Annotated in this window: 45 protein-coding genes and 2 pseudogenes (1 of these 47 running past the window's edge); 24 read left to right on the top strand and 23 right to left on the bottom strand. The window is 59.4% G+C overall.

The genetic code is table 11. The features are described 5' to 3' along the window. Window positions 1–1,627: the 5' portion of a formate dehydrogenase-N subunit alpha gene (gene fdnG / locus NKI38_RS19315; RefSeq protein ID WP_352659782.1), read on the bottom strand. 1,460 nt of this gene lie to the left of the window's left edge; only the first 1,627 of its 3,087 coding nucleotides appear in the window; the start codon lies at window positions 1,625–1,627; the stop codon falls past the left edge of the window. Window positions 1,628–2,105: 478 nt separating this feature from the next. On the opposite strand from fdnG, the gene selD reads away from it, so the two are divergent. After that, a complete protein-coding gene (gene selD, locus NKI38_RS19310) occupies window positions 2,106–3,182 on the top strand; it encodes a selenide, water dikinase SelD (protein WP_352659781.1) in 1,077 nt (358 codons plus the stop codon). Between the two features lie 584 nt (window positions 3,183–3,766). Here the strand turns inward: selD and NKI38_RS19305 are convergent. Continuing rightward, complete coding sequence (locus tag NKI38_RS19305; RefSeq protein WP_352659780.1) at window positions 3,767–4,999, bottom strand: serine hydrolase domain-containing protein; 1,233 nt, start codon at window positions 4,997–4,999, stop codon at window positions 3,767–3,769. 484 nt (window positions 5,000–5,483) lie between these two features. Between NKI38_RS19305 and NKI38_RS19300 the strand changes: the two are divergent. Then, window positions 5,484–5,717: pseudogene (locus tag NKI38_RS19300) on the top strand (ATP-binding cassette domain-containing protein); the annotation flags it as partial. A 27-nt stretch (window positions 5,718–5,744) separates the two neighbouring features. On the opposite strand, the gene lpxD reads toward NKI38_RS19300, so the two are convergent. The 8 genes from lpxD to NKI38_RS19260 form a co-directional block, all read right to left on the bottom strand. Then, window positions 5,745–6,779: a UDP-3-O-(3-hydroxymyristoyl)glucosamine N-acyltransferase gene (gene lpxD, locus NKI38_RS19295; RefSeq protein ID WP_352659806.1), complete on the bottom strand. Its 1,035-nt coding sequence runs from the start codon at window positions 6,777–6,779 to the stop codon at window positions 5,745–5,747. A 474-nt stretch (window positions 6,780–7,253) separates the two neighbouring features. Beyond that, window positions 7,254–8,123, bottom strand: a complete 870-nt coding sequence (locus NKI38_RS19290; protein WP_352659779.1) for a DUF3313 domain-containing protein — start codon at window positions 8,121–8,123, stop codon at window positions 7,254–7,256. Between the two features lie 48 nt (window positions 8,124–8,171). After that, window positions 8,172–9,410 (bottom strand): patatin-like phospholipase family protein, encoded by a 1,239-nt coding sequence (locus tag NKI38_RS19285; protein WP_352659778.1) that lies wholly within the window; start codon window positions 9,408–9,410, stop codon window positions 8,172–8,174. Window positions 9,411–9,606: 196 nt separating this feature from the next. Continuing rightward, window positions 9,607–10,095: a class I SAM-dependent methyltransferase gene (locus tag NKI38_RS19280; RefSeq protein ID WP_352659777.1), complete on the bottom strand. Its 489-nt coding sequence runs from the start codon at window positions 10,093–10,095 to the stop codon at window positions 9,607–9,609. A gap of 608 nt (window positions 10,096–10,703) precedes the next feature. Next, a complete protein-coding gene (locus tag NKI38_RS19275; RefSeq protein ID WP_352659776.1) occupies window positions 10,704–11,663 on the bottom strand; it encodes an aspartyl/asparaginyl beta-hydroxylase domain-containing protein in 960 nt (319 codons plus the stop codon). 332 nt (window positions 11,664–11,995) lie between these two features. Continuing rightward, window positions 11,996–12,343 carry an antitoxin Xre/MbcA/ParS-like domain-containing protein gene (locus tag NKI38_RS19270; protein ID WP_352659775.1) on the bottom strand — a complete coding sequence of 116 codons (348 nt, stop codon included), beginning with the start codon at window positions 12,341–12,343 and terminating at the stop codon, window positions 11,996–11,998. Window positions 12,344–12,707: 364 nt separating this feature from the next. Then, window positions 12,708–14,111: an ATP-binding protein gene (locus NKI38_RS19265; protein ID WP_352659774.1), complete on the bottom strand. Its 1,404-nt coding sequence runs from the start codon at window positions 14,109–14,111 to the stop codon at window positions 12,708–12,710. Next, on the bottom strand, window positions 14,108–14,863 hold the full coding sequence (locus NKI38_RS19260; RefSeq protein ID WP_352659773.1) for a response regulator: 756 nt from the start codon (window positions 14,861–14,863) through the stop codon (window positions 14,108–14,110). The genes NKI38_RS19265 and NKI38_RS19260 overlap by 4 nt, the downstream gene beginning before the upstream one ends. Before the next feature lie 315 nt (window positions 14,864–15,178). On the opposite strand from NKI38_RS19260, the gene NKI38_RS19255 reads away from it, so the two are divergent. From NKI38_RS19255 to NKI38_RS19210, 10 genes and pseudogenes are all read left to right on the top strand, one after another. Further along, window positions 15,179–16,711 carry an efflux transporter outer membrane subunit gene (locus tag NKI38_RS19255; protein ID WP_352659772.1) on the top strand — a complete coding sequence of 511 codons (1,533 nt, stop codon included), beginning with the start codon at window positions 15,179–15,181 and terminating at the stop codon, window positions 16,709–16,711. After that, the gene (locus tag NKI38_RS19250; RefSeq protein WP_352659771.1) at window positions 16,711–17,784 is read left to right on the top strand and encodes an efflux RND transporter periplasmic adaptor subunit; all 1,074 of its coding nucleotides are present in this window, start codon (window positions 16,711–16,713) and stop codon (window positions 17,782–17,784) included. The genes NKI38_RS19255 and NKI38_RS19250 overlap by 1 nt, the downstream gene beginning before the upstream one ends. Next, a pseudogene (locus NKI38_RS19245) lies at window positions 17,781–20,816 on the top strand (efflux RND transporter permease subunit); the annotation flags it as partial. The gene NKI38_RS19250 and the pseudogene NKI38_RS19245, both read left to right, overlap by 4 nt. 979 nt (window positions 20,817–21,795) lie before the next feature. Beyond that, a complete protein-coding gene (locus NKI38_RS19240) occupies window positions 21,796–24,177 on the top strand; it encodes an FdhF/YdeP family oxidoreductase (protein WP_352659770.1) in 2,382 nt (793 codons plus the stop codon). 18 nt (window positions 24,178–24,195) lie between these two features. Further along, the gene (locus NKI38_RS19235) at window positions 24,196–24,816 is read left to right on the top strand and encodes a c-type cytochrome (protein WP_352659769.1); all 621 of its coding nucleotides are present in this window, start codon (window positions 24,196–24,198) and stop codon (window positions 24,814–24,816) included. Then, window positions 24,813–25,799, top strand: coding sequence for a cytochrome c oxidase subunit II (coxB, locus tag NKI38_RS19230; RefSeq protein ID WP_352659768.1), 987 nt, complete (start codon window positions 24,813–24,815; stop codon window positions 25,797–25,799). Before NKI38_RS19235 ends, coxB begins: the two co-directional genes overlap by 4 nt. After that, window positions 25,796–27,706, top strand: coding sequence for a cytochrome c oxidase subunit I (gene ctaD / locus NKI38_RS19225; protein ID WP_352659767.1), 1,911 nt, complete (start codon window positions 25,796–25,798; stop codon window positions 27,704–27,706). The genes coxB and ctaD overlap by 4 nt, the downstream gene beginning before the upstream one ends. Then, window positions 27,703–28,305: a cytochrome c oxidase subunit 3 gene (locus NKI38_RS19220; RefSeq protein WP_352659766.1), complete on the top strand. Its 603-nt coding sequence runs from the start codon at window positions 27,703–27,705 to the stop codon at window positions 28,303–28,305. Before ctaD ends, NKI38_RS19220 begins: the two co-directional genes overlap by 4 nt. Before the next feature lie 292 nt (window positions 28,306–28,597). Beyond that, on the top strand, window positions 28,598–29,476 hold the full coding sequence (locus NKI38_RS19215) for a cytochrome c oxidase assembly protein (protein WP_352659765.1): 879 nt from the start codon (window positions 28,598–28,600) through the stop codon (window positions 29,474–29,476). Between the two features lie 34 nt (window positions 29,477–29,510). After that, on the top strand, window positions 29,511–29,885 hold the full coding sequence (locus tag NKI38_RS19210) for a c-type cytochrome (RefSeq protein ID WP_352659764.1): 375 nt from the start codon (window positions 29,511–29,513) through the stop codon (window positions 29,883–29,885). Window positions 29,886–29,928: 43 nt separating this feature from the next. On the opposite strand, the gene NKI38_RS19205 is transcribed toward NKI38_RS19210, so the two are convergent. From NKI38_RS19205 to NKI38_RS19190, 4 genes are all read right to left on the bottom strand, one after another. After that, on the bottom strand, window positions 29,929–30,774 hold the full coding sequence (locus NKI38_RS19205) for a c-type cytochrome (protein ID WP_352659805.1): 846 nt from the start codon (window positions 30,772–30,774) through the stop codon (window positions 29,929–29,931). Window positions 30,775–31,213: 439 nt separating this feature from the next. Next, on the bottom strand, window positions 31,214–31,573 hold the full coding sequence (locus tag NKI38_RS19200; RefSeq protein WP_352659763.1) for a hypothetical protein: 360 nt from the start codon (window positions 31,571–31,573) through the stop codon (window positions 31,214–31,216). Continuing rightward, the gene (locus tag NKI38_RS19195) at window positions 31,573–32,793 is read right to left on the bottom strand and encodes an Nramp family divalent metal transporter (protein WP_352659762.1); all 1,221 of its coding nucleotides are present in this window, start codon (window positions 32,791–32,793) and stop codon (window positions 31,573–31,575) included. The genes NKI38_RS19200 and NKI38_RS19195 overlap by 1 nt, the downstream gene beginning before the upstream one ends. After that, a complete protein-coding gene (locus NKI38_RS19190; protein WP_352659761.1) occupies window positions 32,790–33,293 on the bottom strand; it encodes a hypothetical protein in 504 nt (167 codons plus the stop codon). Before NKI38_RS19190 ends, NKI38_RS19195 begins: the two co-directional genes overlap by 4 nt. A gap of 972 nt (window positions 33,294–34,265) precedes the next feature. On the opposite strand from NKI38_RS19190, the gene NKI38_RS19185 reads away from it, so the two are divergent. Together NKI38_RS19185 and NKI38_RS19180 are read left to right on the top strand one after the other, a co-directional pair. Continuing rightward, window positions 34,266–34,793: a YciE/YciF ferroxidase family protein gene (locus tag NKI38_RS19185; protein ID WP_352659760.1), complete on the top strand. Its 528-nt coding sequence runs from the start codon at window positions 34,266–34,268 to the stop codon at window positions 34,791–34,793. 209 nt (window positions 34,794–35,002) lie between these two features. Continuing rightward, window positions 35,003–36,808 (top strand): PAS domain S-box protein, encoded by a 1,806-nt coding sequence (locus NKI38_RS19180; RefSeq protein WP_352659759.1) that lies wholly within the window; start codon window positions 35,003–35,005, stop codon window positions 36,806–36,808. A gap of 253 nt (window positions 36,809–37,061) precedes the next feature. On the opposite strand, the gene NKI38_RS19175 is transcribed toward NKI38_RS19180, so the two are convergent. The 4 genes from NKI38_RS19175 to NKI38_RS19160 all read right to left on the bottom strand — a co-directional run bounded on the left by NKI38_RS19175 (window position 37,062) and on the right by NKI38_RS19160 (window position 42,272). Continuing rightward, window positions 37,062–37,232: a hypothetical protein gene (locus NKI38_RS19175; protein ID WP_352659758.1), complete on the bottom strand. Its 171-nt coding sequence runs from the start codon at window positions 37,230–37,232 to the stop codon at window positions 37,062–37,064. Window positions 37,233–37,306: 74 nt separating this feature from the next. After that, window positions 37,307–39,412, bottom strand: coding sequence for a catalase (gene katE / locus NKI38_RS19170; protein ID WP_352659757.1), 2,106 nt, complete (start codon window positions 39,410–39,412; stop codon window positions 37,307–37,309). Window positions 39,413–39,692: 280 nt separating this feature from the next. Next, window positions 39,693–40,367, bottom strand: a complete 675-nt coding sequence (locus tag NKI38_RS19165) for a protein-L-isoaspartate(D-aspartate) O-methyltransferase (protein ID WP_352659756.1) — start codon at window positions 40,365–40,367, stop codon at window positions 39,693–39,695. A 1,395-nt stretch (window positions 40,368–41,762) separates the two neighbouring features. Beyond that, entirely contained in the window at window positions 41,763–42,272 is a 510-nt protein-coding gene (locus tag NKI38_RS19160; RefSeq protein WP_352659755.1) for a hypothetical protein, read from the bottom strand. A gap of 925 nt (window positions 42,273–43,197) precedes the next feature. On the opposite strand from NKI38_RS19160, the gene NKI38_RS19155 reads away from it, so the two are divergent. The 5 genes from NKI38_RS19155 to NKI38_RS19135 all read left to right on the top strand — a co-directional run bounded on the left by NKI38_RS19155 (window position 43,198) and on the right by NKI38_RS19135 (window position 47,475). Continuing rightward, window positions 43,198–44,673 carry a DUF6600 domain-containing protein gene (locus NKI38_RS19155; RefSeq protein ID WP_352659754.1) on the top strand — a complete coding sequence of 492 codons (1,476 nt, stop codon included), beginning with the start codon at window positions 43,198–43,200 and terminating at the stop codon, window positions 44,671–44,673. Between the two features lie 263 nt (window positions 44,674–44,936). Continuing rightward, the gene (locus NKI38_RS19150; RefSeq protein WP_352659753.1) at window positions 44,937–45,161 is read left to right on the top strand and encodes a DUF768 domain-containing protein; all 225 of its coding nucleotides are present in this window, start codon (window positions 44,937–44,939) and stop codon (window positions 45,159–45,161) included. Between the two features lie 176 nt (window positions 45,162–45,337). After that, window positions 45,338–46,405 carry a glycosyltransferase family 2 protein gene (locus NKI38_RS19145; RefSeq protein WP_352659804.1) on the top strand — a complete coding sequence of 356 codons (1,068 nt, stop codon included), beginning with the start codon at window positions 45,338–45,340 and terminating at the stop codon, window positions 46,403–46,405. Further along, entirely contained in the window at window positions 46,380–47,072 is a 693-nt protein-coding gene (locus NKI38_RS19140) for a class I SAM-dependent methyltransferase (RefSeq protein WP_352659752.1), read from the top strand. Before NKI38_RS19145 ends, NKI38_RS19140 begins: the two co-directional genes overlap by 26 nt. Continuing rightward, entirely contained in the window at window positions 47,011–47,475 is a 465-nt protein-coding gene (locus NKI38_RS19135; RefSeq protein ID WP_352659751.1) for a GtrA family protein, read from the top strand. Before NKI38_RS19140 ends, NKI38_RS19135 begins: the two co-directional genes overlap by 62 nt. A 26-nt stretch (window positions 47,476–47,501) precedes the next feature. Here the strand turns inward: NKI38_RS19135 and NKI38_RS19130 are convergent, their stop codons facing one another. From NKI38_RS19130 to NKI38_RS19120, 3 genes are all read right to left on the bottom strand, one after another. Then, the gene (locus tag NKI38_RS19130) at window positions 47,502–48,125 is read right to left on the bottom strand and encodes a hypothetical protein (protein WP_352659750.1); all 624 of its coding nucleotides are present in this window, start codon (window positions 48,123–48,125) and stop codon (window positions 47,502–47,504) included. Beyond that, on the bottom strand, window positions 48,112–49,242 hold the full coding sequence (locus NKI38_RS19125; protein ID WP_352659749.1) for a putative hexosyltransferase: 1,131 nt from the start codon (window positions 49,240–49,242) through the stop codon (window positions 48,112–48,114). Before NKI38_RS19125 ends, NKI38_RS19130 begins: the two co-directional genes overlap by 14 nt. A gap of 683 nt (window positions 49,243–49,925) precedes the next feature. After that, complete coding sequence (locus tag NKI38_RS19120) at window positions 49,926–50,675, bottom strand: ferritin-like domain-containing protein (protein WP_352659748.1); 750 nt, start codon at window positions 50,673–50,675, stop codon at window positions 49,926–49,928. A 774-nt stretch (window positions 50,676–51,449) separates the two neighbouring features. Here NKI38_RS19120 and NKI38_RS19115 point away from each other — a divergent pair. Continuing rightward, complete coding sequence (locus tag NKI38_RS19115) at window positions 51,450–51,881, top strand: hypothetical protein (RefSeq protein WP_352659747.1); 432 nt, start codon at window positions 51,450–51,452, stop codon at window positions 51,879–51,881. Between the two features lie 642 nt (window positions 51,882–52,523). After that, window positions 52,524–52,865 (top strand): substrate-binding domain-containing protein, encoded by a 342-nt coding sequence (locus tag NKI38_RS19110; RefSeq protein ID WP_352659746.1) that lies wholly within the window; start codon window positions 52,524–52,526, stop codon window positions 52,863–52,865. A 273-nt stretch (window positions 52,866–53,138) separates the two neighbouring features. On the opposite strand, the gene NKI38_RS19105 is transcribed toward NKI38_RS19110, so the two are convergent. Then, the gene (locus NKI38_RS19105; RefSeq protein WP_352659745.1) at window positions 53,139–53,357 is read right to left on the bottom strand and encodes a hypothetical protein; all 219 of its coding nucleotides are present in this window, start codon (window positions 53,355–53,357) and stop codon (window positions 53,139–53,141) included. A gap of 790 nt (window positions 53,358–54,147) precedes the next feature. Here NKI38_RS19105 and NKI38_RS19100 point away from each other — a divergent pair. Then, on the top strand, window positions 54,148–54,411 hold the full coding sequence (locus tag NKI38_RS19100; protein WP_352659744.1) for a polymerase: 264 nt from the start codon (window positions 54,148–54,150) through the stop codon (window positions 54,409–54,411). On the opposite strand, the gene NKI38_RS19095 is transcribed toward NKI38_RS19100, so the two are convergent. Continuing rightward, window positions 54,395–54,694: a DUF1236 domain-containing protein gene (locus NKI38_RS19095; RefSeq protein WP_352659803.1), complete on the bottom strand. Its 300-nt coding sequence runs from the start codon at window positions 54,692–54,694 to the stop codon at window positions 54,395–54,397. The genes NKI38_RS19100 and NKI38_RS19095 overlap by 17 nt on opposite strands. 1,685 nt (window positions 54,695–56,379) lie before the next feature. Here NKI38_RS19095 and NKI38_RS19090 point away from each other — a divergent pair. Then, window positions 56,380–56,619: a polymerase gene (locus NKI38_RS19090; RefSeq protein WP_352659743.1), complete on the top strand. Its 240-nt coding sequence runs from the start codon at window positions 56,380–56,382 to the stop codon at window positions 56,617–56,619. A gap of 144 nt (window positions 56,620–56,763) precedes the next feature. Further along, the gene (locus NKI38_RS19085; protein WP_352659742.1) at window positions 56,764–57,069 is read left to right on the top strand and encodes an ArsR/SmtB family transcription factor; all 306 of its coding nucleotides are present in this window, start codon (window positions 56,764–56,766) and stop codon (window positions 57,067–57,069) included. The last annotated feature ends 602 nt before the right edge of the window (window positions 57,070–57,671 follow it).

Genomic DNA, 57,671 nt, shown 5'->3' with positions numbered 1-57,671 from the left:
GCAGATCGTAGCCCGGCAGGTCGAGCTTCGGCAGGTAGTCATAGGCGAAGCCGTTCTCCGGCGTTGCCGCGTTGCCCCACATTGACTTTTGGAAGCTTACGAAGAACTTCCTGTAGTTCTGCCAGTAGCTCATCTGGTTCGGCCGGAGCGGCTTAAAGCCTCGGGTCGACATGTAGGCTGCCAGATCGACCTCCTTCTCAGTCGGCAGCGTCAGATAACCGGGCAGCAGGTTCGACATCAGCCCGAGGTCGGTCAGCCCCTGGATGTTGGAGTGACCGCGAAGCGCGTTCATGCCGCCGCCGCGTATACCAATGTTGCCGAGAACAAGCTGCAGCATCGCCATGGCGCGGATGTTCTGCGAGCCCTTCGAGTGCTGGGTCCAGCCGAGCGCGTACATCGAGGTCATCGCCTTGGTCGGAGACGACGTCTCGGCGACCATCGCGGCCACCTTCAGGAAGCGGTCCTTCGGTGTGCCGCAGATGCGCTCGACCATCTCCGGCGTGTAGACCGCGACATGCTTCTTGAGCAGATTCCAGACGCAGCGGGGATTGGCCAATGTCGCGTCGACAACGGCAAAGCCGTCCGGGCCTATGTCATAGTCCCAACTGGACTTGTCATAGTCTCGCTTCGCCTCGTTATAGCCGGAGAAGAGGCCGTCCTGATAGGTGAAGCCCTCCTTGACGACATATGTCGCGTTGGTGAAGGCCTTCAAATAGTCCCATTGCACCTTATCGTTCTGGATGCAGTAGTTGATCAGCCCGAGCAGGAAGGCGATGTCGGTTCCCTGGCGGATCGGCGCGTAAAGATCCGACACCGAAGCCGAGCGCGTAAAGCGCGGGTCGACGACGATCAGCTTGGCGCCGCGGTTGGCCTTCGCCTCTGTGACCCATTTGAAGCCGCAAGGATGCGCTTCCGCGGCATTGCCGCCCATGATGACGACGAGATCCGTGTTCTTGATGTCGGTCCAGGAATTGGTCATTGCGCCGCGGCCGAATGTTGGGGCGAGACTCGCCACCGTCGGGCCGTGTCAGACACGTGCCTGGTTGTCGAACACCAGCATGCCCGCGCTGCGGACCACCTTGTAGGTCGCGAACGCGGTTTCATTGGTCGAAGCCGAGGCGGCGAGGAAGCCGGTGGTGATCCACCGGTTGACCGTCACGCCGTCATTGTTCGTCGCAACGAAGTTCTTGTCGCGATCGTCCTTCATCAGGCGGGCGATGCGGCCGAGCGCGTCTTCCCAGCTTATCGGTTCGAACTTGTCCGAGCCCGGTCTGCGGATCATCGGATGTTGCAGACGGGTCGGCGACTTGACAAATCCGAGCAGGGCCGACCCTTTGGGACACAAGGTGCCGCGATTGGTCGGATGATCAGTGTCCCCCTCGATATGGGTGATCTCGGCCGGCTCGCCCTTTCTGAGATCGCCCTTCGAATACAAGATTATGCCGCAAGCCACCGAGCAGTATGGACAGGTGTTGCGTGTTTCGGTGGTGTTCGCGAGCTTGAACGGCCGTATAGCCACCGCGTGTGCGGCCTCGCTGTCGCCGAAGCCGAGGGCTCCAAGCGAAGTACCGGCGAGACCCGCGCCTGCTGTTTGCAGGAACGCGCGTCGAGAAAGATTGATGTTCATGGGTTCCTCCCGAAGCCGATGCCCCACCAGGCAACTCGAACCAACGGTCAATCCGACTAACTAGTGTCGGACCAAATAAAATCAATGCCAAAGAACGGGGCGCGTACGGTGCAGCAAAAGTGCCCCTCCGAACCGCCTTCCTGCAACAGGTTTGTGCCCGCAAATCGGCATTGGGTATTATTGTTGAATATTACGGTCATCTTTTCGTGACCGCGATTGCGATTGACGAAAATGAACGCATTGCCATACAGTAAGGCGTGGCGATGAAACAGCTCCCGCGGGTCGGGGCGCCTTTCGATCGATTCCCAATGACGGCGATGCCTCGCACGCCGGATGCGGCCCTTGCCTTTCCTAACTCACGAAATCCGCTCAGAGCAAGCGTGCTCCAAACGTGCCGTGCGTTGAGCGATCGTATTTTCCATTCCGGTTGACTTTGATTCCGTACTTAAAGCGTGCCAGCAGAGGAGGCTCGACGACCATGGCAATCGCCCTCTCGCCTGAAATCACCAAAGCGCCCGTTGTGCGCCTGACCAGCCTCGCCCATGGCGGCGGTTGCGGCTGCAAGCTGGCGCCGTCAGTGCTGCAGCAGCTTCTCGCCGATCCGGCGGCTGCCAGTCCCTATCCTCAACTTCTCGTCGGCACGGAGACCGGCGACGATGCGGCAGTTTGGCAACTCGAAAGCGCGACTTGCGTCATTGCGACCACCGACTTCTTCATGCCTATGGTAGATGACCCCTACGATTTCGGCCGGATTGCCGCAACCAACGCCCTGTCCGATATCTATGCGATGGGTGGCCGGCCGATCATGGCGTTGGCTATTCTCGGCATGCCTCTCGACAAGATCCCGACGCTCATGGTCCGCGAAATCCTGAAAGGTGGCGAAGCTGTCTGCGCCGTCGCCGGAATCCCGGTTGCCGGCGGCCACTCAATCGACTCGCCGGAGCCGATCTACGGCCTCGCAGTCATCGGCACATGCCGACCCGAGGACATCCGACGCAATTCTGACACCAGACCGGATGACGCCTTGATCCTGACGAAAGGGCTCGGCGTCGGCATCTATTCCGCCGCCATCAAGAAGCAGGCGCTTTCCGAGAGCGGCTATCGCGAAATGATCGCCTCCACCACCCTTCTCAACCGGATCGGATCGGAGCTGGCGCAGGACGCGAGCGTCCACGCCGTCACCGACGTGACCGGATTTGGATTGCTCGGACATGCCCTCGAGATGGCACGCGGTTCCGGGTGCACGCTGATAATTTGCAGCCACGACGTGCCGCTCTTTTCCGAAGCTGCCTCGCTCGCGGTCGACGGCCATGTTACCGGCGCATCGCGGCGCAACTGGGCGAGTTATGGCGACGCGATAAGCTTACCTCCCGGCATGCCCGAGTGGCGACGCCATCTTCTCACGGATCCACAGACTTCGGGCGGGTTGCTGGTTGCTTGCGAGGCCGACCGCGCAGCGGCGCTCGTTGAGAGGATCGTCGCGGACGGCTATCCTTCGGCTCGCATCATCGGCCATGCCAGGCCCGGCGCGCCGACAATAGTAGTAGAGGCCTGAACGGCCGCTCCGCTTCTCGCCAGATGACGGGGCGCGCCCTCCAGTTCGCGGCACTCTACCTCCTGCCACCACCTGGATCGGCAGGCAAAGACGCCGCCTGCCCTGTCCACGCTGGATTGGCGGCGAACGCTGCGGACTATTTTGGTGACCGGATGTTCCGAGCGAGCCTGAGTTCGCCAAATCATGACTGGGCGCCAAGCACGAGCTTGAAACATCAGCTCCTCTATCCGGAGAATCGTTCCACTTGGCCATGCGTTCGGAACGCGTGCACCGCAGATATGGCCTCGCGCCGCGCGGCCGGCGTCTCGGAACATTAGATGCGCGTCACCCCGATCCGGGCTTTGTGATTTTGCGACTGAACGGCAGCAACGAGGGTCATGTACGCGCTCGCCAAGCGGAAGAACGTGCCAGAAGCGGGCGCTCTGCATCCCGAAACTAACGTCTCAGCAAGGGCCGCAAGGAGACAGGCGGCTTAGTGCCTGCGGTTCCTCAAGAGCGGACTTCACGTTGCGCGGGCATCGTCTCGATCACGGCCCAAGCCTGCCAAGCGCGAAGTTGCACCGCGCAGTTTCTGTTGACGTGTCTCAGGCTCCTGTCAACGCACTGTGGACGAGTGCGCGCAGCTCTTTGCGTACCGGAATGGCGCTTGACGGCAGCAGTTGCGTGAAGAGAATGACAACCATGTCGTCGACCGGGCTTATCCAGAAAAAGGTGCCTGCCGCCCCGCCCCAGCCATAGTCGCCGACTTGCGCCGAAATTTGTGCCTTAGCCGGATCGAGGACGACGGAGCCCAACAGACCGAACCCGACGCCGTCAAACTGGGTTTCGGCCCAAACTTCGGCTGCCATCGAGGCAAGATCTCCCGGTAGGTGATTGCACGCTGCCAATCTCAAAGTGCGTGGACTGAGGATGCGTTCGCCGTTGATTTCACCTCCAGCCCGCAGCATTTCGGTGAACCGCCAATAGTCGTCGATGGTTCCGACGAGCCCGCCTCCGCCGCAGAACGTATCAACCTTGCCTTCCCGCCATTCCGAAACCTCCGGCGCTTCGTGCACTGCCATCCCGCCGGCCATAGCCTCATAGAGCGGGGGAAAACGGCTGATCTCAGACCCCCGCACAGAGAAGCCGGTGTCGCTCATGCCGAGGGGCTCGAGGATGCGGGTCGCGAAGTACTTGTCGAGCGTCATTCCGGAAACGACTTCCACGATTCGACCGATAACATCAGACCCGGTGCTGTATTGCCATTTCGTGCCCGGCTCCCATTCCAATGGCAGCTCGGCGATCCTGCGCACCATCTTGTCGAGCCCACCGTAAGCAAGGGCGAGGCCGAGTTTTTCCTTGGCATAAGCTTCACCGAGCAGTCGGGGGTTCGTAAAAAGGCTTAGGCCAGATGTGTGGGTCAGCAGATGGTGGATCGTCATCTTCGTTTTGATGGGCACTGTTTGGTCCAGCGACGTTGCGCCCGGTATCAGAAGTTGCCCGTTTTTGAATTCCGGCAGGTAAGCTTCGACCGGATCGTCGAGATGCAGGCGCGCCTCCTCGTACAGCATCATCAGCGCGACGGCGGTGACAGGCTTGGTCATCGAGTAGATGCGGGCGATGAGGTCACGCTGCCAAGGCCGCTTGGCTTCGACGTCGGCGTAACCGACGCAATCGAAAAAGGCGAGTTCTCCATGGCGCGCGACGAGCACCGCACCACCCGGCCAGCGCCCTGTGTCGACATAGCGCTGCATCCACTCCTTCAGTCGCGCCAGCCGCGCCTTGTCGAAGCCGAGGTCCGCAGGATCACGAACTGGTTCGCTACCAAACTGCCTCATCGCGCAGATCTCCTGTCGCAGGCGAAGGCCCTTTGGATAATCCTGCGCTCTCCCCGCATTATTGCCAATAGTTGGCTGCTTGACCTCCAGTGAAGCTGCAGAGACGTCTGCTCTCAGGAAGCCCCAATGCGGTCCCCTACGGCAAACTTGGGGCGCAAAGCCGCCGGCCTCTTGCGGCCGGTGCAGGTCAACCACGGGGCAAGTTGGGCATAGCACGTCCAGTCCAGTGATCCGGAACGACTCAAAGATCAACTTCGTGGCAGGCCTCGAAACCGTACTCGAACACAATCCAAATGATTTTTATGAGATGGTTCGAATCCACGGCGTGGGCAAAGAATAATAAATCAATAAAATCAGCAACTTACATTGGCGTTTTGGTGAGAGCGTTTTGGTGAGAGGACGTATTAGAACGTTGATTTTATTGAGTTTTTCGTGGGCCAAAATCAGAAATCTTCCCGTACTGTTTCCCTAGGGTTCCACGGCCATCTCCGGCTTCCAGGACCCGAGCTCCGGCGACGTGCACCTGTAAGGCAAGTCGTTGCTCGCAGTGCCGTCTCACAGGCGCAACATCGGCATGGTGTTCCAGCGCTACACGCTGTTTCCGCATCTGACGGTGGCCGAAAACGTCGCCTTCCCGCTCCGGGTGCGCCGCCGGCCGGACGCCGAGGTGAAGAAGAAGGTCGCCGACATGCTGGCGCGGGAGGTTAGCTTTGACGGTCAGGCCGAGAATGGGATGGCTACAGAGTCAAGCTCCAGTGCGATACTTCGCAAGCTTCTTAAGGGTCGTCTGCTCGCGGAACCATTCTCGCAAAGGTTTAGCCGGCATTCCGCCCCAGCGTTCCCCTGCCGGAACGTCTCTCATGAGCCGGGATGCTGCGGCAAGTTGAGCGCCCCGTCCGATGCGCAGATGGCCAGCGATGGCGCTATGGCCTCCCACCGCTACGTAGTCCTCCAGCACCGTCGAGCCCGCGATCCCGACTTGGGCAGTGATCACGCAATGACGCCCGATCCGCACGTTGTGCGCAACCTGAACGAGATTATCGATCTTCGTCCCGTCTCCAATGACAGTGTCGCCCACGCTGCCGCGATCGACCGTGCTGTTGGCCCCAATCTCCACGTCGTTCCCAATCGTGACTCGGCCGAGCTGCGGCACCTTCAGGTGTCCTGACGCGTTCATCGCGAAGCCGAAACCGTCCTGGCCGATGCGACCCCCTGCATGAACGATCGACCGATCGCCCATGTTACAATGGGTGATGGTGACGCTGGGGCCGATGGAGCAATCCCAGCCGATCACAACGTCCGGCCCCAGCACCACATGGGCGCCTATCGTGGTGCCGGCGCCGATGAACACCCGCTCTCCGATGACGACGCCGGGATCGAGCACGACACCGGTTCCAATCTGCGCCGATGGATGCACAAAACATCCCTCGGTGGCATTGGCGCGGCAAAAAAGGGGTGCGACCCGCAGCGCCTCGGGATGCAGCCGCGCAAGGACTCTGGCGTAAACTAGGCGAGGATCTCGGACGATGATTGGAATGGTGTCGGGCGGCACGAGATGGGCAAAGCGCTCCGAGACAAAGCAAGCACCGGCCTTGGTGGCGCGCAAAGCGTTCGCGTAGCGGGCATGATCGATGTAGGCGATGTGCCATGACTGGGCCGTTTCCAGGCTCGCCCCACTCTGCAGACGCGTGGTTGGATCGGCAGACGTCGGAAGCGAAACTCCCGCTTCTTCCGCGAGTTCGGCTAATGTTAATCCACTCGGCGGTGGAATCAGCGACACGCTCGGGCTCGTTTCATGGCAGGATTGGCTTGGTTGAGTGTTTCGTTCATCGATGTCGGTCGGCCTGTCGGGGGGGTGGGGAGTGCAGGCCGACCGACTCACCGCGGCTCCGCATGCGGACGACGCAGTTCCGAAAGCCGGATCCCAGCTGGATTGCGAGGATTTAGGATCGCCCCTCATCATCGCATCAATGGCAAGAAGAATAGCACGGCGACGCCGCTCCACGCCGTGAACGACCGCCAATCCATTCTGGTATATATGCCTCATTGCCAGCGCGATCATGATCATCGTGACCGTCGCGCTAAGTGTTGCATCGATGAAGTGATCGAAGACAAAATACCAGAAAGTGACCAGTTTCGCGACGAGGGTCCGCTTGCGAGCTGGCTTCGCCACCTCGGGTATCTTGCCATCGGATATTGGCATAGCGACCCTTCTGGTCGATCCTTGACCGATCTTTGCCGCAAATTTGCCGCCCTATTGTCGAGCTGGCTTGTCCGTCCAGGACGGCGGCAAACCGAGTTGCCCGCCTGCGAAATCCTTCAGACCTGGCGAGCGACCGAACCTTTCGCAAGCCTGATATTTGGGTTTGCCACCGAGCCCGGATTTCAGCTTCTGATAAGATGGAAGCTTTGGGAGGCCAAACTTGAACGGCGTTTTGCCCGTGACAAGCATCTTGGAGAAGTCACTTCCGAAACTCTCCGCCAGAGAGTAGGCGTCGCCAATCTGTGACATCCGCGCGCCTGTGGTCACGAAATTCGCGCCCTTCGACCACACCATCGCAGCAGCCTGTTTTCCCTCCTTCGTGGTCGCCTCGGCCTCGACGGCAAGTCCACCCAGTCCAAGTGGAATCCTCGGAACGGGAACGGAGGAGGACGCGAACGAAGCCCCGATGGACGCCACGGTCGACAGGCCGGCGACTGTAGCGTTGGTGGGCACAATGCGGGTGACCGTCGCGTGAACGATCAGATCGGCGTTTTCTCTGTCGTCCGTGACCGTGAACCGATCGCTGACGCCTATGCAAAGCGCGCGGCTGACCACGGTTGCCACCAGGGCCTGATCAGTGACCCTGATCGAGGATTGCGCAGCGGTTGGCGAAACCAGCGTCGGTTCAATGTACACTATCTTGCTTGCGGTGAGATCGGCGGGGACAGCCTTGTATTCTACCTTCCTGATCCGCCCATCGACTTTGGTGAGACCGTCATAGGAGGATAACGAGTTGTCCGGCTGGAGCGGCACCGACGTGCAACCGGCAACCGCCGAAACAAGCAGCGACGGCAGAAGCGCGAAACCGATCGATCGATGCTGCGGTCGACCGTCTGGCTGATTTATACGGGGATTTGGCACTTCGTTCTCCTGTTGGGCTTTGCGAATGGAGGGGGGGCAAGCGGGTGACTATTGCGTCTGTTTCGCAGGCTGGGCGGCAGCAACCTTGTCGGTGAACAAGGGCCTGTCTTGCCATAGGCTGCCGCTCGCCATTTCTGCGTAACCGAGGTTGTAGACGGCGCGCATGTAGTCGGTGTTGAACGGATCGGTCATGCTGTAGGGGAACTGCTTGTCGATCGAGGCCACGCGGAACCGAATGCCCTTCCTTTGGGCGTAGACGTAGGTAGCCAGCAGCGCACTGCGGGTCTGTGCCTTGACGAGCGTGGAATTCGCCCTGGCCATGACAGCAAACGTATTGTTCGTTGTCGTGGTAAATTCCGGCATCAGCGCGTTGTTGATGATGATGTACATGTTGAACTTGAGGTTCTTAGGGCGGACGCCTTTGTCCGAATTGGCTATCCACCCCTCCGGGATGGTCAGGATTTGAGAAGCCGAACCGCCGTCAGAGTGCATTTCTTCAAACGCCTCCCCTCCAGCTTCGGCCTTGATGAGCACGGCCGGATAAATGCCGGGGATACTTGCCGAGGCGATGAGGATGTCCTGGAAGAGTTTCAGCGAACCGGGCCGCCCACTGCTCGCGATGGCGCCCATGTTCCAGATCACGGCTCTTTGGGAATCGAGGTTCGAGGTCAAAACGAGCAGTCGTCGCCCCTTGCGGTGCTCGGCCGCGATTTTTTCCAGTATGTCTCGCGTCAAATAGCGCTCGACCATTTTTCGCAGCGGCTTCTGTTTCAGCAGGCTTGCTCCGAACAGGCCCCTCGGCAGGAAATCTGCATCGACCAAATCCTTGGCGACACCGCTTGTGTAGAGGTCCACGAGTGGCTGGTCGTAAGCCGAGCCGAGGAAGGCGTAGGGCGCGATCAGCGCACCCGTGCTGACGCCGCTGACCATGTCGAATTCCGGTCGCTGTCCACTATCCGACCACGCTTTTAGCGCCCCGACGCTGAATGCGCCTGCGCCACCGCCGCTCGACAAGACTAGGTAGTTAATTTCCTTGTGTCTCGGGATGGGCAGCCAGGCGTGCGCCTCGGGCAGTTTCCGGGCCGAATCTGCATAAATACGAATGTCGCTGAACCCCCGAATACTGGCTGCCGTCGCAGCCTTCGGCCCATAAACAATGCGGTCCGGCGCCAAACAGCCAGCAAGGAAGGCCAGCAGGACAACGGCCACCAGTCGATGCATGTCTATCGCCTTGTCCCGGGCCATCACCGGGAAGGAACCATCGAGGTCTCCACCGGTGCTCGGCATACCCCGCGATCGTTCTTCACAGTCGCGTCGGGCGGCATTAATCCGATTTGTCATTGCCGTGGGTTATGTATTGTTAAGAGTTGTTGCACCCGCCACCCGTGCATTTTCCCGCACGTGTCCTTTTGCCGGAGACAGCAACTTCTTGTCCGTCCGAACAACCTCGCCCGGGAAGCTCGACGGCAAACGGGGAAGTCCATCACGCTCTTCCGATCGCATCCGAGCGCCGGGCGATCCGGTAAACCCGCGCAGGTGGCGCGTTGGCGAAAACCCATTCAGTAAATGTCGCCTCAAGCCCGAGCCGGTCGAGAACGGAGTCAGGTACCGGGCACCGCCAGCCATAGGTGAATTGATAGACAGCTCCTTCCGGACGAAGAATGTGGAAAGCGCCGTATAGAATGGCGAAAACCCGCCAAGCCGGCATGGTGAGAAGCGGGAGGCTGCTGACCACCGTGCCAATCTTCTCGCCATTAAAAGGATCGCATCGCCGCAACTCCGTCGCATCGATGTCCAGCAAGGGTGCAGCCGGAAACCGGCGACGTAGCATGTGGGAAAAGGCAGTGGCGCTTTCTATGAGCGCTATGCGCTCCTGAGGCACGCCGCGAACGATCAGCTGTCGGGTGAAGACGCCAGTTCCGGGGCCAAGCTCGACAACCGGAGACTGTGAAGAGCTGATTTCGCGAGTCATTGCCGCCGCCAGAGCTCGCCCGGAAGACACGAGTAAGGCGGTCCGAAAAGGATGCGACATCCAAGCGCGGAATAGAGTAGTCGGGTCCGACATTGTGTAGCTCCGCATTACCGCCAAAGAATATTCATTTAAGCCTCCCGGGGGGCGGCCAGCGGGGATTTTGAAGGGAAGAAGAGTCCTTGCTGACGGGAAAACGTCGACAGGATTGCCCTGCCGGCTGCCAGTGGCTTGTTGTGCCGGGAGATGGCCGACGGTCATGCCAAGGCTAGCGAATGGGTACGGAACTCCTAGAACCTATACCCCCACATAAGAACCCGGACGGCTGCACGTTTTTCCAAACAATGGGGCTGTCCTTTGCGCCGCCGGTGAGGAAGCCGACCCCTACCTGGCCGCGGATAAGGGAAAGACTTTGTAGCTGACATACGAATCGGCTCCTAAGGAGGGTGGACAGTCGCACCTCCAGCGGGCGCACTGTTTCGGACTACGAGGTTGCTTTGGATTTTGTGATGTTAAGAAATGTTGCGGCGCGACCCACGCGGTTAGCCTGGAGGCACAACAAGCGCTCGGCCTTTCCTTTGGATTGTGGATATCAAATCGAAGCTAAGCGTTTAGACGAGCTGGCTCAGCAACTTCGCCATGCCGGCAAACAGCCCCAACAGCAGTAGCAACAGCAGGGTATTCACCGCCCACTTGATGACCAGGTACAGGGGACGGTTCGTCGACTTCAGTACCTTGCTGCCTGCCAGGAGAGGCGCGAGCCCCGCAAAGACCTTGTTGGCCAAGCCACGATGGTCCTCCGCCGTATTGGGTACCACCGTGGCACGTGTTAGGCCTTCGTAGAAGAAATTGAACACCGCACCCAGCAGGTTCAATGGCCTTTTCACGTCACACATGAGGATGAGGCGGTCGCAGTCGGTATCGTTGCGCACGAAGTGCAGGTAGGTCTCATCGAACATGATAACCTCGCCATCGCGCCAACTCAGGTTGCGGCCATCCACATTGATGAAGCAGGCGTCGGAGTTCGGGGTGACGAGGCCAAGGTGGTAGCGCAGTGATACGGCGATCGGATCGGCATGCCGGGTCAACTGGGCTCTTTTGGGTAGATAGGCAAACATCGCTCCATGTATGCTCGGCACGCCCTGCAGTATCTTGACGGTCCTGGGGCACAGGCGTCTTGCGGAATGATGCTCATACCCGTACCACTTGATGTAGAAGCGGCTCCAGCCATACTTGAAGAACGTTCGGAAGCCGACGTCATAAGTCCCAGCGGTGCCGGGCCGTTTGCTGGCGTCAAAGTAATTCTCGCGCAGCAATTCGATGCCTTCATAGCTAATGGTTTGCCAGTTCTGACGCAGCACCTCGAGTTCCGGAAAATCAGCCGGGTCGAGAACGGCCTTTGATCCGTGCGGCAGCGTTGTCATGTACAACGCGCAATTCAGCGGCGAAAAAATTGGCCACCCCTTGCGGATGTACTCAGACAGGCTTTCGTAGCGGGCCTCACCCCGGAAACGGTAGACGTACATGATGCTCGCAGCCACAAGCGTGACCATGACGACAAGAATTACCATGAGATCTGCCCTGAATATGCCAATTGTCGCGATGTTGATGGAGGGGTCCCGTTGCGCCGACTCAAGTCAGACACTTCAGAATGGTCTCACCCGAGGCGCGCGCTCACACGGTTCGGATGGCGGCATTAGGTCAGATTCGCCATTACCTTGGATTTTGTGTTGTTAAGAGTTGTTATCAGGCCATAGACAACTTGCTCACTACAAACGGCTGCCGGACGACGATCCGCCTGCATGAAATGACCAGGCTGGGGTGAAACCCGGCCTCGAAATGATCTGCGATGGCTGGAAATGAGCCTGCCGTGCCCGATTCGGCCGACGACTTTCGCCTGACATTACTCGCTGCGCGCGGGACAGAACGAACGCTTGGCAGCTATGACGACTTCATCGACAAGGTCTCGTCTCAGCAACTCGATGGGAACGCTGCCCTCAAGGTAGCGTGAAGGGCGAACGAGCCATGACCATGCAAGCCTTGGCGGTTTTGCCAGCGCGAACACCTCGGGTGTTCCAGCAACGGGTCTTCCGTCAACGAACTGGGCCAGCGGGAAGACGTGCCTGCCGAGGCCCTTACGCAATGCTATGACCTGGTTACGCTTCTGCCAGCGGTGCAACGTCGATCGTGGAATCTGCAGATTTTCTTCCGAGGTATGTTGGCCCGGCAACCGCGCCTGCCCAGTCTTCAAGATGTATCGTGGCAACTTCGGCGAGTCGCTACCGCGTCAAATAGGGTTCAGAATCTCGCCCCACACTCGCTCGCGCCAAATCAACATTCATTTTCTCAGACGGCCTTGTGCCTCTGCCTACATGGCCACGAACAACCTCCGTGCTCCGCTTCAGTTCGGTTACAGGCTCGAAGTAGGTCGCGTCCGGTTCGTGCGCAGACATCCTGAAAGACCCTCTCATTAGACAGATGATGCGCGCGGACCGCGTTTCTTTGAGAGAAATGAAGAAACTGCTTCAGGACGTGGCGCGGTCGCGCCGGCTTCACGAAGCATCAGACCTTGCAGCGCCAGGAGACGCCGCCTCACGCGCCCTGCGTCGTGCCGACTATCTGCCTTTGGCGAGCGCCTGCCGCGTTGACGCCTGCCCTTGCATGTCGTCAGTCTTGGTGCTTTTGAGCGGAACAACCCGTGCCGCCGGCAGCGATATCGTCGCTCGCAGCCCGTGCGGCGGTATGTTCTCGAGTGATAGCGACCCACTATGGCTCTTTGCGATCTCGTCCGCGATCGAGAGACCCAGCCCAAAGCCGCTGTTGGTGTTCGAGGATCGGGCCTCATCCGCCTTGAAAAATGGTTCTAGAGCCTTCTCGTGGAGACCCTTTGCAAGGCCGGGGCCATCGTCCTGCACAACAATGGACACTTTGTTTGGCGGAAAATTGGACAATTGGACATGCACGATCTTCCCGAACCTGACGGCATTTTCCACGATGTTGGTTACTGCCCGCGTCAGCCCTTTCTGCTTGCATGAATATCCGAATCTCTCGGGGCCGACGTAAATCACCGTGTGTCCAAGATCGGAGAACCCGGCAACGATTGTCTTCATCAGGGCTGCAATATCAACCTTTCGAAACGGCTCGTCGCGGGCCGTGCTGCTCAGATATTGAAGGCTTTCCTCGAGCATCGCGGTCAATGTGGCGATATCGTCAAGCATCGCTTGTTTCGACGGGATCTCCTTTGATCGCTCCACGCGCATTCTTAGCCGCGTCAGTGGTGTTCTCAGATCGTGGCTCACTGCGGTCAGCATCCGCGTGCGGTCATCGACCATCTTGCGAATTCCGCGCCGCATATCGTTGAGTGCTGTTGCGAGGGTGCGAAGCTCCTTGGCGCCTGCTTCAGCGAACAACTGCTCCTCGTTGCCGTCGAGCCGCAAGCTCTTTGCAGCTTCGGCAAAGCGGACGAGTGGCGCCGTGATCACACCACCTATGTAAAGCACCAGCAGAAGCATCGGCAGGATTAACATCAAAATCTTGGCAACGAGTTCGACAATCGTGCCGAAGACGGCTGGATAGGTATCGGCGTCGGAGAACCGGACCAGGAGGCCGCGCTTGGCGTCAACACGCACCGCCAAAGCATTGTGTTCAGCGTCCTGCGGAAGAACCGTAGTCTCAAATTCAGGGGGCAGCACGTCGCGGAGATCATCGGCGATGAATTGCATATCCCCCTGGTGGCTGCTTCCGGCGTTAAGATCACGCCACGGCAAAATCCTCATCTCCAGACCTATGGGAGCGGTCGCTCGCAGCAGCTTGTCGGCGTCGGCATCGTCCGCGCTGTTTCTGAGTTGCTCTACGATCAATTCGATCTGTGTGCTTCTGACCGCAACCACTTGCTTGGCCTGGAAGATGTACGGCTCCGGCAAGAGCGCGACGACGCTAAGGAGCACTGCCGGAATAGGAATCGCGGCGAGCACGACGAACTGGAGCCGGATGGGCGCCCGTCTGAACCGACCAATCATATAGCTACCGCAACCTCCGGAGTGAAGATGTAGCCGCCCAACCGCACTGTCTTGATGAATGTGGGCTCCTTGTAGTTCGGCTCTATCTTTTGCCGGATACGGCTCACATGCACATCAATGCTGCGCTCGACAGGTCCGGCAGCGCCAGCGTGGGTGCGGGCAAGTATGTCTTGCCGGTTCATCACCTGCCGAGGGTTCTCGCAGAACACAAGCAGCACATCGAATTCCGCTGTCGTAAGCGGCACGTGCACTCCGTCAATGTCCGTCAATTCGCGCGTGACAGGATCGATGCGCCAGCCGGCGAACGTCATCGGGTCCTGACTCGGTTTGATTTGGCTTGAGTACGACGATCGGCGTAACAGCGCCTTTATTCTCGCCAAAAGCTCCCTGGAGCTGAACGGTTTTGTGACATAGTCATCAGCACCCATTTCCAGGCCAACGACCCTGTCCACCTCTTTCGTCAGCGCGGTGAGCATGAGGATGGGCGTCGTATCCGATGCCCTGATCCTTCTGCAAATGCTGAAACCGTCCTCTCCAGGCAACATTCCATCCAGCACGATCAGGTTGAACTCTTTCTTTTTTAAGACGCGATCCATCTCCATGGCCGATCCGACCGTCTCGGCAGCATAGCCCGCATCCTTCATCAGTTCGATCAGCATAGTTGCTATATCCCGGTCATCCTCAACCACGAGAATTCGGGCCGAAGCTTGAGCAAGGACATTTGATCCGACGTTATCCATAGGCTTGGCCATTCTGGTTGCCCTTTCCCTTTCGGAATAACACGCTGCCCATCACGGCTGTCAGCAACAATTGTGTTTAATTTTGTTGCTGCGCCGCCCCGCACCGGCCACGTCCCAGCGACCCCGGCAGCAATTCTGTGCGCGGTACGCATCCGCACTTCCCGCCTGGCGCCTTAGCAACTCTTAACAACACATAATCCAAGGCAATGACAAATCGGGATTAATGCCGCCAGACGCGACTGAAAGGAACGGTCGCGAGTATGCCGATCGCCGGACGGAGAACTTCGATGGCTCTTCCCGGCGGCGGCCCGGAACAAGGCGGTAGACATGCATCGACTGGTGGCCATTGTCATGATGGTCTTTCCAACTGGCCGTTTTACGCCGGACCGCATCATCCACCGATTGGAGTCCGCGACAAAGGCAGGCAATCGCGGGACTATCGGCACAACCGGCATTGCGGCGTGCCTGGTCGTTTCAGGCTGCACCACCATCGCCAGCGTCAAGCAACCTGATCCCAAAATCGCCAATGCCTGGCATGCCGCCCTTCCGCATGGCGGCCGAACCGGCGATCTCGTGTCTTGGTGGTCGACCTTTTCCGATCGATCGCTGACGGCCCTCATTGCGTCGGCGCAGGCGGAAAGCCCCACGCTCGAGTCCGCTGCGGCAGAGATCGAGAGGGGGCGCGCCACGCTTGCATCCACGCAGGCCAGCTTTTTCCCCGCGATTGGCGGCTCGGCGTCACTCGCCCACGCAGGAACGGGCGGCAACAAAGCCAACCAGGTTGCTGCCGCCACGACGACGAGCGGTGGCCTCGACGCCTCCTGGGAAATCGATCTGTTCGGCAAGACGCGGCAGAGGAGCGAGGCCGCGCGGCTGCGGGTCCACGAGCGGATCGCCGATTGGCACGATGCGCGCGTCTCACTGGCCGCCGAGGTGGCGGACTACTATGTGCAATACCGTGCCTGCCGGCAGTTGGAGCAAGTCTATACCACTGAACTTGCCTCGGAGCGCGAGACGATCCGGGCAATGGAAACGGCCGCAACCTCCGGCATAACGTCGAGCGCCGACCTTGCGCTGGGGCGGGCGAGTGCTGCTACCTCGGCCTCGACACGAAGCGCCCAGCGTGCCGAATGCGAGGTTCTCGTCAAGTCGCTCGTCCGCCTTGCTGGCGGTGACGAGCCTCATGTCCGCGATATTCTGGCGATGGGCAAGCAAGGATTACCCACGCCGAAGAGCCTCAAACTATCCGCCGTGCCTGCCGACGCCTTACGGCAGCGCCCCGACATCGACGCCCTGGAACTCGAGGTCGCCGCATCGCTCGCCGAGGTCGGCGCGGCAAAAGCCAATCTCTATCCCAGCCTCAGCCTCGGCGGCTCCGTCACGATCGGCAGTTCATCGCTGATGGGAACCTCTCTGCCTTGGTCCTTTGGCCCGGCCATCTCGATCCCGCTCTTCGACGGGGGCTCGCGGCGGGCAGCAGTGGGCGGCGCGGCAGCCGCATACCAGGGGGCGGTGGCCGCCTACAAATCAGGCGTGCTGGACGCGGTCTCCGAAGTCGAGACCGCCCTCGTTCGGATCGACAGTACGCGGCGACGCGTCAGCGACGCCAGTAGCGCGGCACGCAACTACCGCGCCTATTTCAAAGCCGTGGATTCGAATTGGAAGGCCGGTGGCGCAAGCCTGCTTGACCGTGAGGAGGCGCGGCGTTCGGCTCAGTCGGCGGAGGTTTCGCTCATCGAAATCCGTCGCGACGCGGTGCGCTGTTGGATCGCGCTCTACAAGGCGCTCGGCGGCGGCTGGAACGAGAGCGCTTCCTCACCCAAGAATCTGCAGGAAAAGTCGAAAGAAAGCCTGCTCTAATGCGATCTTCACCTCTTCTCCTCGTCGCCTTCCTGAGTGGGAATCTTGTCCTCGCCGCAGAGCCTGCACTTGCGCAACCGAACGAGGCGGCAGCGCTTACCGTCGCCGTGGCAAAGCCCGCGGAACGCCAGTGGCCTGAAACGATACCCGCCAGCGGCTGGCTGAAGCCCTGGCACGAGGCGGTCATCGCTGCGGAAATAGGCGGCCTGCGTGTGACGGATGTGCTCGCCGATGTCGGGTCAATCGTCTCGAGGGATCAGCCTCTCGTTCGGCTCGCTGATCAATCGGTGCGCGCGGAACTGCGCAAGGAGGAGGCCTTGCTGGCAAGTGCGAAGGCAGACCTTGCCAAAGCCAGGGCGAGTGCGGACCGAGCGCGCAAGGTGCAGGCAAGCGGCGCGCTTTCCGAGGAGAAGATCACCGAATATGTGATCGCAGAGCAGACCGCAGTCGCTGGTGTCGAATCCGCCGAAGCCTCGCTCGAAAGCCAGAAGATCAAGCTTGCTCAGGCGACTATAGTGGCGCCGGACGACGGGCTGATCACCGCCCGTTCGGTCCAACTCGGCGCGGTCGTCTCGTCGGGCACGGAGCTATTCCGTCTTGTGCGCCAGCAGCGTGTCGAGTGGCAGGCTGAAGTCTCTGCACGCTATTTGCCTCGCATCAAGGAGGGCCTGACCGCCACGATCGTCAGTCCGGAGGGGCGGCGCGTCGTAGGCACCGTGCGGCTCGTCGGGCCGACGGTCAGCACCGATACCGGAAGGGTGCTCGCCTATGTGGCGCTGCCGGAGGAGCCAAACCCACCCGTCGGCCTCTACGTCACCGGCCAGATCGAGCTTGCGACCACGCAGGCCGTCGCCCTGCCCGAGACGGCGCTCGTGATGCGGGACGGCATCGCTTACGTCTTCACCGTGGACACAGACAGGCGTGCCTCACGCGTTCGTGTTGAAACCGGCCGCCGCAATGGCAGGGAAGTGGAAATCCTCTCGGGCCTTGATCCCTGGGCCGATGTGGTGACGACGGGCGGCGCCTTTCTTTCGGATAGAGCCCTTGTCCGAGTAGAGGAGGACGCCCGATGAACTTTTCCGCCTGGTCGATCGGCAATCCGGTTCCGGCAATCCTGCTGTTCATCCTGCTCACCGTTGGCGGCCTACTCGCCTTCGATCGCCTGGCGATACAGAACTTCCCCGACATGGGGCTGCCGACTGTCCAGATCAACGCCGCGCTCGAAGGTGCTGCACCGGCCCAACTCGAAACTGAAGTCGCGCGCAAGATCGAAGACAAGCTCGCCTCGTTGAGCCTCCTGGATCACGTCACGACCACGATCACGGACGGGGCGGTCAGCATGAATGTCTCCTTTAAGCTGGAGAAGGACGGCGAAGCAGCGTTGAACGAGGTGCGCAATGCCGTCAACGGTATGAGCGGCGACCTGCCTGCCCAGATGCAGACACCAAGTGTGACGAAAACGATGGTGCAGGGCTCGCCGCTCCTTACCTACGCCGTGCGCTCCGTCCGCCTCAATGAGACGGAACTCTCCTGGTTCGTCGACAACGACATGACGAAGGCCTTGCTTGCCGTGCCCGGCGTCGGCCAGGTCAGCCGCATCGGCGGCATCAATCGTGAAGTGCATATCGATCTCAATCCCCAGTTGATGAGTTCGCTCGGCCTCAGCGCCGCGACCGTTTCCGCGCGGCTCAAATCCATGCAGTCGGACGCTTCAGGCGGCCGGACGGAAATCGGCGGCAGCAAGCAGGTGATCCGTACGCTCGGCGCGGTTTCGTCGATCGAGGCGTTGAGAGCGCTCGCGATCCCGCTCCCGAGTGGCGCTCTGGTGCGTCTCGCCGAGATCGGCACTGTTTCGGACAGCTTCGCCGACCGTGCATCCATCGCCTACCTCGATGGCGAGCCGATCATCGCTGTGCAAGTCAAGCGCTCGAATGGCTTTTCGGATACGGGCGTCGCCGCAGCCATCCGCACTGCTATGCGGAACTTCGCCTCCGCCAAGCCAGATGTCGAAATCGTCGAGGCCTACAGCACTACCGGGCCGATCATCGAAAACTATGACGGCTCCATGCACATGCTCTACGAGGGCGCCATCCTCGCAATCGTCGTGGTCTGGCTCTTCCTGCGCGACTGGAGGGCGACTGTCCTTGCGGCGGTGGCGCTGCCCCTATCGGTCATCCCGACCTTCCTTGTCATGTACATGGCTGATTTCAGCCTGAACACGGTAACGCTGCTCGCGCTCTCGCTCGTGGTCGGCATCCTCATCGACGATGCGATCGTCGAGATCGAGAACATCGCGCGTCACCTGCAAATGGGAAAACCGCCGAAGCAGGCCGCGCTCGAAGCCGCCGACGAGATCGGCCTTGCCGTCATCGCCACCACCTTCACGCTCGTCGCCGTTTTCCTGCCGACTGCCTTTATGAGCGGTATTCCCGGCCTGATCTTCCGTCAGTTCGGCGTGACAGCAGCCGTGGCGGTTCTCGCCTCCCTGATCGTCGCGCGCCTACTGACGCCGATGATGGCGGCTTACATGATGAAGGCCCATCCGATTGAGGTGAAGGACGGCCGGGTTATGCGCGCCTACATGGCCGTCGTGAAAACTTGCCTGCAGCGCCGCAAACTGACGGTCCTTGGCGTCTGCCTGTTCCTCGGCCTTTCGATGTCGACGATCCCGTTCCTCAGTTCCGGTTTTCTTCCCGCTTCGGATGATGCGCAGACGCAAGTCACCTTGACGCTGCAACCCGGCAGCACCATTGGGCAGACGGAGGCGATCACGCGACGAGCCGCGGAGATCGTTTCCCGACTGCCTGACGTGACGCATGTCTTCTCTTCTGTCGGGGCCACTTCTTCAGGTGACCTTATCGATTCTTCGACCACCGTCGATACGGCGGCGGCGTCGCTCGTCGTCGATCTGAGAAAGATCAGCGAACGCAGCCGCACGCAGAACGAGATCGAGAATGATATCCGCCAGGCACTCGCCGTTCTCCCCGGCGCCAGGATCGCTGTGGGTACGGGCGGCAACGGCACGACACTAGAACTCACGCTAGCCAGCGACGATGCCAACGCGCTCGGCCAGGCAGCCGGAGCGCTCGAAGAGCAACTGCGCACGCTCAGGGCGGTCGGCGCGGTCACCTCCGGTGCCTCCCTGCAGGCGCCGGAAATTCAGATCGTCCCGAACCTCGACCGCGCGGCCGCTCTCGGCATCACGGCGGAAGCGATTTCCGAGGCAGTTCGCGTGGCAACCAATGGCGACTATTCCTCTTCGCTCGCGAAGCTCAACTTGCCGCAGCGCCAGCTTCCCATCCGCGTTCGGTTTGACCCTAGCAACCGCACCACGTTTGACGACATCGCCAATCTTCGCGTTGTCGGCGCCAGGGGCAGCGTCGATCTGGGCTCGGTCGCCGAGATCAGCATCGGCGGCAGCCCCTCGGAGATCAGCCGCATCGACCGCTCGCGAAATGTCACGCTGTCGGTTGAACTCAACGGGCGCATCCTGGGCGACGTCTATCGCGAAGCACAGGCATTGCCCGCGCTTCACAATCTCCCGGAAGGCGTCCGACTCGTCGAGCAAGGAGAATTGGAGCGCAGCTCCGAGCTCTTCGGCAGTTTCGCTATTGCCATGGGGATCGGGATCTTCTGCATCTATGCGGTGCTGGTTCTTCTCTTTCATGATTTCCTTCAGCCATTGACGATCCTTATGGCGCTTCCGCTGTCGCTTGGCGGTGCGCTTTTGCCGTTGGTGCTGACCGGCACAAGCTTTTCCATGCCAGTGGTGATCGGACTGCTCATGCTGATGGGCGTGGTGACGAAGAATTCGATCCTGCTGGTCGAATACGCGATCATCTCACTCCGCTCCGGTCTCTCGCGCTTCGACGCCCTTGTCGACGCCTGCCACAAGCGCGCTCGCCCGATCCTCATGACGACGATCGCGATGGGCGGTGGGATGCTTCCGGTAGCCCTCAGTCTCAGCGGCGGCGACTCCAGTTTCCGTCAACCGATGGCGATTGTTGTCATCGGCGGCCTGATGACTTCCACCGTCCTCAGCCTCGTCGCCATCCCCGTCATCTTCACCTTCGTCGATGATTTTCTCAGGCTTCTCAAGCGGCTTGCCGGCCAAAGAGAGCATGAGCTCTCGTCGCCTTCCACACCTGAAGACGAGGGAGGGTTCGAGGCATCGCTTTGGGCGGAACGGGCCTGGGAGGCACCTCCCTCAGGCTCCGGTCGGGGCGAAACAGATATGGCATCGAACTGGGCTGCCGCGCCAGCGGACGGACGCTCGCCTCCGGCTGTCAAACAACCAGCTCGTCAGGGTTGAAGCCGATGGCCGCAGTTTTCGGTCCAAGTGGCGAACCGTCGCGCTGTCCGCCTCTTCGGAAATGGCAAATGCGGATTGGCATCGGCGCTTGCCACGAAGGACCGGTCGACCATCAAGTCCATTCTTATTATTCAGACAAAGTACATCGGGGACGTTGTTCTGACGTCAGCGCTGGTTCGCGATCTGCCCCTCGCCTACCCAGATGCCAAAATAGCAATGCTTTGCGCGCCCGGTCTCCGGCATTTCGTCACCAGCCAAAATATCGCCTGATGAGGCAATCGGGTTCGATTGCCGCGGGCGAGTGGAATTTGACCCTCCCGATAGGCCATTCAAATTCTGGGAGAGTCAGCGGGCAAATGGCCTTTGCCGCGGCAGCGGGTCGAGAGTCGCCTGGCGCCGCGCACAATGCACAGTAGTTCTCGCGCATCACAATTGTCCGAGACGAGCAGCAGACCGCTCTTGCCCACTTTGGCGTTCGTTGTCAGCGCGATGGGGACGTCCATGACTTGGTTGCCTTTGAACGGCAACAGAAGCTGCCCTTGCTCAAAATAATAGCAAGAACTCTTGAAGGGCAATCTGGTTGTATCAGCAGGGTCTAATCCTTCGTGGAACCACGCGCCAGATTCCAAGTTCTATGTATCCGGGCTCGGCAGACTGAGCAGCAACCTGGATAGTTCGGGTGCGTTCTCGAATGTCGTTTCACTTGCCGGCGGGCATCGCGTCGATATGGGTGAGACCAGGTCCGGCCTCGCTTCATGCAAACGAGGCAGAAATGACATCGAAAGCAAGGTCGGCCACAATCAAACCGTATGACGGACCGGTCGGCGGCTGGGGCTCAGCTAAATCCGTGGCCGCGATCATCGCGAGAGAGCACGTCCCTTTGAAAGCGCCAAAGCTGCTTTCGATCCAGAATAAGCCCGAAGGCTATATGTGCGTCAGTTGTGCCTGGGCAAAACCTGCCCGGCCGCATCCGCTCGAATTCTGCGAAAGCGGAGCAAAGGCGACGGCCTGGGAAATCACGTCCCGACGGGCCGACCCCGCGTTCTTCGAAAAGCACACACTCAGCAAGCTGGAACTCTGGCCAGATCATGACTTGGAGGAACAGGGCCGGTTGACCCATCCCATGCGATGGGATCCGATCAGCGACAAGTATGTTCCGGTGGCGTGGGCACAAGCCTTCGACGAGATCGGCAGGGAGTTGGGCGCGCTCGATCCTCACCAGGTCGACCTTTACACGTCGGGCCGTGCGTCCCTTGAGGCGAGCTACATGTACCAGTTGTTTGCCCGCATGTACGGCAGCAACAATTTACCGGACAGTTCCAACATGTGCCACGAAAGCTCGTCGGTGGCACTTCCGGAAAGTATCGGCGCCTCTGTTGGGACAGCAATTTTGTCGGACTTCGAAAATACCGACTGTATTTTCTATATCGCCCAAAACGTAGGAACATGTTCCCCGCGCCTGCTGCACGACCTCCAGGACGCTGTCGACCGCGGCGTGAAGATCGTCACCTTCAACTTGCTGCGCGAACGCGGCTTGGAGCGCTTCATCAATCCGCAATCGCCGATTCAGATGCTGACCGGCCAAGAGACGAAGATTTCGTCGGAATATTATCAGGTCAAAAATGGCGGCGATATCGCCGCTCTGTTCGGCGTCTGCAAGGCGCTCATCGAAGCCGACGATGCCCTCAAGGCATCAGGCACCAGTCGGATAGCAGGAGAGGACGGAAAGCCGAAGGATCCTGACGATGCGGCAATCGTCGCATTCGCGGCCTCAATGGCCTCGGCCGATAAGAAGCACGTGCTCGATCATGATTTCATCAAGGAGCATACGGCCGGATACGAGGAATTTGCTCTGGCCGCACGAGCCCACCAGTGGGATGAGCTGGAGCGGGTGTCAGGGCTCAGCCGCGATCAGATGATGCAGGCCGCGGCCATCTACGCCAAATCCGATGCCGTGCTGATGGTTTACGGCATGGGCCTGACGCAACACCTCATGGGCGTCCAGAACGTCCATATGGTTTGCAATCTCGCGCTGCTGCGCGGCAATATCGGCAAGCCCGGAGCGAATATCTGCGCCGTCCGCGGCCATTCCAACGTTCAGGGACAGCGCACCGTCGGGATCACGGAAAAGCCGGGGTTAGCGCCGCTGGACAAATTGTCCGAGCTTTATAGATTTGAACCGCCGCGCTGGACGGGCCGCTCGACAGTCGAGACGTGCGAAGCAATCATGAACGGCCAATCCCGTGCCTTTATCAGCCTTGGCGGCAATTTCCTGAAAGCGGTGCCTGAGACCACCGCCATGGAAGAGGGATGGCGCACACTGCGTCTGACCGTGCACATCGCGACCAAGCTCAACCGCAGCCATGTCTTGCACGGCGAGATCGCCTATCTCCTGCCCTGCCTCGGCCGTATCGAGCTGGACGAGCAGGCGACTGGTCCCCAGGCCGTGTCGATCGAGAGCTCCATTGCCCACTTCCATGGTTCTCGCGGACGAGCAAAGCCCGCAAGCCCAACCCTACTGTCGGAGCCCGCGATTGTCGCCGGCATCGCCAAGGCCACGCTTGGGAAGACCAACGCTCCGTGGGACGCCTGGGTCGGCAACTACGCGGAAATCCGCGACGCCATCGAGCGGACATACCCGGAAACCTTCAAGGATTTCAACAAGCGGCTTTTCAAGCCTGGCGGGTTCGCCCGGCCGCTGCCGGCGCGCGAGCGAAAATGGGTCACCCAAAGCGGGAAAGCGAATTTCATTACACCAGGCAAACTCTTTCCCGAATTTTCCACGTCTGGCAGAACCGATGTTCTGCACCTTGCGACGCTGCGATCAAACGATCAGTTCAACACCACGATCTATGGCTACAGCGACCGTTTTCGCGGCGTTGAAGGCACGCGCCGGATTGTGTTCATGAATGGGGAAGACATCGTCCGGCTGGGCTTCGCAGATGGCGAAACCGTTGATGTGACTACCGCCATCGACGACAATTTCGTTCGCAAGGTCACCGGCCTGCGGATCGTTTCCTACAACATCGCACAGGGTTGCTGCGCGGCGTATTTTCCCGAAACCAACCCGCTCTTTCCATTGGCCCATCACGACCCGAAGTCGAAGACGCCGTCATACAAGCTTTTGCCAGTCCGCCTTAGCCGATCCACTTAACTCCAGACGGTTGATCCCATGGGGGCAGAGAGCCGCTTGACAGAAAGGACCGTCGCAAATCCGACGTCGGCGCTGGCGGCGGGCGCGCTTCTGCTTCTCGTTGGCGTGGGCGGTCTGCTCGGTTGGCTGCGGGAACCAAGAGAGCTTCGCCTCGATCCGCCGGCTGCTGCCGACCTCGACCGGTTCCGTCTCATGCCCAACGGTATCAGCGGAACACCGCCCGAGAGTTATTTTGCGCTTGGCAAGCCGTATGAAACGGACGCTTACAATCTGAGCCAGGGCAAGCGCCTCTATGGCTGGTTCGGTTGCGCGACATGCCATGGTGATGGTCGCGGCGGAGCCGGGCCCAGCTTCGTTGACGGCTGGTGGCTTTACGGGCCGGAGATGGTTTCCATCGTTGCTTCCATCCGGGACGGCCGTCCGCACGGCATGCCTGCATTTCACGGCCGCATGACAATCGAGCAGATCTGGCAGCTCGCAGGATATATTCAGACAATCGGTTCCTATACGCCCAAGATTGCCGCGCCCAGTCGCAATGATGACAGACACACCCGCCCGGCCGAAAATCGCGGCCCGGCGATAATCCTGTTCGACCAGGGACCGGTCGGCGTGCACCCAGACCAGGGACCATCCCCTTGAGAGCCGTCAGCGCCCTTCTGATTGCCGCCCTCGCGTCGGGCTGCAGCGGCAATCAGTCGGCACTTGATCCGCACGGCGCTCCCGCGACGCATGTGGAGCACCTGATCATCGGCACCATCGCCATTTGCACGGTGGTCTGGATCCTGGTGATGGTCACGCTTGGCGTCGCGCTTCTAAGGGGCCGCCGCGCCGGAGCGGACAACGCGAAGTCGGAGGCACGGCTGACAATGACGGTGGTTGCCGCGGTCGCGGCCACCGTGGTCATCATCGCCAGTCTGACGATCGCAAGTTTCTACACCACCCGCAATATCGGCTTCCCGGAAAGCGCCGCCCTTACGATCACTGTGCGGGGACAGCAGTGGTGGTGGCAGGTCTTCTATGCCGGTGCCGGCGCAGCGCCCGGATTCCAGACTGCGAACGAAATTCACATTCCCATCAAGACGGATGTTCATCTCCGGCTTGAAAGCGCCGATGTCATTCATTCGTTCTGGGTGCCCAGCCTTGCCGGCAAGCAGGATCTTGTTCCGGGTCGTTCCAACAGTCTGCTGTTACGAGCCGAAAAGCCAGGCGTCTATCGGGGGCAATGCGCCGAGTTCTGCGGCCTGCAGCATAGCCATATGGCGATCATGGTCGTCGCCGAGGCGCCAGCGGACTATGACCGCTGGGCGGCTTCGCAGCGTGGGGATGCGATGACGCCGGCTGATCCGGACGCCGCCGCAGGACGAGCGGCCTTTCTGGCAAAGCCCTGTGCTGCCTGCCACACGGTCCGGGGCACAGCCGCCAATGGCACGACCGGACCGGATCTTACGCATATCGGAGGCCGGCAGACGATCGCCGCCGGGCTTGTGGAAACCACGCGCGGTTCGCTCGCTGCCTGGATTGCCGATCCACAAACGCTCAAGCCCGGAAACAACATGCCGGTGGTCCCGCTGACCAGCGCCGAGCTCCAGAGTATCTCCGCCTATATGGAGAGCCTGAAATGACGGGCAGAGATGGCAGCGACTCGCGCGACACCGCCTTCAACGATGGTGAACTTGATCGCCGCCTTGCGTCGGTCTGGTCAACACCGCCGGGCCTCTGGGGCATTCTATCGACGGTCGACCACAAAATCATCGGCCGGCGCTACATCACCACGGCCTTTATCTTCTTGGCGCTGGGCGGGTTCTTGTCCCTTTTGATGCGGCTGCAGCTGGCGCAACCCGAAGCCCGCTTCATCGGGCCCGATCGTTACAACCAGATTTTCACCATGCACGGCACGAACATGATGTTCCTTTTTGCCGTGCCCGTCATGCAGGCGATGGCCGTCTATTTCGTGCCGTTGATGGTGGGAACGCGCAACATCGCTTTCCCGCGACTCAATGCGTTCTCCTACTGGATCTATCTCGCCGGCGGCTTGCTGTTGTGGCTCGCCTTTGTGCTCGATGCTGGACCGGATATCGGCTGGTTCGCCTATGTCCCGCTGTCCGGGCCTCAGTATGCGGCCGGAAAGCGAGCTGACATGTGGGCTCAGATGATCACCTTCACCGAGGTTTCAGCACTCGCCGTCGCCGTCGAGATCGTCGTGACGGTCTTCAAGCAACGCGCCCCGGGAATGTCTCTCGACCGGATCCCTTTGTTCGTCTGGTCGATGCTGGTCACGTCGTTTCTTGTCATCCTGGCGATGCCGGCGATCATGATCGCCAGCACGTCGCTTATTCTCGACCGGCTGGTCGAGACGCATTTCTTCAATCCCGCCGAAGGCGGCGATGTCCTGCTGTGGCAGCACCTGTTCTGGTTCTTCGGACACCCTGAGGTTTACATCATCTTCCTGCCGGCGGTGGGGATGGTATCGACCATCGTCGCGACATTCACGCGGCGGCCTGTGTTCGGCTATCTGGCCATGGTGATGGCCATGATCGCCACGGGGGTTCTGGCTTTTGGACTTTGGGTCCATCACATGTTCGTCGCAGGCCTTCCCCGGCTCGGACAGAGTTTCTTCACCGCCTCAAGCATGGCGATCGCGGTTCCGGCGGGACTGCAAATATTCTGCTGGCTGGCGACGATGTGGGCGGGCAGGCCGATCTTCAAGACGCCGTTTTTGTTCGTCATCGGCTTCATGATCACGTTCGTCATCGGCGGTCTGACCGGCGTTATGGTCGCGTCAGTCCCGTTCGACACACAAGTCCACGACACCTATTTCGTCGTCGCCCACTTCCACTATGTCCTGGTCGGGGGCGCGGTGTTTCCTTTGCTCGGCGCGGTCTATTATTGGTTCCCAAAGGTCACGGGCCGCATGATGAACGAGACATTCGGCCGCTGGGTGTTCGGTCTAATCTTTACCGGCTTCAACCTGACCTTTTTTCCCATGCATATTCTTGGCCTGCGCGGCATGCCGCGCCGCATCTATACCTACCAGCCCGAGATGCCATGGTCTGCGCTGAACATGTTCATCAGCCTCAGCGCCGTCATCCTTGTCCTTGGCTTCCTTTTGTTTTTTGTCGATGCCATCCGCAGTGCCAGGTCAGGTGACGCCGCGCCGTCCAATCCCTGGGGGGCCTCGACGCTCGAATGGGCGACCTCGTCACCGCCGCCGCCGTACAATTTCGCCCGGTTGCCAGTGGTCGGCAGCCTCGAACCTCTATCAGACCACTCAGATGCCCTTCCCGTTGCCGAAGGCCTGCGCGTCGACCGTCGTGAACTGTTGGTCAGCAGCGTCGTCGAAGCGATTCCGGAAGCGCGAGAATCGTCGTCCGGGGATTCGATCTGGCCGCTGTGGGCAGCACTTGCCACCACCGCGACGCTGATCTGGTCGATATTCACCCCCTGGGCAGTGGTCTGGGGCTCGATCCCAGTGGCGATCGCACTCATCGGCTGGTTCTGGCCAAAGGGCGTGCCGGAGGACGAGTCATGAAAAAAGGCGCTACGCTCGACCTGACGGACCTTCCGTCGCACGGCCTCGGTACCGCGAGCGTGTCCTGGTGGGGAACGCTTGCCTTCATGCTCATTGAAGGCACGGGCTTTGCGCTTTCGATCATTGTGTATCTCTATCTCATGAGCTTGGCCCAGCATTGGCCCCTGGATGCCTCACTGCCCGATCTAATCGCCGGAACGACCCTGACAGCTCTCTTGGTGGCAAGCCTTGTTCCCAACATCTTCCTCGCCCGCTGGGCACGTAACCAGGACTTGCTGAAGGTTCGTATCGGCCTGATCGTCATGTCCCTGCTCGGCATAGCCCCGCTGATCCTGCGTACCTTCGAATTTCCCGCAATGCATATAAAGTGGGACCAAAACGCCTACGGCTCGATCGTGTGGGTCATGCTGGGTCTGCACACGACGCATATTCTGACCGATCTGGTCGAGACGCTCGTGCTGACTTGCCTGATGTTTTCACGGCATGGCGACAACGCGCGACGCTTCGGAGACGTCAACGACAACACGATGTACTGGAACTTTGTCGTGGCGACGTGGTTGCCGATGTATGCCTGCCTCTATTGGGTTCCACGGCTATGACGACCAGTTGGCTTAAATACACAGGCCTTGTGGTGCCTCTCCTAGCCTGGGCACTTGGCACCCAGCTAGGACAGATCACCCCCTACATCGATTGCCAACGGAATGGCCTATGGACCGCAGTCTCTTGCGGAATCCTCCTCCTCGCTTCGGTTGCTGGCGTCATGGTGTCACGATCGTTTTCAAGGGGAACGGCCAAGTCCCAACAGTTCATCGCCGATGCGGGCTTCCTGGTCGCGCTGACGTTTGTTTTTGCGCTGTCATTGCAGGGGGCGGCCACGGTGCTGCTGGACCCATGCCAACGCTGATCTGCACACTGCTCTCGTTTATGATCGCTACCCCTGCGATGGCACACGGTGACGACGCACATCCTGTGGGATATCCCTGGACCTTTGATCCGTGGATCGCAGGACCTTTTGCCATCCTCGCTGCGCTGTACGGCGCAGCCGTCCTAAGGCTGACATGGCGAAGCAGAAGGCCAGGCAGCATGCTCATCCGCACCTTGCCGTACTGCTGCGGCATGCTGACATTGGGGTGTGCGCTGCTCTCGCCGCTTCACTGGCTAGGCGAGCACCTTTTTACCTTTCATATGATCGAGCACGAGATCGTCATGGCTGTGTCGGCGCCCTTGATCGTGCTCGCGCGCCCGGCTGGCATCTTGCTGTGGGGGCTACCTGGGAAAGCCCGTCGCATCGCCGGATCGTTGATGCGTTCGCCTCTGATGCGCGGGCCATGGGACTGGTGTACGAGTGCCACAAACGCGACCATCATTCATGGCTTGGCCATCTGGGCCTGGCACGTGCCGGTGTTGTTCGACGCGGCCGTGACCGACACGGCACTGCATCGCCTCCAGCATCTCAGCTTCTTTGCGACAGCGATATTGTTTTGGTGGGCAATTGTTTGGCGAAGCGATTACGGCACCTCAGCCTGGCATGTCTTCGCAACCATGATCCACACCAGCATTTTGGGTGCTTTGATGGCGCTCGCTCCACGCGTGCTCTACGTGGCTCAGACCCGGCCCGCGATGGCCTGGGGGGTAACAGCCCTAGAAGATCAGCAGATGGCGGGCATCATCATGTGGGTGCCTGCCGGTACGATCTATGCGGCGGCGGCAATGACGATGCTGGCGCTCTGGATTCGCGGTGCGAGCGAAAGACGGGCACAAAATGCCTGACCGGCTTACCTCACCCGCGGGCCGTGCTATCTTGATGGGTATTGTCCTCGTCGCGGCATCGGTCGCTTTCGTCGCGGGCAACGTCGTGCGCGACAACCACACCAGAGCGGTGGTGGCCAAAACAATCACCGGCGGCGACCCTGATCGGGCTCCAGCAATTTTTCGCCGGTACGGCTGTTTCGGTTGCCACACCATTCCCGGCATACCGGGAGCGGACGGCCAGACCGGTGCGCCGCTGACCGGGCTGTCAAAGCGTGTGTACATAGCAGGCGTGCTGGAAAACAATTCCGACAACCTTGTCACATGGATCGTTTCGCCCCGGAGTTTTTCCCCGCAGACGGCGATGCCTGCGACCGGGATTTCGCCAGAGGAAGCCAAGGACCTTGCCGCGTATCTTTATGCCCACTGAGTCCCGACATTTGCCTTGACGCAGTCCTGGACGGACCACCGCTTCAGGGCTGCGGCGTGGCTATCGGCGGCAGACCTTTGATGTAGCGCGCGATCGCCTGGCGATCGCTGTCAGGCAGCATTGCCGTATTTGTCACTACATCGGCCATGGAGGATCCCACACGACCGTGGTTCGGCGTCTCCCCCGTTTTAAGCATCGTGGCGATGTCGTTCTCGGTCCATCCGCGCAATCTGTCCTGGGTGATGTTCGGCGCAAATCCCGTGCCTTGGGGATCGATGCCACCGGCAAAGCGAGAGTCGGGTTTGATTGCGCCAAAGGCGTTGCGGGTTGAATGGCACTCGGCGCAGTGAGAGACGGCCTCGACGAGATAAGCGCCACGATCATGCATAGGATCTCGGTCGAGGCGGGCAGAGGTTGATCGTTGGCGAAAAAACAGCAGTTTCCAAATCCCCACAGACCGTCGGATGCTGAACAGCAGCGCAGGGTCGTGCGGCGGTGCACGACCAGACACCTTCGGAAGTGTTTTGAGATACGCGTAGAGATCCTTCACGTCCTCGGGCGTCATGCTGGTAAAGCTCGTGTAGGGAAAAGCGGGATAATAGTGATCACGCTTGGGCGACACGCCGCTGATCAAGGCGTTCGCCAAGTCGATGACAGTCCATCCGCCGATACCATCCACCGCATCGGGAGAAATGTTGGGAGGCCGAAAGGTCCCGAATGGTGAAGCGAGCGCCATACCGCCGCCAAGCCTCAAGCGGTCTGGCTGTCCTGGTGCTGCGTGACAGGATGCACAATCGCCTGCAGCGAAGACAAGCTTACCGCGCGCGACATCGCCCGTGCCTTCAAATCGCCGATCCTGATCCTTAAACAGAGGCCGCGCCGCCGTCATGTACCACAAGACCGCGCCGACTGCGCCTGCACTTAGGAAAACTGCAAGAGCAAGTTTCCACACGGTGCTTCGCGTGACGGTTCCCAAGCTCTTGGGCAGCCCCGCCTCGCGCTTGCCTTCAAATCCACCTTTCATGTGAGAAAGTTGCTCAAGCGTGCATCGCAACCGAGGCCTGAGTGGGTCGGAGATGTCGATCTTGTCCCAGGGGATGCGGTAGACGCAATCGCGGTGACGCAGGTGAAAGAAATCGAGAACTGCGGTGCCGATCGCCAAGGCGGAGAGGCGCTCGAAAGCGGCGAAAATGCCGACGTGGAACTCGGTGACGACCATATCGTCACCGTCCCGTTCTGCTCGTATCTCTTCTATGTGACCGACGCTTTTGCCGCGCAGCGAGAGCACCCGTCGACCAGCGAGACGTTCAAGATTGACCGTGTCCATGTCAGGCTCCCGGGATGCGGCCGATGACGCGGTCGCGCAGCCAGTCTTGCCAATCGAAGATCGCTGTCCGGTGCACGTCAATGTCGACTTCGATGTCGACGCCGATATTGCGCACCTTGTTCCAGGCTATGCGGTGCGGCTCGGCATGGCGTTCGCCGCCAACCCTTGCCGCAAGCCATGTCATCCAGCGTCCCGGCCGCGATCCAAGACGCCGCGCCAGCGTGATCGACCCGAGCTCGACCGCGACGATCCTTGGCGGATTGCCTTGCTTCAACTCGGCCACCAAACCGTCCACCTTGCCGATCTTGACCTGCTGGCGGTCAAGGACCTGTTTGTCCAGTAGATCGCGCAGCAAATCCATCACGAACCTCCGAATATCTGCAAGGGAATGCTCACCACGGCAAGGACGAAGCCAAGCGCGACGATGAAGATCACCGCGGCGTTCGAAATCATGCCATTGCGGTGCTCGCCGACATAGCGCTCATCGTTGAGCAGAAAGAGGAACGGGACCACGGTCAGCGGCAGGCTGGCGGCCGTCAGGGCCATAGAGAAGATGGTAAGCTTCAGCGGGTCGAGGCCGAGCGCGATCGGGATGGCGGCCAGCAGCAATGAGAGCGTATAGACACCGCAGAAGGCGGGATCAGTGCGGGGTTTCAGGTCCTCGCCCCACGTCCATCCAAAGCCTTGTGCGACGAGATATGCCTGCTGCAGGCCGATTTCGAGTGCCGCACCGAAGCACGCTATGGCAAGCGAAGCTACAAATAGGACAAAGCCCCAGAAACCGAATAACGGGATCAGCATCAGCGGCAGTTGGTGATAGTCGTTGACCTGGTTTATGCCGTGCGCGCCGAGCACAAGTGCGGCCACGATGAGAACGCCGAGCGAGATGGTGCCACCGAAGCTCATGCCGAGGCCCGCAATGGCGCGGTTGGTGCCGAGATAGGTTTTATCCCAGTGGTCCTCGACGGCGCCCGAGGAATAGAACATGAAAAGGTAGGGCGATATCGACGCACCCAGAATGCTGACAGCCATAAACCAGTAGCTTGCCGCGTCATGCTCCGGCAGACCGGGCACCGCCCCGGCAGCGACCTGTTTCCAATCTGGCTTCAGCATCACCGCCGCGATTACGAAGCAGAGCGTGACGAGACCGAGAATCGCCACGCCCTTCTCGATAAAACCGAAGGTGCCTTTCCATAGAAACAGCCACGCCAGGAACGCCACTGGCAGGGCCCACCATTGAAAGCCTACCCCTGTCGCGAGTTCCGCGGCGATGGAAACGCCGCCGATTTCTGCCGACATCACCATGAAGTTGACCAGCAAAATGGCCGACAACGGCCACAGGAAGGCGTTGAAGCCGAACCTCTCTCGGATCCCGTCCGTGATCGTGTGGCCGCTGACGGCGGCGAACCGGCCAGCCATCTCGACCAGGAAGATGATGCAGATGGTGCCAAGGAGGATTGCCCAGACCAGCCGGAAGCCGAAAGTCGCCCCGGCTTGCGCGGCTGTCGCCATCGATCCGACCTCAAGGAAGCCGCCAACGCTGGTGACGATGCCAAGAGAGATTTCAAACAGCTTCTTCATGATTTGGGCGCGACATATCCGCCGTAGAAGGCGGCGAGGTCCGTCGCAGCCGTCCCGAGTTCCTGCCGCGCCTGGCTCACCTGCCGCGGGTTTCCGGCCTCCACCCCGGCCTGGGCGCGCCTTACCGCAGCCGACAGCTGGCCGATCGCCGCGATGACACCGCGACTTTCGGAAGATTGAGGAGAATTGTCAGCCTGCATCTGCTGACCGGCCTCAGCAAGCGTCTCGGCCGTTGATTGCAATGTGGCCGATACATAATGTGAAGGGGCGGCCCCGGCGGCCCAGGCGTCCAAGACCATGGCTGCCGTCCGCGAAGCTGACGCCGCGATTTTTGATTGCTGAGGGACGTGTTCGGACGAAGAACAGGCGGCCAAAGCGAGTATGAACAACAACAGGCATGGGCGCCAAAGCCGATAGGCGTCGTCTTTGACAATGCCTAGGGTTAGCCTGCATGGCCGGGCAACGATCATCCAGCCAGCCAGTGTTCCGGGTGCTGACATCAGGGACCCCGGACTGTAGATTTCCGCTTCCTGGGAAATCGGATCACATCACTTGGCAAACCCCGACTTGGTATGCGCGGAGGATTGGGACCCGCCTGCCCGCAACAGTGTGACCCACCGGGGTGCAACTCCACAACGCTTGACGCCGACAAAGCGGCCCGTTGTCTGAAAAGACGCACAAGATCGGGGTGGAGTCCGTCACTTCGCAGCGAGGCCACGTCGTGAAGAAATAACCACTCCATTGGTATCCTTTCCACGCTGGCGTAGGTTGGTGTCGCAACCGAAGTCTTCTGAAATGCGCGACCAGCGATTATTTGCATCCAGCCTGCGTTGGCACCTCTTCTTCTCTTCTGAGTAAAGCTGCTGCGGTCGGAAGGTTCCGCCGCGCTCACAAATTCGCCTGCGGCGACCGATTGCATGACGCTTGTTGATGACGCCGGCATTGACAGGCTTCGCGACAAGCTTCTGCCCATGCGGCTCCGCCGGCCAAGGGGTCGAGAACGACGACCGGCTCGATGGCGGGTTGAGCTTTGAACAACTGTTCTAGCCGTCGCCAAAAGTACAGTAACGGACCTGAATCAAGCCCAGACATCCGCCTCATTGGACTTCCTCGAATACGGGGGCTGAGCTAGCAGGAGGGAAGCGATGATAAACGGATGTTAAAAACGAAAATGCCGGCGCCCGTAGAGGCGGCCCTTCGAAGCCCACAGCGCAAAAACGCGCTTGCTTCCATTCCAGGAAAACAGCCACATTGCCCTTCAGTCCGGCTGGCCCTGAAATCGACATCGCGCTCTCGCGCTGTCAGGGGACCAGCTGAAAAAACTCGGATACGGCCAAACGGCGAACTGACGTTCCGAAGTGTCCTGGACGAGCCATTTAAATAGTTTTGCAAGGGAACTGCCGGCTTCTCTCCGAGTTAGGAATTGCCCCTGATGGGTCATTTCAAACAAGTCAAACAAGGAGGACATAGCGATGGCAACCACCAAGAAGGCAAGTGCGAAGACCAAGGGCCTTGAGGATCTGTTCCTCGACGGTCTCAAGGATCTCTACTACGCCGAGAAGAAAATTCTGAAGGCCTTGCCGAAGATGGCCAAGGGCGCGGAGGATGGGCAGGTCACCGCAGCCTTCGAAAAGCATCTTGCCGAAACCGAAGGCCAGGTGGAGCGGCTTGAGAAGGTTTTCGAAATCCTCGGCGCGGCTGCGCGCGGAAAAACCTGCCCTGCCATCGACGGCATTATCGAGGAAGGATCCGAAATTCTCGAGGACTATAAGGGTTCGACGTCGCTTGACGCCGGGCTGGTTGGCGCCGCGCAGGCGGTCGAGCACTACGAGATCGCGCGCTACGGCACTCTGATTGCGTGGGCCACCTCCCTTGGCAAGGACGATATCGTTGAACTTCTCAGCGCGACCCTCGAGGAGGAGAAGGCTACCGACAAGGCTCTGACGTCGCTGGGCGAAGCCGGCGTGAACGACCGGGCGGCCGAACTGCAAGCGGCTTGAATTGAAACGGTTTTCAATGGTCCCGGCGGGTCTGCCGGGGCCATTTCAATTGCAGTATGGATGGAGCCAGAGTCGGTTTAGTCTAATACGCGAGCGGCCTTCAACGGCATTGAACGCCCGTCCATGCGGAAGGTTGAGCCCGGAACCATTGTGGGATGCCGACGTTTCACAAGGCTACCGCGCGTGGCCGGCAGGGGAATTACGGGTTCATGGAAAGCGCAGTTATGACGGGGAGCGGGTTTGGGCTTCCCCAAATTGATTATCAGGACTTTTTCGAAAACGGCGGCATTGGTCTGCACATCGTTGATGGAGCCGGTCTTATTCTCCATGCCAACAAAGCCGAGTTGAACCTCTTGGGCTATGAAGCCCCTGATTACATCGGTCGCGATATCGCTAGTTTTCATGCTGATGAGCATGCCATCACCGATATTCTCGCCCGCCTCGCGCGAGGTGAAGCCGTCGAACGATATCCGGCCAGACTGCGTGCATGCGATGGTTCCATCAAGCACGTGGAAGTCAGTTCCAGCGGTCGTTTCGAGAATGGTCAACTGGTGCATTCGCGCTGTTTCACCGTCGACGTGACCCGGCTCAAATCTGCCGAAATGGCAATGAACCAAAATGAGGATCGCTTCCACCAAATCCTAGATGCATTGCCGGTCGCGGTCTACACGACCGACGCACAAGGTATCATCACCTACTGTAACAAGGCTGCGGTCGAACTTGCCGGCCGGGAACCGAGGATTGGCCACGATCAGTGGTGTGTCACCTTCCGCCTGTTCACAATCGATGGCGAGGAATTGCCCCACGACCAATGCCCCATGGCAATCACGCTCAAGGAAAATCGTCCGGTCCGTAATGTCGAGGCCATAGCGCAGCGCCCCGATGGGAGTTTTTTCCCGTTCTTGCCATTTCCGACTCCCCTTAGGGACGAGCACGGCAATTTGGTCGGCGCCGTCAACATGCTGTTGGACCTGACCGACCGCAACAGAGGCGAGGACGCCGTCCAGCACCTTTCAGCAATCGTCGAATCATCCTTCGATGCGATTGTGAGCAAGGATTTGGACGGATTCATCAAGAGCTGGAATAAGGGCGCCGAGCGGCTGTTCGGCTACACCCCCGCAGAAGCCGTGGGGCGGCATGTCACCATGCTGATCCCGCCTGACCACCATGATGAGGAGCCGCGGATCCTCGAGCGTCTCCGGTGCGGCGAGCGGGTCGAGAGCTACGAGACAATCCGCCAACACAAGAACGGGACACAGGTGCCGGTGTCGCTCAGCATTTCGCCGGTCCGCGACGCCACGGGCCGCATTGTCGGTGCTTCGAAGATTGCACGCGACATAACCGCAACCAAGGAGAACGAACGCCGCATCCGAATGCTGATGCGCGAAGTCAATCACCGCGTGAAGAACCAATACTCGGTGATCCTATCAATGATTCGCGAGATCAACAAGCGTTCGGAAAGCTCCGACTTATTCGAAAAACAGGTGCGGGAGCGCATCATGGCGCTGTCGAGGTCGCACGATCTGTTGATATCGGCTGACTGGAAAGGCGCCACAATCTCCGATCTGCTCTTGGCCCAAGCCAAACCCTTCGGTCGGAAAGACGCGATCACCATGGCAGGTCCTCCCGTCACGCTCACTCCCCATGCCGTCCAATATCTCGGAATTGCGTTCCATGAGCTGTGCTCAAACTCCGCCAAATACGGAGTGTTGTCCGGCCATCGGGGCATCATTGCAGTTACGTGGGGCGTTGCTGGTGGGCAAGGCAGTCAGACATTCACATTGACCTGGGCGGAGCAGGACGGCCCTGGGACCAAGTCGATCGGGAGCAATGGCTTTGGGAGCGTGGTGCTCAGTCGCGTTACTGCGCAGGCATTAAGTGGGACCGCAGAGCTGACCTACGGCGCCAACGATGTGCACTGGAGGCTCGAGGCGCCGGCATCTTTCGTCGAGGCTTCGCTATTCGACGACGAGCGCGGCACTGAACATTATTCGACAGATAGTGCGGCTCTTTAGGCTGAAGAGGCTGTCAATCGCGTTTGCGCCAGCCCTCAGTGCCCAGGGCCTCGGAATTTTGTGTCGGGTGGTTCGGCAATACGCGCGGTTTGACGCTTGTTCCGCCATCGTTTTCGCGACCATGGTCGTTACGCACATATTGCCCTTGAGCGTCCTTCTCGACTTTCTTGCGCCCGGTGTCCTTCGCTTTCGCCGTTGGCGCATCCTCCTGCCAGTCTGTCGTTTGGTCGGAAATCCATACAAAGCCGAAGATTCAACCGCCGCCCTTTTGAAGAAGCCGGGCCTCGCGCAAGATCGACGCCCTGTCCGTCCCGACCAATGAAACGATCTCACGGATTTGGCTCTCGGTCACTCCGCACTCGCGCGCCAGCGCCCGCACGGCTTGTGGGGTTATGACCGGGCGTCTGGTTTCTTCGTCAGCCACGACTCATTCCTTTCAGTTCGAAAGGGAACGCTCCAGCTCATCCGGCAGGCCGTGGCCTGCCGGATGAATCTCTCCTATAGCTTGACGCTCGTCTCTCGCGCCCACAGCCGAAGTTTGCGGCACGCCTCGATATACGTTCCGGCAGCGTCCCCATTTGTCAAAGGAACGAGGCCTTCATCGGCTACCGGGTCGACGCCCGCCTTGGCCAGAAGAGGACCCGCCCCGGGCGTAAACCCGATGAACTTGCAATGGGCAAAGGCATCCGCCACGAAATCCTGGGCTGCCGCCTCTCCCGTCAGCAATTCCGCGCCTTCTTCGGTGAGCAGCAGAGCCACTGCGTCAAACAGCACGGACGAGCCGCCGTCGATCATATGCTTTGCAATAATCTTGGTGCCGTCATCAGCCTGCACACCGCCCACCTTCAGGGCAATGACTTCCATAGTCGCCCCTTCATCTTCGATCGCCGCCTGCAAGGCTTTGAACAGAGCGGCGTCGGTCCCATTGCTGACCAATACACCCACCTTGCGGCCCTCGAAACTGTCGGGGCCGTTCTCGATGATGCTCAAGGCCGGCGACGGCTCCAGATCCTTTCTCGGTGCCACGGTTGCGTCCGCCGCCTTCGGCAAATTTGTAATGCCGAGCTTGTCGGCGACTGTCGCGGCCAACCCTTCGTCGATGTTCAACAGGTGCGCGATCATTCGCTCCCGGATGGCCGGCGTTTCGACCTTGCTGAGTTCGAACGTCAACGCTTGGGCGATGTGGCGCTGCTCGGGAGGGGTCTGGCTGCTGAAGAACTGGGCAGCCTGGCTGTAGTGGTCAGCGAAGCTCTCAGGGCGCACCCGCACTTTTTGCCCCTCTTCGCCGTCAGCGAAGGAGTGAAAGCCACGCTCGGGGGATTCGCGCGGTCCCGCACCGAACGAATTCGGCTGGTAGTTCGCCCGTCCGACCGGGTTGCGCATCGCCATATGGCCATCCTGCTGGAAATGATGGAACGGGCATTTCGGCGCATTGATCGGCAGATGGGTAAAATTGGGACCGCCGAGGCGTTTCAGCTGGGTGTCGAGATAGGAGAAGTTGCGGCCCTGCAGGAGCGGGTCGTTGCTGAAGTCGATGCCCGGCGGGACATTCTGGGTCATGAACGCAACCTGTTCGGTCTCCGCGAAGAAGTTATCCGGCATGCGGTCGAGGACAAGCCGACCAACGGGTATCGGCGGCAGGACCTCTTCCGGGATGATCTTGGTAGGGTCGAGGATGTCGAAATCGAAGCTGTCGGCAAATTCCTGGTCGAAAAGTTGCAGACAGAGCTCCCATTCCGGGAATTGGCCGGCTTGAATGGCGTTCCAGAGATCCCTGCGGTGAAAGTCCGGATCGGCGCCATTGATCTTGACCGCCTCATTCCAGAGGACCGATTGCATGCCGAGCTTCGGCTTCCAGATGAATTTCACGAACGTGGATTCGTCGGCCGCATTGACCATGCGGAAGGTATGAACTCCGAAACCCTGCATGAAACGGAACGACCGCGGGATAGCCCTGTCAGACATCACCCACATGATCATGTGCATGGATTCGGGCGTCAGGCTGATGAAATCCCAAAAGGTGTCGTGCGCCGACTGGGCCTGTGGAAAATCCCGGTCGGGCTCCGGCTTTACCGAATGGATCACGTCGGGAAACTTGATGGCATCTTGGATGAAGAAGACCGGAATATTGTTCCCGACAATGTCCCAGTTGCCCTCCTTGGTGTATAGCTTGACCGCGAAACCGCGTACGTCGCGTGCCAGGTCGAACGAGCCTTTGCTGCCTGCCACCGTCGAGAAGCGAACAAACGCCGGGGTTTTTTCGCCAGCACGTTGGAAAATGTCGGCACAGGTGTATTTGGCGAGGGAGTCGTAAGTTTCGAAAAAGCCGTGGGCGCCGTAGCCCCGGGCATGCACGACTCTCTCGGGAATGCGCTCGTGGTCGAAATGGAAGATCTTTTCGCGGAAGTGGAAATCCTCGATGAGGGTTGGACCGCGCGCTCCGATCTTGAGCGTATTCTGATCGTCGGCCACCGGACCTCCCTGGGCCGTGGTCAAACCGTCAATATTACCTTGTGCAACTTGGTGCAGCTCTCCACCCTGCCCTTGAACAAGGGTTTGGTCGTGGATTGTCGCGGCATTGGGATTGGTAGCTTTGCGCGCCATGCGGTCCTCCTTGGGGCTTGCTCTGCGATGAACTGCTGAGCAACCTGCGGTAAGGCCGCAGGTTCCATGGAACCGGGATTCCAAGCCAATTTCTTCAACGAATGTTTTTAGGCGGAAAGTGCGAAGCCGACCGGATGGTGTTTCAGCAGGCCAAGGCCGTGACGCGAAGGTCCACCTCCCGCTGATCGCAGCGTCCGCTTATTACCCTGTGCGGGGCACTACGATGACGCTGGCATCCGTTTGACGGTCGGAAATTGTGGTCGCGACAGTTGTGCGCACACTAGACGGTTTCGAGCCGGCTGAACCGAACGGGGATGATTTTCCGAGTCTTGAGTTGCCCTGCCGCATCCTTGTCGATGATAGTCAGAAACTGTACTTCTTCAGACACCAAAGGCAGAACGAGACGTCCCGCCGGCTTGAGCTGCTTCAGCAAAGCCGGCGGCGTCCGCTCAGCCGCCACGCTAACCAGGATCTTGTCGAATGGGGCGTGCTCGGGCCAGCCGCGAGACCCGTCTCCGACATGAATAGCGACATTGGCGAAGCCAAGACTCTGCAGCAGAGCCTCGGCATGGTTTGCGAACTCCTCGATGATTTCGACGCTCCAAACCTGTCCGGCGAGTTCCGCGAGGATTGCGGTTTGATAGCCAAGGCCGGTTCCGATCTCGAGCACCGCCTCGTGCGGTTGCGGAGCAAGGAGATCGGTCATCAGAGCGACAATGAAGGGCTGCGAGATGGTCTTATCGAAGCCGATCGGCAGCGGCATGTCCTGGTAGGCATAAGGCGCGACCGCGGCTGGCACGAAGAGATGCCGCGGGACCCGCCGCATCGATTCCATCACCCGCTCATCGAGCGTTGCCTTGCCGAGTTCTTCGCTTGCAAGGTCGGCATGGATCGCAATCATCTCGACCATGTGCCTGCGTAGAACCGCAAGCTGCTCTTCGTTCATCGGTTTCATGACGTTGGGGCTTTCCTCAACCGGTCTGCTGCCAGATAGCTTTTATATCCTTTTCGTCTTGTCACCGTACCGCCCGCCCTCGTTTCCAGTGAAGAACCCCACGGCAAGCGCGGATGACTTGGGGCCGCCGTGGCTACGCCGATCATGTCGGCATCCAAGCAAACCCGTAGCTGGCTTCCTGGTTCCTGCCGGATCGCTGATGATCATCGCCGACGGTCTCGATCGAGCCAAGACATGCGCAATCGTCCGCAAGGACGCGAAGAATGGCGGCGATTGCAACAGCATAGCGCCGTGGAATCATATGCTTTGACAACAGACCTCCGTTCTTTGATGCCATGCTGCATGGAAGAGGAAGTCGATGCCGACGGGAACCAATCAATATGATACCGATGATGCGTCTCGTTTTCGCGCCGTGGTTGGTCCGCGCCCCACACCCGTTCATCCGGCTGTGACATTGAGAGTGGGCCTATTCGCCTCTGCGTGGAGTATCGTCCCGCCTCGGGATTGATCCCATTCACCAAAACGCCCCCACCGCATTCCGACGCCCAGGTGGCGCAGACCTCAGCTTCGATCCGCGAGTTTGGCTGGACGAACAGCGCAGCGCCGAAAAATCCTCGATGGCGCTTGCCAAGACTTTTGCGAGGCCGCCCCTCTCGGCCGGCCCTGTCTGGTCCGAAGGCTAGGCGGGGAGGCTTTCCTGCGGGATTTCGCCGGTGGAAAAGGCGTCTTCACCAGAGTAGGAGAGAATCCGTTCAAGCCCTCCGAGGGGCGCTAGCGAGAAGGATGAGCGTTCGGGATCCATGGCTGATCGGGTCAGGTACTGAACAACTGCGATCATGCCCCAGCGAGGAAGATCACAAGTGGTCACCCGATACATGCCCCAGTTAACGGCCCCACCTCTCCAAGACCGTCGCACAACTGCCTAAGATATATCTATTACAGTCATATTGTTTTGATGCATAACAATCCCGCGTGATACCAATCGGGCATTATAAGTTCCGCATGATCGCGATATTCACGAAATTCTTATAATCAACGGCTTATTTTGCAGGAATTGCGTGAAGTGGGCGGTGCTTTATCACTTTTCAAACTTCCTTTGGTTTGCGCACAACCTCAACAGATTTGTGAGTTTGGTAGCAAATCAAATTCTTTAATTCAGACGTGTCCAGCTGTTTCATTGGGGGCAGCGTTCAGGCTTAGCAGAGGACCGCTCCCGACAACGCGAGTTCAGGGCATCTGGCCCATACGCTCAAGATCGCCGGACTGTTAAGTCCGCCCAATTGTGAAGGTTAAAGCCTTCTAATATACGGGTCCGTATAGGCGACCATTTTGATCATGCGACTGCCAGTTTGAATGGCCTTTGCCGCCTGCAGCAGCTCTGCGTTTGGACGGGGGCTAAGTGTCCCGAGTTCGAAGCTTCGCAATCAGAATTACGGCCGTTCCTCGATAGTCAACACTCACTTGCTCGCCCAGCGGAGACGCATACCATGCGGCCAACTCCGCTACCAGAAGGTCATTGTCTTCATTTACCGGCGCGGAGCTAAGTTGTCCGTTCTTATCCATCATGATTGCCACTGTGCCGTTTGCGCCGTACCCAATCGCCGCCATCCGCTGAATGTAACTATCGTCGTCGACACGAATATCGAACAGAACCGAGCCTGCGGTTTTCTCGGCGACGTCACCCACTCGATCGAAAAACGGACGCTGTATGCCGCCTGTATTGGCGAGTGACTGCTCCAAAAGGGCCAGTTCGACATACTCCGCCATCATGCCTTGAGAGTGCGCGGCATGGTGCGCGGTACCAATAGGCCATGGATAGCTTATCCACACAAAACGGCCACCCAACGAGGCGGCCTTTTCATTTTCGGAATGCCAAATGGCCCCGGCCGGAAAGCCGACAGACAATCCATCGGGACGATATAGCCTGACTACGGAAGCGCTGCCCTCGAATTGCGGATGATCGTGACCGTCTGTGCGATTTCAGACGCAGTGGCGCTTTTGGACGATTCAGCGCGATAATGTCGGATAGCAAGGTCGGGTGCCGCACGAGGGTGCCATGCGAGAATTGCCAATTAACGCCAATGCAGACACGGTAATTCAAGTCGGCCGATACCTGGATGATCATTCCAAGGCTACCCCAGTTTCGATTTACGAAGCGCTCCGCTTGATCAGATCTCGCATCAACGGGTCGCCGATCGACAACAGCGGGCTTGAGGAACTGATCTTCGCCGCGACCAGACACTTGGCCATTCTACTGGACAGCCGATAGATCTTTATCGCGGCTTTCCCACGGGAGACGGCCGACGCGGTGCCGGTGAGACAGTGCGCGTCGGCCACTACGGCATTTACTTGAGGGGGTAAATGCCGCCGGCCAACCTTAGCATCTGCTAAAATGTCAGGCAACGAAGCTGCTACCTCGCCGTAGAGGGTTATTTGCTGAAACTCTTTTGACCCGTCGCCAAGCTCCGGGCTGCTTCTTCGATTGCTGCCCGATCGTTGCCTAGCCGATCGATTGGCCAAAGGTGCTCTTTTGCCCGGTGGATAGCGAAATTGGGTGACTGCTGCGGCAAGCGTACCAACGCCCAGCAAGAGGAGTCCCAAGAGCGGTCGCGGCAATCGCCGTGACAGCATTCTCCTGCCGGCGCGCTTTCGCCACCGGTTGGTGACTTGGTTCTCCGCCCTCATGAAGCAACTCTGATGTTTGATCCCTAATTATTGAGCGATGCCAAAGCTGCTGGGTGAGCGAATGCGGGTGACGCTAGCAAGGGGGAACAATTCGATTGCCGGCGAGTTTCCAAGATGAAGGGCGATCTGTTTCGGAGGAAACGGGATGAAACGCGTCCTTGCCCACGATGCGGTGCGACTGATGCTCGGTGGTGTAACCGCCTGCCTGCTCACGATCGTCGAGATTCCCAACTCGATTGCGCCATTGCCCCTTGTGTCCGAGGCAAGGGCCGCCACCGAGATTTCGATCAGCACATTCTACGAAGACCTGTCTTCCCATGGCGATTGGGTCTCGTATCACGGAGCGACCGTTTTCGTGCCGGTTGATGTGCCTGACGATTGGCGTCCGTATACGCTTGGACACTGGGTCTATACCGAGCAGTATGGCTGGCTCTGGGTGTCCGACGAGCCATTCGGTTGGGCGACGTACCATTACGGCCGATGGGGCTATGCCGACGATATCGGCTGGTATTGGGTTCCGGGCACTCGCTGGGCGCCAGCATGGGTGAGTTGGCGTCGTGACAGGGAGCACATCATTTGGGCTCCGCTGCCGCCTCGCCGTGATCCGGATTTGATTTCAATCGAGGTGACCTTCGACACGACGCCGGATTATTACTGGGTTGTGGTCCCCGCCCGCGAATTCCTTGCCGCGGACGTTTCTGTCGTCGTTATCCGTGATGAGCCCGAGTTTGTGCGCATTGTCGAGGCGGCCGAGCCGGCCGGCGACGTGACGATCCAGAACAACGTGGTGATCAACAAAGTCATTGATGTTGATGTCATCGAAAAGGAAACGAACCAGAAGGTGACTGCCGTCAAGGTCAGCAAGATCGACGCGCCCGAGCAGTCCGGCAAATTGGAAAACGATACGGTCGCGGTCTTTGAAGGTAAGGTGAAAGCCGACCCCAAGGCCAAACCAGCCAGGCTCAAAGACATCGAGGAGGTGAAGCAGGTTCAGGCAAGCCGGAAATCGAAGCCGACCGAAGGCGCAGCAAAGACCGAACAGGCCCAGCCGGAACAGGCGGCCAAGCCCGAGAAGCCGAAGCAGCCCGCCGCCGAGCAGCAGCAGGCTGAGCCGGAACAGGCGGCCAAGCCTGAGAAGCCGAAGGCCAAGAAGCAGCCCGCCGCCGAGCAGCAGCAGGCCGAGCCGGAACAGGCGGCCAAACCTGAGAAACCGAAGGCCAAGAAGCAGCCCGCCGCCGAGCAGCAGCAGGCCGAGCCGGAACAGGCGGCCAAGCCTGAGAAGCCGAAGAGCAAGAAGCAGCCCGCCGCCGAGCAGCAGCAGGCCGAGCCGGAACAGGCGGCCAAGCCTGAGAAGCCGAAGAGCAAGAAGCAGCCCACCGCCGAGCAGCAGCAGGTCGAGCCGGAACAGGCGGCCAAGCCTGAGAAGCCGAAGAGCAAGAAGCAGCCCGCCGCCGAGCCGCAGCAGGTCGAGCCGGAACAGGCGGCCAAGCCTGAGAAGCCGAAGGCCAAGGAGCAGCCCGCTGCCGAGCAGCAGCAGGCCGAGCCCGAGCAGGCGGCCAAGCCCAAGCCGCAGAAGCAAAAAAACAAGGCGTGCGATCCTCAGACTGACGCGAATTGCTAGCTGTGCGTGGCACCGCGATTGCTCCATCGCGGTGCCGCTGAAATGGCAATGCGCGAAAAGCTGCGAATCCTCGCCACTTTCCTTCGCTGCCGCCTGCTCTCCTCCTCTATACCGGCTGGAAGCGCGGAACGCCCGTCAACGAACTCATGCAACCCGAAGAGGGTGAGACGTCACTTCGCGCCCGAGGCTATTCGAAAAGGCCTGACATTGTCTGTTTCCCATCCTAGGTTTGTCTCGGCAGAGGTCGTTATCCAGAAACCGCCATGAGCACCCGCGGTGCCGACTTTCTATACAAATGGATTTCCGAACATATGCCGGAAGGGCCAACCGACGACCCGGGCCGGCTCGTGACCGATATGGCAGACCAGGTCCTGCGGGCGGCCGCCGTCGAAGGCATCCCAATTCAGGAGATCGATGAAGAGATCGGTAGCGTTTATGAAGCGATCATTCATGCCGTTGAACATCGCGACGGCGGTCTCGCGGATTAAAGATTTTGTGGTTGCCGCAGGCGGTTCGCGGTCGCGACGAGGCTGCAGATATGGACGTTGAGTTTTGAGCAGGTGCCAGCAGCACGCCTGTCTTTCCCCCGACTTGCCATATCCAAAATTTTCTAAATTAGCTATGCCTTATGGAACTTTGGTGCGGGCGTTTCATTTTCATCCGCATGCGAGCCTCTGTGATCCAAAGCATCGGGACGAGAGTGAGCGTGTCGCCGCGCTATTCGCTGGTCCTGCCGATATACAATGAAGAGCAGGTGCTGCCGCGACTGGTCGAACGGATCAGATCACTAATCTGTCGGCTGGACGGAGAGGCCGAGGCGATTTTTGTCGATGACGGTAGCCATGATGGCAGCGTCCACTACCTTCGGCGTGTGGTCACCGCCGAACCTCGCTTCCGGCTGATCGAGCTGTCTCGCAATTTCGGACACCAGATTGCGATCACGGCTGGCATGGACGCCGCTGCGGGTGATGCGGTCATCGTCATGGATGCCGACCTGCAAGATCCACCAGAGGTCGTTCTCGAGCTCGTGGCGAAGTGGAAGGAAGGTTTCGAGATCGTCTATGCCCGCCGCGTCAAGCGCGAGGGCGAGTCCTGGTTTAAGCGTTTTAGTGCTAACCTTTTCTACCGTTTGCTGGAGAAGATGACGCCGATCAACATCCCGCGCGACGTCGGGGATTTCCGTTTGGTCGGCCGCCAAGCGCTGGATGTCTTCAAACATATGCCCGAACACGATCGCTTCGTCAGGGGCATGTTCGGCTGGATGGGATTCAGGCAAGCAGCAGTGCCATTCGAACGCCCCCCGAGGACCATCGGCCAGACCAAATACCCTTTCTGGAAGATGCTACACCTGGCCGTTCACGCCATAGTCAGCTTCTCGGAAAAGCCGCTGCACTTTGCGCTTTGGGCCGGATTGGCCATTTCCGGACTTGCGCTGGCCTTGGGGGCTTATGCGGTGTTCGCCTGGATTTTTGAAAGGGGCGTCATTGCCGGCTGGACTTCCACCGTGGTGATCGTATCACTTCTGTGTGGCATCAATCTTTTCATGACCGGCGTGGTCGGGCTCTATGTCGGGAGCATCCACGCCGAGGTGAAACGCCGCCCTCTTTACGTGGTCGATCGGCTTACAGGCTTCGACGAGGCGGTTGGTGCGGTCGCTGGTGAGAATCGGAGGTCCTTGCGCAAGCCCAGGAGCGGAGTCGCGCCCAGTGTCCCAACTCTTCGACAGCTATAAAGCCAGTTATGGTGAGGCGGTCGAAGGATCGATCCGCTTTTCCGGACTCAAGCACGAATTCTTTTTAGCCGCCAAGGCCGACCTGCTGCGGCGCCTAGTCACCGAGCGGCGGCTTCGCCGAGGAGGAGCCATCGTACGCGCACTGGATGTAGGCTGCGGTGTGGGTTCGCTTCATCCCTATCTCGATGGCGTTTTCGAGCGCTTGGATGGCTGTGACGTTTCGCAAGAATCGATCCTGCGCGCCAGCGAGCACAATCCGGACGTCGTCTATAAGACCTGCGGCGCGCTGCGCCTGCCTTATGATGACAGCGTTTTCGATCTGGCTTTTGCCAGTTGTGTTGTTCATCATGTTTCGCCCGCATCCTGGCTCGATTTCTTTCGCGAGATGCGACGCGTCGTGAGGCCAGGCGGGGTCGCCTGCATCATCGAGCATAACCCCTATAATCCGCTGACGCGCCTGGCGGTATTCCGGTGTCCGTTCGACCAAGACGCAGTCCTGCTCAACGCCGTCAAAGCAGCGGCCCTCTTTCGACAAGCAGGCTTCAGGGATGTTCGATACGAGCACTTCCTGCTGCTCCCGTCGGCCAGGAGGTTCGCCAGATATCTTGAGCGCGCGCTCGCGCCCCTGCCACTTGGAGCCCAATATGCGTGTAGTGCGCGTGTCTGAATATAAGCTTCTGGCGCGCTTCGGCCTGGTCGGCATCGCCGCCACAATCCTGTATGCTGTCTTGGCGGGCGCTTTTGTCAAATCGGAACGGTTCGGCTTCAGCCCCGTCGAGGCGTCCCTTGCGGCTTACGGGGCCGCCGGCCTGTTTTCCTATCTCGCACATAGGTCCATAACCTTCATGTCGAGCGGACCGCATAGATCGGAAGCTCCGCGTTTTCTTTTGTTGGCGGCAATCGGCTCGGTCATCGCCTATGGTGCGCCGGCGCTGTTGACGGCGAAGCTGGGCCTGCCGCTCATCATTCCCATTATGATTACCTGCTTGCTTGTGCCAGTGATCAATTTCGTCGTGCTCGACCGATGGGTTTTTGCAGAACGCATTCCCGATCAGTCCGGCGATGGCTGACGCCTAATTGGCAGAGAGATTGACGTCTAACCAGCGTCCAGCCTCAACGATACCAACTTGATGGAGCGTTTGTAGATGTTGCTTGCGGCCGGGCTGGGCGGAATCCCGTCGCGATAGTCGAATGTCATTTCGAGTATCTGTGCGCTGGCAAACGTTGCGTGCGGGATCGTGAACGAGATCGCCTTCGGTTCTTTGCTCGACAGTGTTACCTCGTGCACCCGAGCGCCGTTCACCGAGATCATTACCCTTTGTGTGATCTGTGGTGGACGAATGACGGCTGACATTTGTAGCGTTGCCGTAAGCCCGTTGCGAAGCGACGGTATTGCCAGTCGTAGCCGAGAGGTTTCGCCCAGCGAATGGGTTCCGTCGGCTACCGGGCCCGACCAACCACAGACTAGCATGCCGGCTGCTTGTTTCGCGCCGTCGGACCGGAACGACACCGTCTGGCCAAGAGTGTAAGTGCCAACGGCATCGCGGTTGAGGCACGTCGTTGTCCGATCGATGTAGTAGGCTCGATAATCAGCGTCGACATTTGGATTGAGGGCGAGCGCGAGGATGATAATTTCGGACACGGCCAGAGCCGCCGCGATAGCGTAGCCGACAATCGAGACAGCACGTCCATGGGATTCCAGCGGGTCAGACCAGGGCAAGGTAGCCTCCGATCCACGCCACAGTCATGAAATAACAAGCGCTCAGGAAGAGAGCCAAGGCCACGAGATAGATCAGCTTCGACGCTGACAGCAGGACGGCAACCAACATAATCAGGGGCGCAAGCCCAATGACATATCTGACCATGGAAGCCAGGTTCGTAATCAATGGTAGGATAATGCTGATTGCGCAAAAGAACGCAGCGCCGTATTGCCGGCGAGCCGCCAGAACGACCGATAGCGTCAATCCGGTGACCGCCGCGAGAGCGCTCCATTGCGGCGCGGTGGGCAGCCACCCTACCGTCGGTACGGAAGAGAGTCCGTCCCATAGGAAAAGCAGCGGATTGCCGGCCACCCGCCCAAACGCGCGCTGGACGTGCAAGAATGCAAAGCCGTCCCCGACCGTGACATGCAAAAAGATGATGTAAGCAAACAAACCGGCTGGCGAGATGAAGATTGCCACAAGCATATCCGGACGACCAAGCAGCCATCGTGGGAAAGACACCACCGATCCGCCCTGCTGGCGGTGCTGCCTGAACATTTGAATCACGGTTGCAAACACAGCAAGGACCCCGACCAGCCTCGTTGCCGACAGCAAAGCGGATGAAACGCCAGCGGCCAGATAGTTGGAGCGCTTGAGTGCCAAAAAGACGCACGAAGTTAAGAGCACGAAAAGAGGTTCGGTAAGGAAAGTGGTGAAATGAAAGGAGAAAGGGCCGCTAAGCAGGAAAGCGCAATACAACACATAGGCGCGCATGTTCTTCTCCAGCAGTGGCCATGCCACAAGGCATGCGACGTAGCTGCATGCAATCGAGGCGATCATTCCGACCAGGATCGCGGGAAAGGGGAAAACAAACCGAAGCGCCGTCACGAGCATGGGATACAATGGAAAGAAGCCCCAGCGTCCAACATTGCTTTGGTTTGGAATGGGAAAACGCTCATAGCCGTATTGGGAAATATCCACATACCACTGGCAATCCCACCTGCAGAGCGCATGCGCATAAGCTTCGAAGCCTGGTTCTACTGATACTGAGGCGAATGCAGCATATCGAATGACAAGCCCGCCGATCATGAACAGGAGCGGCACCGCAATAACCCAGAGGCGACCGCGAAGCTCCAATTGTGCCTCCACCGGCGATAGGCGCCGCACACTGTAATGGCGATCGCTTGCTCCGGCTTGACGGGGCGCTGCGCGAGCCACACTCCCGTTGATCCCATCAAACGATGATGCGAGACTTCGGTTCCTTCGGCAGCGCAGGGTCGTCGAGGCGGGTCAGTCGAGGTGATGTCGAGCACGTAAAATACGGCGCGATTGGCAGATCGTCAGGGACGCCGCCGGCGGCGTGCGCATCTTCCGCGGTCTCGACTGCACGTCCAAGTAGACTCGCGAAAGCCGTCGGCGAGCTCGAGGTGGAGAGCGCGATAGTTGACGGCGAGACCAGCGCCTCCAATTCAGCCAGGCGGTTCCCCAACGAGGCAAAGGCAATCGTCCACTCGTGGAGCAGGCGGGACTTAAAGGCTTGTCTCGAAAACACCGGGAGAGCAAATATCGCAGCGGCCCATCGACGGCGTTGCTCAAGACGAAGGCCTTCGTGCCGACTTCGATCTGCTCGGCGAGCAGGAGCCGAGAAAGCCTGCTTTGTCGCTGATACGCAGAATGCGGCACCGGCTTCTGTCGGCTCGGCATTCATCAACGTTTGAATCAGAAGAAGCGCGAACCGCTCTGGAAGCGCGTCCGTCGCCTGGGTTCGTCCGCAGCGGGGCCGCTGCAGTGCCACTCGTGTGCCTGCTGCGCCTCTTGGTTCAGGTGCTCTTGAGCGTGCCGTTCATCCCTTCCGGATAGAAGCCGCCCTTGCTCACTCCGTCTTTGTCGGTGAGATAGACAATCCGCAGCACCTCTTGCGGCGTTCTTGTGAACGCGATCGCATCAGGCGTCGACGGAACGATATTGGCTTTTCCGTCAACCTGGATGCCTTGGTCCTTATCCGCCGATCCATCGATCTTGTCTCGGGCGTCTGAGACTGCGTTGGCGGCCTTCCAAGCTTTCTCTCCCTTCCGATACAGAGTGGAACGCGCCATTCCCATATGGTAGGCCTCGACCGCCAATATGCCGGCGGCGGCGGCCAGGAAGTCCTTGTTCTTCAGAATCGTCGCAGCGCCGGCATAGGCGGTGACCCCGACATCCTCGAACAGCATGCCGCCGAGAACGAAGTTCGTTTCGTTGCCGAAGGGGTCGAAGTCCGGCCCGAGGCCAGCTGCCTCCGCAACCGCCTTGAACCCCGCATCGAAATCGATGGCCGGCCTGTCGACGGCCTTCGTTCCAAGCGTCTTGCGGTAGAATCGAACGTGTGCGAGTTCGTTTTCAGAAACTTCCTGCATGAATTCGCCGATGGCGGGTGTTTCGAAGGACACTTTCTTTCCCCCAACGACGTCGCCGGGCTTCGAACCGGCATCGGCGGCGTCGATGCCTTTTCCCGTCGTGCCGCGCAGATAATATTCGGCCTCCATGTATTCCAGGTTGAGGGCAAAGCGGAAAATGTCCTCGTCTTGCACTTCCTTCTGGGCACGGGCGCGAGAAACTGGCTACAAGCCCGTCGTAGCGACGAGACTAGCTCCCAGCCCAAACTGCAATGCGCGGCGACGGGAAAGGTGGAGCGGAGAGATGGCACGGATCATGGGTTCCTCCAAAGCCCGCCGCAGTTGGCACCTAGCGGGCCAACTTCGCTAACGCCGTGAATCGATAGATGTTCCTTTAGGTTGTCGCATATTTGCGTCGATGTTTTGCGTCGAATCCAGCGCTGTCGATGCCCTACCTGGGCCGCGAACGCCATTAGCGTCGCCAAGCCGGTGACGTTTGACGCCGGCATGGATACACTGCGCCGCCTACACGACAATCGCGTCGACGTGGAGTGACTTCAGCTACCGGCTGGACCGAGAACGACCGCAAAGGCCGATGCTTGAACCCGCCGGAGAAGGAGCGGGCCCCTCTACCAGCGCATCGCTTCATCGTGGCCCTGGCGCTGAGGCCGTTCCTGCGCCGTTTCGAACTCGCCGATCATGTGAGCATTGTCGGGGCAAACTCGAAAACGGCTTGCTGGTCATCGACCTAGATCTCGCCGGTGATTTAGCCTGAGTGCCGGTCGTTCCATCGGCGTGTCAGCGCCGAATCTAGACACGTCGCCGGCTTCCTTATCCTGCTTGAGGTTGTCTTGGGACCGACCGTTACGCGGTTAATGGAACTCCTTTTCGGCGACGCTCTTGTCAGGATATCGCGTCGCGATAGTTCCTAAGAAAAGGGGGGATGCTGCGACCAACAGGAGCCGAACCATGAAACACCAGTCCCTCCACGAACTGCAGACAATCGCAGATGTTAATCCCACGGCGCAAAGCGCCGTTATGACCAGAACACAAAGGATCGAACGTTGGGCGGAGCTTCTCGAACGGGACCCCTCGCGATCCCTTGGAGCGCTTGTTGGCACTGAACATCTGCATCCCAAAGTCCGTGAGGAAGCACGCACCGCCGGATCGGCGATTACCGTTGCATTCGAGGATCCGCTGCTGCGTGCATCGGGTCTCCAGGATGACAGCTATGGGGAGGCAAAACGCTTTTTCCAGCTGGGCGACTGGCAACTGCACGAAATCGTCTGCAGTTGTCACGTCGGGACTACGATGCAAGCCAGTTGGGCCGCCGTCAGGGTGCGTAGGACCATTCGCGGAAGCAGGTTCTCGGCTTGGCTGAGAACTGTTCTGCTGCACTGAACCGGATGCGCGGCGTTTTCCGCAGGTTCGGCGTTCTGACAAGGGAAGGCATGTTGTGACGCCGGATGCCCTGCACAGGCCCCGAGCGACGGAACGGAACGCGGCAGAACCAACCGCTGGCTGATAATGAACCTGGCTCTCCAGGCTGCTTTCGTCGGGACCGTCATCCTGATGCCGCGGGCAGGACAGCCTCCTATCTATGGCGCGCGGAATAGCACACGGGCGCCCTGCAGCGCCTTTAACCTGCTGGCATGGCTCTGAGGGCCGGCCTCATCCAACGGCCTGCTTCGGACGTCGCCCTTCGCCGTATGGTCAGAGGCTTCGACCCCGGCCATGTCTTAGGTTTTCCCATCATCGTGACGATCTTGTGCTAACCTCATAGCGGTTTGCACTGGAACCTGCCGAAGAATGCCGAGGCTCAGCCTGAACCATCGATTGGCGACACGTGCCGATATATCCGGCGTTGGTCTTGCTGATGAATGCAGCCATCGGCGAGCATCAAACGCAGTTCCTCACAGAGGAGATTGCATCGAGCCGAGCAATCATGGGGCTCGATACGGAACTCATTGATGATGGCGGCCCGAATGTTACGCTCGCCTTGCGCAACAAGCCCCGAGGAAACGCGCGGCGTCGCCGAGAAGCTTGCTGTCGCAGACGGCCCCGCCGACGGCGATCCTTGCCTCCGGCAGCCTCATCGCACTGGAGATATTCAGGATTATCCGGCAGCGAGGCTTGCGGATTCCCGAGGATATTTCGCTGATCACCTTCCATGATGCGGATTGGACCAAGGTCACAACCCCGCCTATTTCGGTCGTCGATCAACCTGTCTATGTGCTTGGCAAAAATGTCGCGGAACTGCTCATTCGACGCCTGAAGGGCGAAACACGAGCGCCAGGAAGGCTCATTTTGCCGACCACCATCATTGAGCGCGGATCCGTAGGCTCGCCCGTGAAATGGCAAGGCCTACCTCTCCCGTCGGATTAGAACGGATGACGGAAGAGACAGGAATTTGATCCCGCGGAATCGGGAGGATCGCGTGACAACTGCGCTGTTGCCACTGTTAGCCTTTGCTGCGGCGAGCCGTTCCTGGTCCGGGATATCGCGCAAGTCGCGGAATCGCAGGTCGTTCATCACGTCCTCTTGTTCTGATCGTATTTTGATAGCAAGCAATCGGGCAACCACTGCGGCCACGCGATGGTTCGCCTCTCCGGAACCGCCAAGGGGGCGGCCCATGACGCGGATGACGGAAGACCGGCTTCATCCAACCTGTTCGTCAGGGTCCAGCAGGTCTATCAGCGCCGCGACGCGCGTGCCCGGTAGCGGCCGCCCTTCACTCATCAGCGCCTCGTCGCCGTTGAGCCAGGCCCATGCTTCCCGCAATTCCTCGGCTGACGCCCCGGTGGCGAGAATCTCTGCGAGCAGCGTCTCGTCGGTCGGACCTAGCACGGCCAGGATGTCCTCGCGTGTCATCGTCATGATCGTATTCCCCTTTGGCAACTTCATCGGGCGCGATCAGGGAGCGTCGCGCACCATGGCAATGGCAACGCCCTCGACCGGTAGGCGTTCCAGCGATCATTTTTGATAATCGTCCTGGGAGGAGCTCTTGACGTACTGTGGACGGGACAGTTCCCAAATCGATGAAGCCGTCAGGGAGCGCCGGCTTTCTGGCGCTCCTCGTATCCGTGTTGCTCAACGGAGGATATGGCAATGAGCACATTCGACTAGTCCATCGTGGCACCGCCAAACTATCGGCGGTCCGAGGTCGGAAGCTTCGTCATAAGCGATCGAACAGCCGCCGACCGCTGTCCGTATCAATGACTTCGAGAAGACAGTTGCCGGTCGCGGATCGTGTCTTCGCTAACGTCGGACCTGCCGCCTAGTCGCGGACGGGACCAATTCAAGAGTGCTCGTGCTGCTCGCGACTACTCTACTGCAAAGATTTGCAAGACAATCTTCCCGCCACTGACCTCCCGCAGAGCAGCGTAAAAACGGGCCGGAGGTTCCGACAAAATTTCACCAGCTGTTAGTGGAAGGAAATCTGTCCTCGCCGAGGAGCAAATCCGAGATTTATGGGATCTATCGCGTTCGGAGGTAGCCATGCTTCCGTCAGATTGCGACTTAGGTGCTGAACGGCAGAGGTCCCAAGCGCGAAACATTTGGCTCGGTCACTCATTGGGTGCCTGCCGGCGAACATCAGTCCCTTCATCGTCGGTTGATGAGCGCCCGTCATTGTAGCACGCCTAGTGGCGGGTGCCTCGGAGGTTGGATGCTGCTTGGTGAGATCATCGCGAACACGTTCGCAACCCTTCTCCTGATCTGCGTTATTACGGTCGTGTTTTTCCTTTCCGGAAAACCGCTGTGGCCTGAACGACATGTCCGAATGGTGATCACCGTGCCGGTTGATAGCATGAACACCGCGGCGACTGAGAACGCCCAGGTCCGCCTGCCAGCCAATTTCGATCTGAGCAAAGCGTCGCCCGCTGCCATGGCTGGCAGCGGGCGATTGCAATCGTTCAGTCGTAGACCTTAACAATTTTGCGGGTTCCCGGATCCACCAGCACCGTGCGGTTGTCGACCACCACATAACGATACTTGACGTTGGGGACCTCGTGCAGTTCGACCGTGTCTGGTAGGGCCGTGCCGACGTTCAACTCCACGCCCGGAATCTTTACAGAAGCAAGCGGTTGCTTCTTCACGTATTCGCGCACGACGGTGTCCTGCTCCGGCGTGATGACAACATCCTGCGCCGCAACCGCGCCGACGCCGGCCAACAGCAAAAGCGCCGCTGCGGCGCTGGTAAGGTGCATCCTCATGGTTTTTCTCCTCTTGTAATCTGGCGCCAGCACCATCGTCTGCGCGCCAGTCATTCGAACTCGGCGCCCGGCCAAACGTTCCTATGCCGGGCTTCAGTCTGAAACCCAACGGGACCAAAGTCCCATCGTAAAAGGCAGTGGCCTTTATCCGTCGACAAAAATTGTCGCTTTGCCTGGAACATCTCGTCGACCAGGAAATTTTGAAGCTGCACTGTTCTCGTGCAGTGCATTTTCCTTCTATGAGCACCTGCCCGCTGCCAATTGGTGGCGGGCCTTTTTTGTTTGTCCGTGGAACCGGATACCAGGCGGAAAGTTGGACGAAAAGCAGCGTCCCTTCCTGGGCGCTGCTGGCCAGCGACCGTAAGCCTTGGTTGGCCCGTCACTGCTTCCTCAGTGGCGGGCTTTTTGCGTTTTCGCAGGGAACAAAATTTCAGCCGCGCCGTTTGTTTCCGCGCTGCCGGAATTGCTTTCACCCCCCTTTGCCCTTTCCGGCTGCAGTGGCCCGCTGCTCTCCCCCCCGAGGCAGCGGGTTCTTGCGCTTTGCCACTTGCGCAGATCAGTAGAGCAGGTCGGCGTACTGGAACGCAAACATGCGACCGCTGGTCATCTCCGTGACCTCCAGGAAAAAGTTTCCCGATGTATGGCACGTGACCATTCGCCCCGTCGCCATCTGGGCGGCACTAAGAGCTGTTGGCTCGGCGGAGCGATATTCGGCAGTCACTCGGCCAGCCAAGAACTCCTTGATTTGATAAGCCAGCGTGCCCCCCGTCCGTGCAGAATCACTGCATTAGTGCGTTCTAACACTCACCCCTAGGTGTCTTGCGTGGACTTTAGTCTATGCCAGGAGCGCATCACAAGCTGCGGCGCACCATCACGCCGGTCGGCCCGGCCGCCGTCACCGCTCGATTCTCATGAGAGGCAGCGGGCTTTCTCGTCTAGGTTCGGCACGACTGAACTGGCCAGCGTCGTCACGGCCTATCTGGCGCGTATTGATATCGGGGCGTCGGGTCGGCCGGAGAACGTGAGTTTTCAACTCGGCTAGTTTGGACCCAGCGCGGGCTCATCCTTCAACGAGTGCACACCGCAGTGATGATCTGCGGTGAAAAGAACGGCTTCGAGATCATGATGCTGTTGCCCACACCTCGGCTCCCAGCTGCACCGCACCGTCGCCGCTAACATAACGACGGGAATGGTCGAATGCGCCTGCCGCACATGACGTGCTATCCCAACCCGTAGATCCCAGACCTAGGCGGATGTCTGTTACGAGAGCCTTGAATTTGCTCGGGTCGGTGTCAAACGGGGCTACTGCCTCAACCGGATCGGGAAATGCGGCTACGTCAAACCGAGCTTCCTGCAACGCCGTCTCAAGGTCGAGCAACAACGGCTCGTCTTCAACGATCACCCGCGGCAAGCCCTCAAGTCGCCTCAAACGGTCCCGTCACACTTTGGTTCCAACTCCGGCAGCGGGCTCCTGGAAAGGGCAGGCATATTGGGGGGATGGGTGTGCCCCAACAGCGTTCTTTGTCGGACTGAAGTCCCTATCCTGCGCGGCAATAGTCCGAGGTGCGGAACATTCAAATCGATTCCTGATTGGGTATCGACCGACGTTCATAAGGCCCCTCATCGTCGGTTGATGAGCACTTGTCATTTTCGCACGCTGGCGGGTGCTCATCATTGGAGGTTGGATGCTGCCTGGTGAGATCATCGCGAACACATTAGCAACGCTTCTCCTGATCTGCGTTATGGCAGGCGTGTTCTTCCTTTTCGGAAAACCGCTGTGGCCGGAACAGCATGTGAAAATGGTGATAATCGTACCGGTTGATAGGATGACCACCGCGGCGACTGAGAACACCCAGGTCCACCTGCCAGCCAATTTCGATCTGAGCAAAGCGACGGCGAAACCAGAGCTACCCCTTGTTCAATAAGACGCGCTACGTCAGCCCGCCTGGTTGGGCGGCGCGCGGCTGGCGATCTCAGATTTGCCTTGAACCCGTTTAGCTGCATGTGCTCCATGGCCGGCGCACGGCGGCTCAGGGGCATTCGGTTGATCTCAACTCATTTGACAATCAATGCCAAGAAGACAGCTTGATTTTTTGATGGCTGTGGGGAGCCCACCTTGGCTTTTGATCTTAGCTCATTTGCTCAACGAAGCGACCTCCGTGAATGTCCTCGCCGTGCGGGCAAACATCAGCCAGACATCGCTCTCCCAGCATCTGGCCAAGCTGCGGAAGCTCGGACTGGTGGATATCCGCCGGTACACCAAGTGGATCTACTACTCCTGCAATTCGAACGCCGTGAGTGAATTGTTTTCCACGCTAGCTTTGCGAGGACAGCATTCCGGAGCCAAGGCCCCGATCGTGGCTATGGAGTCGTAGGCTTAGAAAAGGCGATCATATGGTTGGAAAACCGTTGGCACGGTTTCAAGCTGATAATTAGACATCGCTATATGAGCTATACCGAAATACGAGGGGATGCCATGAGACAGCCACGAAGATGGATCGCGATGGCGTTGGCTTGTCTTAGCTGGCAACGCAGATGCCGACTGGTACACGGGCAAAAAAGACCCGGTTATGCAATCAGATTGCTGCGGCAACAAAGATTGCCATCCGATAGACCCCAGCCAGGTCAGGGAGACGAAAGACGGGTATTTCGTCAGGCTGTCTCGCCCCGCATATATGAATGAGCCACAAGAGCAGGAGTGGTTCATCCCTAGAGAGCGTGCCAAGCCTCCCCGATGACCGCTACCATCTCTGTGAGCGTTTAATGACGTTCTATCGAACGGATCATTCCCCATATGAAGTTCGAGGCCTACCAGAGATACAAATGGAGGTGTTTCTTCGCGCCGAAGGACACGAGTTCAATCGGGTCACGTTGATGGACGCGATCGTGTCCCGCGGCGTGGTGTAGCTGGCGGCATTGGTCGCCGTGCTCTCCGGCATGGGCCGGGCTGATCAGCGCGCCACTGCTGGCAGGCTGA

Origin of the sequence: Mesorhizobium sp. M0621 (genome assembly GCF_040320745.1) — a bacterium.
Lineage (GTDB): Bacteria > Pseudomonadota > Alphaproteobacteria > Rhizobiales > Rhizobiaceae > Mesorhizobium.
The sequence above is the reverse complement of the archived record's forward strand: the minus strand, read 5'-3'. Positions and strand labels throughout refer to the sequence as shown.

Coding starts and splice junctions, on each gene's coding strand:
- katE (WP_352659757.1), bottom strand. CDS start 39,412: ATGGCGCGCAAAGCTACCAATCCCAATGCCGCGACAATCCACGACCAA.
- NKI38_RS19105 (WP_352659745.1), bottom strand. CDS start 53,357: ATGACGATGACACGCGAGGACATCCTGGCCGTGCTAGGTCCGACCGAC.
- NKI38_RS19115 (WP_352659747.1), top strand. CDS start 51,450: ATGAAACACCAGTCCCTCCACGAACTGCAGACAATCGCAGATGTTAAT.
- ctaD (WP_352659767.1), top strand. CDS start 25,796: ATGACGGGCAGAGATGGCAGCGACTCGCGCGACACCGCCTTCAACGAT.
- NKI38_RS19180 (WP_352659759.1), top strand. CDS start 35,003: ATGGAAAGCGCAGTTATGACGGGGAGCGGGTTTGGGCTTCCCCAAATT.
- NKI38_RS19210 (WP_352659764.1), top strand. CDS start 29,511: ATGGGTATTGTCCTCGTCGCGGCATCGGTCGCTTTCGTCGCGGGCAAC.
- NKI38_RS19150 (WP_352659753.1), top strand. CDS start 44,937: ATGAGCACCCGCGGTGCCGACTTTCTATACAAATGGATTTCCGAACAT.
- NKI38_RS19260 (WP_352659773.1), bottom strand. CDS start 14,863: ATGGCCAAGCCTATGGATAACGTCGGATCAAATGTCCTTGCTCAAGCT.
- NKI38_RS19200 (WP_352659763.1), bottom strand. CDS start 31,573: ATGGATTTGCTGCGCGATCTACTGGACAAACAGGTCCTTGACCGCCAG.
- NKI38_RS19190 (WP_352659761.1), bottom strand. CDS start 33,293: ATGTCAGCACCCGGAACACTGGCTGGCTGGATGATCGTTGCCCGGCCA.
- NKI38_RS19155 (WP_352659754.1), top strand. CDS start 43,198: ATGAAACGCGTCCTTGCCCACGATGCGGTGCGACTGATGCTCGGTGGT.
- selD (WP_352659781.1), top strand. CDS start 2,106: ATGGCAATCGCCCTCTCGCCTGAAATCACCAAAGCGCCCGTTGTGCGC.
- NKI38_RS19085 (WP_352659742.1), top strand. CDS start 56,764: ATGCCAAGAAGACAGCTTGATTTTTTGATGGCTGTGGGGAGCCCACCT.
- NKI38_RS19095 (WP_352659803.1), bottom strand. CDS start 54,694: ATGAGGATGCACCTTACCAGCGCCGCAGCGGCGCTTTTGCTGTTGGCC.
- NKI38_RS19305 (WP_352659780.1), bottom strand. CDS start 4,999: ATGAGGCAGTTTGGTAGCGAACCAGTTCGTGATCCTGCGGACCTCGGC.
- NKI38_RS19215 (WP_352659765.1), top strand. CDS start 28,598: ATGCCAACGCTGATCTGCACACTGCTCTCGTTTATGATCGCTACCCCT.
- NKI38_RS19100 (WP_352659744.1), top strand. CDS start 54,148: ATGCTGCTTGGTGAGATCATCGCGAACACGTTCGCAACCCTTCTCCTG.
- NKI38_RS19265 (WP_352659774.1), bottom strand. CDS start 14,111: ATGATTGGTCGGTTCAGACGGGCGCCCATCCGGCTCCAGTTCGTCGTG.
- NKI38_RS19145 (WP_352659804.1), top strand. CDS start 45,338: ATGCGAGCCTCTGTGATCCAAAGCATCGGGACGAGAGTGAGCGTGTCG.
- NKI38_RS19185 (WP_352659760.1), top strand. CDS start 34,266: ATGGCAACCACCAAGAAGGCAAGTGCGAAGACCAAGGGCCTTGAGGAT.
- NKI38_RS19165 (WP_352659756.1), bottom strand. CDS start 40,367: ATGAAACCGATGAACGAAGAGCAGCTTGCGGTTCTACGCAGGCACATG.
- NKI38_RS19235 (WP_352659769.1), top strand. CDS start 24,196: ATGGGGGCAGAGAGCCGCTTGACAGAAAGGACCGTCGCAAATCCGACG.
- NKI38_RS19220 (WP_352659766.1), top strand. CDS start 27,703: ATGAAAAAAGGCGCTACGCTCGACCTGACGGACCTTCCGTCGCACGGC.
- NKI38_RS19250 (WP_352659771.1), top strand. CDS start 16,711: ATGCGATCTTCACCTCTTCTCCTCGTCGCCTTCCTGAGTGGGAATCTT.
- NKI38_RS19275 (WP_352659776.1), bottom strand. CDS start 11,663: ATGGTAATTCTTGTCGTCATGGTCACGCTTGTGGCTGCGAGCATCATG.
- NKI38_RS19090 (WP_352659743.1), top strand. CDS start 56,380: ATGCTGCCTGGTGAGATCATCGCGAACACATTAGCAACGCTTCTCCTG.
- NKI38_RS19255 (WP_352659772.1), top strand. CDS start 15,179: ATGCATCGACTGGTGGCCATTGTCATGATGGTCTTTCCAACTGGCCGT.
- NKI38_RS19240 (WP_352659770.1), top strand. CDS start 21,796: ATGACATCGAAAGCAAGGTCGGCCACAATCAAACCGTATGACGGACCG.
- NKI38_RS19280 (WP_352659777.1), bottom strand. CDS start 10,095: ATGACTCGCGAAATCAGCTCTTCACAGTCTCCGGTTGTCGAGCTTGGC.
- NKI38_RS19195 (WP_352659762.1), bottom strand. CDS start 32,793: ATGAAGAAGCTGTTTGAAATCTCTCTTGGCATCGTCACCAGCGTTGGC.
- NKI38_RS19285 (WP_352659778.1), bottom strand. CDS start 9,410: ATGCCGAGCACCGGTGGAGACCTCGATGGTTCCTTCCCGGTGATGGCC.
- NKI38_RS19205 (WP_352659805.1), bottom strand. CDS start 30,774: ATGACGGCGGCGCGGCCTCTGTTTAAGGATCAGGATCGGCGATTTGAA.